Source organism: Polynucleobacter sp. UK-Gri1-W3, from assembly GCF_018881595.1.
Taxonomy (GTDB): Bacteria; Pseudomonadota; Gammaproteobacteria; order Burkholderiales; family Burkholderiaceae; genus Polynucleobacter.
In genome coordinates this window covers 1-57,671 of sequence record NZ_JACVQA010000001.1, presented here as the reverse complement: position 1 = coordinate 57,671, position 57,671 = coordinate 1, and the positions used below count along the sequence as shown (strand labels likewise).

The following is a 57,671-nucleotide window of genomic DNA, read 5'->3' as shown; positions in this document are numbered from 1 at the left end:
GGCATGATGTAATAGTCGTTAATTTCCTCAGCCATCAAGCTGTAGAAACAAGAGCGCCTGGTTCAAAAGACCGGGCGCTTTTTATTTATAGGAGTAAGCTGTACCCAACTTTAACTTTGGAGTGGTTGTTAATATGGCTAGTCGCAATCGAACAACCTCCCTCATTTCAATCTTCTTGCTCTTGATGGGCTTTTTATTTACCACCAAGTCTGTGGTTGCACAATCGGTTGATACTCAGCCGGTATTTCAAAAAAGTGTCTCGAATCTACGTAACCAGCGTTATTGCGAAGTTCTGCTGGGTAAGCGTACGTGGCTAAAGCTAGAGGTTAAGGTATTTAATACTCAAGGGCTCAATCACTGCCCTGAAGCGCAGTGGAATACTTTAACGAAAGAGTCCATTGAAAAGACTTTCGATGTCTCTTTTGTTGTACTCAATGGACCGCGCTATTGGACCATGGATGAAATTCAGGCGGCAGGCAGTACTGTTAGTGATGTAAAAGAATCCTTTGGCGGAATTGAAATGAATTTACGGGCAACAATCCAGTTGAGTTTGCTCAAGCAATTGATGGGCAGTAAACAATACACCCCAAATGAAATTGTCCGCACCACCAATTTTATTTATAGGGCTGGCAGTGCTATTTATGAGTTAACCTCTCCTGGAGGCGACGTTTATGTGATGCAGTCTTATTCGCAAATAGTCAATCCTGCGCTCAGCATGAAAGATCTCCCAGTATTGGGTGAGCAACTGAAATTACCTGCAGGCTGGACTTATCGAAGCCGTGTACTTGATCAAGACCTTTCTTTGGTAGCTAATGGTATTGCCTATGTACTGCAGGACAATTTATCCAATAGCTACCAGAGAAGATAGATAAGCTCTACGGCTTATTGCATTAAAGTTTGAGCTCTCAATAGATCTGCATTAAAAGTCTCGTATGGAAATAATTCATTAGGGAACTCTAGTGCGAAGATGACATAGAGAGCGAAGCCCATTAGCCCAAGGGAGATAAAAGTTAAAAACCAATCTTCTTCATTCTTGACTGCCATGGCGTAACCGCTTAAAAGCGCGCCAATCGATAAGAGGGCAAATAAGAAGCGCTCAAGTATTACAGGGGGATGGTGCCTAGCATTTAACATCCCATCCCTTAAGACTTCCATGAGGTTATCCGCTTGGGGCCGCAAGATCTTGTCTGCTAATTCCCTGTTGCCAATGGGTGCGCGAGGAATGCTCAACATCATTAATTCATTAAACTCGTTTAACTTATCGCCAAGGCGAGTGATATTTGCATTCAGAGCGTCGAATGTATTGACCTCTTGAAACATCGCAAGACGATCTGCAAGAATTTCTTTGAGAGACTTGTGTACTTCATTCTGATCTCTTGGATTAAGGTACTTGCTCGATTGATAGACTTGGGTAATGGCATCCGCTTGTGCGCGAATAAGGCTAATGCGCTTATCGAAATGCTCATTTGCGCCTGAGAATGTAAAACCGAGAACCAGCGCCGATAATCCAAAGATAGCAGATGCAAAAAATATTAGGGGTGCATACTTAACAATGTTGAGGTGATTCCCAGTGAAATTTGGCATAGCAAGCTCTTATAAGGTGATGAGGCTTTATTGAGGATTTTGTTTAGTGTAATAAAAAACCGCCCGAAGGCGGTCATTTATTCAAAAGCCTTGAGAACCGGTTTATTCAACCGCCTTAACCATCTCTTCAACCACCTTCTTCGCATCACCGAAGACCATCATGGTTTTATCCATGTAGAAGAGTTCGTTATCTAGGCCTGCATAACCAGCTGCCATCGAACGCTTGTTCACAATAATAGTCTTAGCTTTAAAAGCTTCCAAGATCGGCATACCAAAAATTGGGCTACCAGGCGTACGTGCAGCAGGGTTCACCACGTCATTCGCACCAAGGACTAACACTACGTCAGCCTGACCAAAGTCGCTATTGATATCTTCCATCTCAAATACTTGATCGTATGGAACTTCAGCTTCAGCCAAGAGTACGTTCATATGACCAGGCATACGGCCCGCCACTGGGTGAATCGCGTATTTCACAGTCACGCCATGATGTGTCAGCTTTTCAGTTAATTCTTTCAATGCGTGTTGAGCACGAGCCACTGCCAAGCCATAACCTGGAACGATGATTACAGTGTCAGCATTTTCCATCAGGAAAGCAGCATCTTCAGGTGAGCCTGTTTTGTAGTTCTTAGGGCTACCATCATCAGCACCGCCAGCTGCCGCTTCAGCACCAAAGCCGCCGAGCAATACAGCCAGAATGGATCGGTTCATCGCCTTACACATGATGTAAGACAGAATGGCGCCAGATGAACCAACGCAAGCACCCGCAATAATCAATACTGGGTTGTTCAATGTGAAACCAATACCAGCTGCAGCCCAACCAGAGTAACTATTAAGCATGGATACAACCACCGGCATATCAGCACCGCCGATAGGGATGATCAATGTCACGCCCAATACCAAAGCAATGGCACACATCGCCAAGAAAGCTGCGTGGCTATCACCCATGTAATATGCAATACCAGCGCCCACCATTGATACAGCCAAGATTAGGTTTAATAAGTGCTGACCAGCAAAGCTCACAGGCTTGCCGCTAACCTTGCCAGATAGTTTACCGAATGCAATTACAGACGCAGTAAAGGTAATAGCGCCAATAAACGCCCCAATGAAGAGTTCTATCTTCTGTGCGCCAGTATGATCATGCGCTGGATTAAATACAGCAGCAATTGCAATTAATACAGCTGACAAGCCTACGAAGGAGTGCATTAAAGCAACTAGCTCGGGCATCTTGGTCATTTGCACGCGCTTAGCAGCGATGGTTCCAATAATGGCGCCACCCACAATTGCAACACCAATTAAAGAGAGAACTGGTTTGAAATCAGGGATGAAGAAAGTGGTGATGACTGCTAACAACATACCAATCATGCCGAAAGTATTGCCTTGGCGTGAAGTGGTTGGTGAGGATAGGCCACGCAAAGCGAGGATGAACAACACCGATGAAATGAGATAAGAAATAGCGGTTATGTTTGACATAGTTTTGGTCTCTATATTGGTCTTGTTCTAGGTTTATTTGGATCCAGCCGCATCAGCTTTAGGAGCTTTTTTCTTGAACATTTCAAGCATGCGACGGGTGACCATAAAGCCACCAAAAATATTGATCGATGCGAGGAATACCGCTACTGCACCAATGATGCTGGTGAGAGTGATTTCATCGCCACCGATGACTTCAGTTTGCAACAATGCGCCAACAATGATGATGCCGGAGATGGCATTGGTCACCGCCATTAAAGGCGTATGCAATGCCGGGGTAACGTTCCAAACTACGTGATAGCCAACAAAAATGGCCAACACAAACACGGTAATGTTTTGAACGGTGAGGATACTTTGAAAGGCAGCGAGATCCATAGTGTTTCCTTAGTATTTGTACTATTAGTTTTTGCGGATGGCTTGACCATCACGACACATTAAGCAAGCAGTAACGATGTCATCATCACTTGGGATAACTAACTTTGCTTCTTTATCCACAATAAGTTTCATGAAATCGAGCAAGTTGCGTGAGTAAAGTGCAGAAGCGTCTGCTGCAACCATGCTGGCTAAATTGGTGTAGCCAACAATCTTCACGCCATTCACATCAATTACTTTATCTGCTTGCGTTAACGGGCAGTTGCCTGAACCGTTATCACCCTTACCTGCAGCCAAGTCGATCACGATTGAGCCAGGCTTCATATTGGCAACAGTGTCGCTATGTAAAAGTACGGGCGGTTTACGTCCCGGAATCAATGCGGTAGTAATGACGATATCGGCTTGTTGGGCGCGCTCTGCAACCAAGGCGGCTTGGCGCTTCATCCATGCTTCAGGCATTGGACGGGCATAACCACCAACACCTTTTGCGATCTCACGCTCTTCATCAGTTTCGTAGGGAACATCAACAAACTTGGCGCCCAATGATTCGATTTGTTCCTTAGCTGCTGGACGTACATCAGATGCTTCAATCACTGCACCAAGACGTTTTGCAGTAGCAATTGCTTGCAAGCCAGCAACACCAGCGCCTAAAATAAGAATGCGAGCTGCTTTAACAGTTCCTGCAGCAGTCATCAGCATTGGCATAAAGCGTTGATATTCATTTGCTGCAACCAATACCGCTTTGTAACCAGCAATGTTTGCTTGAGAAGACAAAACGTCCATGCTTTGTGCGCGTGTTGTGCGTGGCGCAGCCTCTAAAGAGAATGCAGTAACACCTTGCGCAGCCATGGCTGAAATCATGTCGTTATCAAATGGATCGAGCATACCAAGCAGCACGGCGCCAGATTTAATCTGTTTTAGTTCAGGAGCCTCCGGTGCGCGTACTTTGAGAACAATCTCAGCACCAAATGCATCTGCGGCGCTACCAATAGTTGCGCCTACAGCTTCGTACATAGAGTCAGGTTGACTGGCTTTTACCCCGGCATCTTTTTGAATAACGACGGTATGACCTTGACCAATTAATTTTTTAACGGTTTCTGGTGTGGCGGCTACTCGAGTTTCCCCGGGCCTTGTTTCCAGTGGCACTCCTATGCGCATGGCATGTCTCCAAAAGCAAAATTTATAAAAAATCTATTTTAGTTAAATAGGGCAAATCGCACCTATTTACTCACCCCTAAGTCCTCATGCTCGGTTTTTGCCCAAAATTCTGTGAAATTAGGCTAAGACTTTTACAATATGGTTTGTCAGCTTATATTGAATTTTCGCATTTTTTGATGATCCCGCTCAATTCTTCCGCAATCCCGCCCTCCCAGCCCAAGAAAGTCGTTATTGGCATGTCTGGAGGGGTAGATTCGTCTGTTGCTGCCTGGATGCTCAAGGAGCAGGGCTTTGAAGTTATTGGCCTTTTTATGAAAAATTGGGAGGATGACGATAACGACGAGTACTGTTCGGCTCGTCAAGACTGGTTAGATGTGGTTTCAGTCGCCGATATGATCGGAATAGACGTTGAGGCGGTCAATTTTGCTGCCGAATATCGTGAGCGCGTATTCGCTGATTTCTTGCGCGAGTACGCTGCAGGGCGAACGCCCAATCCTGATGTTCTATGCAATGCTGAAATTAAGTTCAAGGCTTTCTTAGATCACGCTATGAATTTGGGCGCAGATGCTATTGCAACGGGGCACTATGCACGCGTTCGCCATGAGGCTGGCAAAGTAGAACTATTAAAAGCGGTTGATGCGAGTAAAGATCAAAGTTACTTCTTGCATCGCCTAACGCAGCAACAATTGGCAAATGTGATGTTCCCACTTGGAGAAATTCCAAAGACAGAGGTTAGGAAAATTGCAGAGCAGATTGGATTGCACAATGCTAAAAAGAAAGATTCCACTGGAATTTGTTTTATTGGTGAACGACCTTTTAGAGAGTTCTTAAATCGCTATTTGCCTCGTTTACCTGGTCCTATCAAAACGCCAGAAGGGAAGACAGTTGGTGAGCATATGGGCTTAGCCTTCTTCACCTTAGGTCAGCGCAAGGGCATTGGTTTGGGTGGCAGTCAAGACGGCAATGGTGACGCTTGGTACGTGGCGCGCAAGGATGTTCCTAATAACACCTTGTATGTAGCGCAAGGCCACGAACACCCATGGCTATTGGCTAACAAGTTATCTGCGATGGATGCCAGTTGGGTTTCTGGCGCGGCGCCAACACCTGGAAACTATTCAGCTAAGACGCGCTATCGCCAGGTAGACTCTGCTTGCGTATTGAGTGCTAGTGAAGAAGTGCTTAGTTTTGAATTGAGTTTTCCAGATGCGCAGTGGGCTGTTACTCCTGGACAATCTGCTGTTCTCTATGACGGGGATATTTGTTTGGGTGGCGGAATTATTTCCGCATAATTTTTAACAGCCAATAGCAGATACAAAAAAGCCAATCAGAGTTGATTGGCTTTTTGTTAAGCAGTAATTTGATTAAGCAGCAGGTGGTTCAGTTTCAATAAAAGAAGGCCGCTGCAATAATTTTTTATACAGACGATCTAAGTTTGGATACTGAGTTTGCCATTTGACTTCTGGGAATCGAAATAATAAATATCCGATGGCGCAACCCACAGCGATATCCGCCAATGTGATTTGATTGCCATGACACCAGGCATTCTCACCCAGTACTTCAGACATCTGACGAAGAGCAGCATCAATCTTGCCCATTTGGCGGTCATACCAAGTTTGGCTTTGTTGCTCGGCTGGGCGCAAGGTCCGTTCTAAACGAGCCAAAATGCCAGCATCCATAATGCCGTCTGCCAGCGCTTCCCAGGTTTTTACGGCAGCGCGTTCGCGGTTATCGGCCGGAATGAGCTTGCTTACAGGGCTTAGGCCATCGGCATATTCGGCGATGATGCGGGAGTCATAAATGGCCTCTCCATCGTCTGCAATGAGGCAAGGAACCTTCCCTAGGGGGTTGGTAAGGGCTATTTTGGTGTCTGCAGCCCAGACATTCTCTAATTCGAGGTCAACATCGACCTTTTTCTCATTAAAAACAATGCGTACTTTACGTACATAGGGGCTGGTAAGGGATCCGATTAGTTTCATGGCCTCAAGTATAGCCATCCTATTAGGGCTTTGCTGTACGCCGGAACGCATTAAAATCATCTTTTATTGACATATTCAATGTAAAGGCAATATTCGTGAGTCAGCCGCTTTCAACCCTTAATGCCCTTTCCCCCCTAGATGGCCGTTATGCCGGAAAACTGGATTCCTTGCGTCCATGGCTTTCCGAAGCCGCTTTTATGCGTCAGCGTGTTTTTGTGGAAATTCATTGGCTTTTGGCTTTAGCTGCTGCCGGCCTTCCTGACGTGCCAAAAATAAATGCCGCTGACGAAGCTTTTCTACTATCGCTGCCAGAAAATTTTTCTGATGCGGATGCTCAGCGCATTAAAGATATTGAAGCGGTAACAAATCATGACGTAAAAGCAGTTGAGTACTTCTTAAAAGAAAAAGTAGCAGGTCGACCTGATTTATTAAAAGCAAGTGAGTTCATTCACTTTGCCTGTACATCAGAAGACATCAATAACACCTCACATGGTTTGATGTTGCGTGGCGCCCGCGATGAAGTGCTCTTGCCTCAACTTCGTAAAGTGCTCTCTGTTTTGACTGACCTGGCACTCGAGCACGCTAAGGTACCTTTACTTTCTCGTACGCATGGACAGCCAGCCTCACCAAGTACCTTAGGTAAAGAGATTGCCAATATTGCCAAGCGTTTAGAACGTGCCATCGACTCTATTGCTGCAGCTCCCTTGCTCGGTAAGATGAATGGCGCAGTAGGTAACTACAACGCTCACATGTCGGCCTATCCTGATTTTGATTGGGAAAATTTTTCTAAGAACGTAGTTGAGAAGCGACTGGGTCTCACCTTCAATCCTTACACCATTCAAATTGAGCCGCACGATGGTATGGCTCAACTCTTTGATGCAATTGCACGTGCCAATACGATTCTCTTGGATATGGATCGTGACTTCTGGGCTTACATCTCTATTGGATACTTTAAGCAGCGCACGAAAGCAGGTGAGATTGGTTCATCCACGATGCCGCATAAAGTCAACCCGATTGATTTTGAAAACTCCGAAGGTAACTTGGGCGTGGCCAATGCGTTGCTGCGTCACCTTGCTGAAAAATTACCAATCTCTCGTTGGCAGCGTGATCTCACCGATTCCACCGTACTGCGCAATCTTGGACCCGCATTTGGGCATAGCGTATTGGCTTATGACAGTGCTTTGCGTGGCCTTGGGAAATTAGAGGTTAATCTTGCTGCGATCGCTGCTGATTTAGATGCATGTTGGGAAGTATTGGCTGAGCCTGTACAAACTGTGATGCGTCGCTACGGCATCGAGAATCCCTACGAGCAGTTAAAAGAATTGACCCGTGGCAAAGGTATTAATCAGGCAGATCTTCAAGCCTTTATTCGTGGTTTGAAGATTCCTGAGGATGCTAAGGCGCGCTTGCTGGAGATGACCCCATCTTCATACCTTGGTAAGGCGGTCGAATTGACCGAACGTCTCAAAAAGTGAGTTTGACTACCAATTCAGAATACGGGGCACGTCCCCGGATCTGGTTTGCTGCTTATCAATTGCTATGGCATCTCTTATTGCCTTTAGCGTTCATTCGTCTAGCTTGGCGTGCACGTCACGCCTTCCCCTACCTTCATCACATTCCTGAGCGATTGGGCTTTGGCTACAGCAAGCCTATTTCTCAAGGCTCTATTTGGATTCATGCCGTTTCAGTGGGTGAAACTCGCGCAGCTCAACCTTTGATTGATGCTTATTTAGCTAGAGGTGAATCCATTCTTCTCACGCATATGACTTTGAATGGGCGCCGCACTGGGAGGCAGTTATTTGCAAAAGAGATTGCTTCTGGACAAATTCGACAAGTCTATTTGCCTTATGACATTTGCTGGGCTGTTGAGCATTTCTTGAAGACCTTTAAACCAAAACTGGGCCTCTTCATGGAAACCGAGGCTTGGCCAACAGTAGTCTTTCGCTGCAAAGAGATTGGTTTGCCATTGTTCTTGGTTAATGCGCGTTTATCTGAGCGAAGTGCTCGTCGCGTCAATCGATTTGGTGAAGCAGGACGCGCTTTGTTTCAGGCTTTTGCGGGCATCTTGGCCCAAACCGAATTTGATGCGCAGCGTTACCGCAGCTTAGGTGTTGAAAATATTGTCATTACGGGCAATCTGAAGTTTGACGTTCCACTAGATCCTCAATTGCTGGCTAAGGGTAAAGAATGGCAGAAAGAGATGCATGCTGGAAATCGCATGATGGTGTGTGCTGCCAGTACGCGTGACGGGGAAGAGGCGATCATTCTGAGGGCCTGGAAGGATCTGCTTCTAAGTAATGCATTTACGATCCCTCCTTTAATTTGTTTAGTGCCACGTCATCCAGAGCGATTCACAGAGGTGGCAGATCAGATCAATGATGCAAGATTAAGATTTCGCCGTCGTAGTGAATGGTCTGATACTCCAAGTGAGTGTGCTGGTTTAGATGTTGTGCTTGGCGACTCTATGGGTGAGATGCCGCTGTATTACAGTGCTTCAGACTTGGTGCTCATGGGCGGTAGCCTATTACCATTTGGAGGTCAAAACCTGATTGAGGCATGCGCAGCTGGCTGCCCTGTTTTATTGGGCGAGCATACCTATAACTTTCAGCAGGCAGCTTTAGATGCGCTAGATAGCGGCGCAGCAAAACGTATCAAGGGCGAACTGCTCTTAACTGAACCAATTGCTTTGACAAAAGCTTTGAGGGAATTGCTGTTAAATGCTGCCGAGCTGGCAAAGATGAGTCTGGCTGCGAAGTCTTATTCAGCAGAACATCAAGGTGCAACTAAGAGAATCTTAGCTGCCCTTGATCGTCAAAACTTTTCTCTAAACTAAAAATTACTTAGTTAAACCCGTGCCCCAAAATTAGGGTCATCGTTACGGGCATTGTCATCAGGCTTTTTATCACCCTTGACCAAGTCTTCGCGTGTAACACCAAGCCACATGGCCAGGGCTGCTGCAACGAACACTGAAGAGTAAATACCAAACAAAATACCAATGGTCAGCGCTAAAGCGAAATAGAAGAGCGTTGGGCCGCCGAAGACCAGCATTGCCAAAACCATCATCTCGGTACTACCGTGCGTGATTACAGTGCGGCTGATAGTGCTGGTGATTGCGTTATCAATGATTTCACGGGTATTCATCTTGCGGTATTTGCGGAAGTTTTCGCGAATACGGTCAAAGATCACCACAGATTCGTTCACTGAGTAGCCTAGGACTGCCAGAACAGCTGCCAATACAGAGAGTGAGAACTCCCATTGGAAGAATGCGAAGAAACCCAGGATGATCACGATGTCATGCAAGTTCGCGATGATGCCCGCAACTGCAAACTTCCACTCAAAGCGGAATGAGAGGTAAACCACAATGCCGATGATGACAAACAGCAAAGCCATTAATCCATCGATTGCTAGCTCACGTCCAACCTGTGGGCCAACAAATTCTACGCGTTGAAGCTTTACACCTGTCGCTGCTGGGTCGAGAGCCTGCATCACTGCAGTACTTTGATCTGCCGAGGAAATGAGCTTGCCTTCAGCATCCCTTTGCAAAGGCAAACGAATCATCACATCACGTGAGCTACCAAAGTTCTGAATCTGAGTATCAGCATAGCCAAGATTTTCAACTTTTGATCGAATAGAGTCCAATGGTGCTGTCTGAGGATAGCTTACCTCCATGACCGTACCACCAGTAAATTCGATGGAGAGGTGCAGGCCGTTATGCCAAAGGAAAAAGACTGCTGCTAAAAAAGTAATTAAAGAAATCCCATTGAGCACCAATGCATGGCGCATGAAGGGAATATCTTTTTTAATCCGGAAAAATTCCATGGCTTATTTCTCCTGTGGGCGCCAAACTTGGCCAATAGCGAGTTTTTGAATCTTCTTATGTCTGCCGTACCAGAGGTTAACAAGGCCACGTGAGAAGAAAACAGCCGAGAACATTGAAGTCAGAATACCTAAGCAGTGAACTACTGCGAAACCTTTGATCGGACCTGAACCAAATGCTAGTAATGCTAGGCCAGCAATCAAAGTTGTTACGTTAGAGTCCAAAATGGTTGCCCAGGCTTTATCGAAGCCAACAGCAATTGCCGTTTGTGGTGCCGCACCATTGCGCAACTCTTCACGAATGCGTTCGTTAATCAACACGTTGGAGTCAATCGCCATACCCAGAGCTAGGGCCATCGCCGCAATACCAGGCAGGGTGAGCGTTGCTTGCAACATCGATAGTACTGAGATGAGTAATAGCAAGTTCACTGCCAAAGCAACAACTGAGAAGGTGCCAAACAGCAAGTAGTAGACCATCATGAAAATCGCGATTGCAGTAAAGCCAATCAAGAGTGACTTGAAACCTTTTTCAATATTTTCTGCACCCAGACTAGGTCCGATAGTGCGTTCTTCAATGATTTCCATTGGCGCCGCTAATGAGCCTGCACGCAATAAAAGTGCTAAGTCATTAGCGCTCTCGGTAGTCGGCTGACCGGTGATCTGGAACTTAGAGCCAAATTCGCTTTGAATAGTGGCAATGGTGAGAACTTCACCTTTGCCTTTTTCAAACAAGATCATACCCATTGGCTTGCCGATATTTTCACGGGTCACCTCTTGCATGACTCGACCACCAGCAGCATCTAAGGAGATGTTGACGGCAGGGCGTTGGTTTTGATCAAAGCCGGCACTTGCGTCAGTGATGCGATCACCACTGAAGATCACAGACTTTTTAAACACACCTAAACGATTTTCCCCAAAGCGGAATGTATCCATGCCTGGAGGAGGAGTTTCGCCTAAACCGATGGTCGATACCAAGGGGTCGGCTAAACGAGATTCGAGTGTTGCTGTGCGACCAATAATATCTTTGGCACGAGCTGTATCTTGAACGCCAGGTAATTGCACAACAATGCGCTCAGCACCTTGTTGTTGAATCACTGGCTCTTTGACTGCTAATTCATTTACACGCTTATTTAGCGTAATGATGTTTTGCTTAACGGCGTTATCTTGAATGGCTTTTAAGGCTGATGGCTTAAATTCACCTATCAATTTAGGCAGGGAGCCGTTTGATTTTATGAGCCAAATTAGTTCAGGTTGAGCTGTTGTTAGCAATGAGCGTGCTTGTTCAGCATCATCTGCATTGGCAAAGTTAATAGAAATAAAGTCAGCGCCACGCTCAATACCTTGGTGACGAATGCTCTTATCACGTAATTGACTGCGAATATCCGTTGCTAAGGAAGTGACTTTCTTTTGAACCGCACCCTTCATATCGACTTGCAAGAGGAAGTAGACACCTCCACGCAAGTCAAGACCCAAGGGCATTGGCAATGCGTTAATTGCACTTAGCCAGCTCGGCGTATTGGACAGTAGATTTAAGGCAACTGTGTAATTAGGATCGTTTTGATCAATATTTAACTTTTGCTGCAATAGATCGCGTGCGCGCAGTTGAATATCTGTGTTGTTAAAACGAACTTTGATGGAGCCTACCTTACCAGCGTTCTCAAAGAATATGCCAGTGTTATTGATACTTGCTTCTGTCAAAATCTTTTCTACACGAGCCTGTGTTGCCAAATCAACCTTGATGGTTGGTTTGGCAGACGAGACTTGAACCGCTGGAGCCTCACCATAGAAATTGGGTAATGAATATAGTCCGCCGATCAGCAATGCAACAGCGATGACTAGATATTTCCAGAGAGGGTAGCGATTCATATAGAGAGACTTTTAAACAAACTAATTAAGCAGACTTCAGTGTGCCTTTTGGCAATACTGTAGTGATGGCACCTTTTTGCATCTGCACTTCAGTGCCAGAAGAAATTTCAACGGTAACCACTTGATCTTTTAATGCTGTTACTTTGCCCATGATGCCGCCAACTGTAACCACTTCATCGCCAACGCTTAATGATGCAAGCATGGCTTTGGTTTCTTTTTGACGCTTCATCTGTGGGCGAATCATGATGAAATACAACACTGCAAACATCAAGACCAAAGGAAGGAAGCTCATCAGGCCACCAGAATCTGCGCCCGCTGCAGGAGCTTGGGCAAATACATTACTAATCCACATACAAAACCTCCATTAATTACCAATTAAAAACTGCTGAATTTTTCGACCCGCAAACCTTAGGTCGTAACCCGCAATTCTAAACTGTGTGGGGCTTTGGGGGTGATTTGCAGGGGGTTTTGCCCCCCGTGGGGCTATTAGTCTTGTCCGGGCTCAACGCCACGTTGGCGATTACTATGAAATTCCTCGCGATAAGCGCTAAATCGGTCCTTGCCAAGGGCTTCCCGCACCTCCGTCATGAGTTGGAGATAGTAGGATAGGTTGTGGATGGTATTGAGTTGCGAACCCAGGATCTCATTGGCCTTTTGGAGGTGATTTAGATAGGATCTGGTGAAGTTTTGGCAGGTATAGCAGGCGCAGGTAGGGTCTACAGGGCGATCATCGTCCTTGTACCCCGAGTTACGCAGCTTCAGGTCGCCAAACCGTGTAAAGAGCCAGCCATTACGGGCATTGCGAGTAGGCATAACGCAGTCAAACATATCAATACCAAGACTAACGCCCAAAATCAGGTCTTCTGGTGTGCCAACGCCCATTAAATAATGAGGCATATGTTCTGGCAACTTTGGAGCGGTGAAGTTCAGAATGCGCTCAAACTCTGGTTTTGGTTCGCCAACTGAGAGTCCCCCAATGGCAATCCCATCAAAACCTTGCTGACTAACAGCATCCAAAGAAAATTCACGGAGACTCTCAAACATGCCACCTTGAACGATGCCAAAGAGTCTGTTGCCAGTATTCAATTCACGAAAACGTTTGAGGGAGCGATCACCCCACCGCAAGGACATCTCTAATGAGGCGCGAGCTGTTTTTTCAGAAGTGGGCTGACCTTTGATTTCGTATGGAGTGCATTCATCAAATTGCATCGCAATATCACTATTGAGTACCGCCTGAATTTCCATCGAAACTTCTGGCGACATAAATAATTTATCGCCATTAATCGGTGAAGCAAAAGTCACGCCCTCTTCGGAGATCTTACGTAATGCCCCTAAGCTAAATACCTGAAAGCCACCTGAGTCAGTAAGAATGGGTTTGTCCCAACCCATGAACCGATGGAGGCCGCCATGTTTTTTGATGACGTCCAATCCTGGTCGTAACCAGAGATGAAATGTGTTGCCTAAAATAATTTGCGCCTTCGCCTCATTCAAATCACGAGGCGTCATGGCTTTCACGGTGCCATAGGTTCCCACTGGCATAAAAATAGGCGTTTGCACACTTCCGTGTGGAAGATCAAGCTGACCAAGACGGGCGGGGCTTTGCGAGTCGCGTGCCAGGATATTGAAGTGAACAGGTTTGGTCATGGCTTTGTATTCTCGAGTCGACAAAGAAACATCGCATCTCCATAGCTGAAGAAACGATACTTCTGATGAATGGCATGTTGATAAGCGGCGCGAATATTATTCATTCCTGCAAAAGCGCTCACCAACATTAATAAAGTAGATTTTGGCAGATGAAAGTTTGTTAACAAGCAATCAACGGTTTTAAATTGATATCCTGGGGTAATAAAGAGATTGGTCTCGCCGCTGCTTTGCCCGCTGGCTGCCTGGCTCTCTAGGGCGCGCAGACTTGTAGTGCCTACCGCAATGACTCTCCCCCCATTTTTCTTGGTAGCCGCTATTGCTTCTAAGGTTTCATTGGGAATGGAGTACCACTCGTAGTGCATCTTATGTTTTGAGAGATCTTCTTCACGTACCGGCGTAAATGTTCCTGCACCGACATGCAGGGTGACCGTTGCTTGACTGACGCCTAACTCTTTTAGCCTTTGCAAAATGGGTTCATCAAAATGCAAGCCCGCTGTGGGGGCAGCTACCGCACCCGGATTTTTGGCGACTACTGTTTGATATCGCTGGGCATCTTCACCATCGGGTTGATGCTCGATATAGGGAGGAAGAGGTAGCTCACCAAAGCGCTCAAGCAATGAAAAGACATTGTCAGGGAAACGAACCTCGTAAAAACGTCCGTCATATCCAATCATCTCGACAGGGAAGGTTTCGCCAGCCTGATTGTGGATATGAACAAGGGTTCCAGTTTTAGGTACCTTAGAGGCTCTAATTTGTACCCAAGCCTGTTTTTCTCCGCTAATGCGTTCAATGAGTAATTCAACATTCCCGCCAGTCTCTTTTTTGCCGTGTAGTCTCGCAGGAATAACCTTAGTATCGTTAAAGACAAATAAGTCCCCAGCCTGAACAATGCTCAGAATGTCCTTAAACTGTCGATCTACTAATTGGACGTGATTTGGCCCATCAGCCTTGACCTCTAAGAGGCGGCTATCGGTTCTATTCGCCAAGGGATGCTGGGCGATTAGTTCGGCAGGAAGTTCGTAATTGAAGTCAGCAAGTTGCATAGCATTACCATCAGGTATTAGATTTTAACGATGACTACTAAACAAGCGCCAAGCACACTCCAAAAGATGGGTTTAGACAGCCCTATGGCCCTTGCTTTGCACTTGCCATCCCGTTATGAGGATGAGACTGAGCTACTTACCATCGAGGAAGCGATTGCCCAGGGTAGATTTAACTCAGCCCAGACCCAGGGGGTAGTCATCCGCAATCAGGTCTTGTTCCGGCCGAGAAGACAGATGATCGTCACTATTGAGGATGAGACTGAAACCTTAAATCTACGTTTTCTCAATTTCTATCCAAGTCAGCAAAAGCAGATGGCGGTAGGGACCCATGTTCGAGTGCGAGGTGAGGTACGAGAGGGTTTCCAAGGATCAGAAATGGTGCATCCTACTGTGCGAGCTGTAGCTCCAGAAGCTCCTTTACCGGCTAGCTTGACTCCTGTGTACCCGGCAAGCGTTGGTGTATCACAAACCATTATTCGTAAAGCGGTGACAAAAGCTTTGCACGACCCAAGTCTGCAAGATAGCTTGGCGGAGTTCTTGCCTAAAAAATTGATGGGGGAGTTATTGCCAAGCAATGACTGGCCAAATTTACAAGCAGCGATTACCTACTTACATCAACCGCCTGCAGATGCTAATACTGAGTCGTTACTAGAGCGAACTCACCCTGCGTGGCGTCGGGTTCAATTTGAAGAGCTCCTTGCGCAGCAAATCTCTTTAAAGAGAGCGCATGCGATTCGTCGAGAGCGGCATGCGCCAAGCTTTGAAAAAATACAGGACGAGAATAAAGAGAAAAATAAAAAGCAAAGTGTTGAAGAGGGTTTGTTGAAGGTTTTGCCCTTTAAATTAACCAGCGCACAAGAACGTGTTTGGTCAGAAATTAGTCATGACCTCTCGAAATCTTTTCCAATGAACCGCCTTTTGCAGGGGGACGTGGGTAGTGGTAAGACTGTAGTAGCGGCCTTAGCTGCGGCGCGGGTAATGGATCATGGTTATCAAGCCGCCATAATGGCCCCTACTGAGATATTGGCTGAGCAGCATTATCTCAAAATGAAAGAATGGTTTGAGCCGCTAGGCGTCGAGATCGCCTGGCTATCTGGCAGCCTGAAAGCGAAAGAAAAAAGACTGGCGCAAGAGGCAATCGAAAATGGCAAAGCCCAACTGATCATTGGTACGCATGCCCTCATTCAAGAGAAGGTGAGTTTTGCTAAATTGGGCTTAGCGGTAATTGATGAGCAACATCGCTTTGGTGTGAGACAGCGTTTAGAAATTCAGCAGCGTGTTGGCTCAGAATTGTTTTACTGTCATCAGTTGATGATGTCCGCTACTCCTATTCCTCGTACGCTAGCGATGACCTATTACGCTGACTTAGATGTTTCTGTGATTGATGAATTACCTCCCGGAAGAAAGCCCATTGCCACTAAAGTTGTTAAAGCCAGTCGCCGTGATGAAGTTATTGGCGGTTTACAAAGTTGGCTATCAAAAGGGCTGCAAGCATATTGGGTATGTCCTCTCATTGAAGAGTCGGAGGTACTGCAATTGCAAACCGCAGTTGAGAGTTTTGAGCAGCTCACGCAGGCTCTACCTGGCTTTAAGGTTGGCTTAGTGCATGGCAGACTAAAGGCGGAGGAAAAAGCGGCTGTTATGGCTGCCTTTAAAGCAAATGAAATTCAGCTTTTGGTAGCAACTACGGTAATAGAGGTTGGAGTTGATGTCCCCAATGCAGCACTGATGGTGATTGAGCACGCCGAGCGTTTTGGCTATGCTCAGATTCATCAGCTGCGTGGGCGTGTGGGTAGGGGTTCTGCGGATTCAGTTTGTATTCTGATGTATGCCGAGCCGCTTTCAATGGCTGCTAAAGAGCGTTTACAAACCTTGCGTGAAACATCGGATGGATTTGTAATAGCTGAAAGAGACTTGTCACTACGTGGTCCTGGTGAATTACTTGGTGCCAAACAATCTGGTGATGCCATGCTGCGTTTTGTAGATTTACAACGCGACGCTTGGTTGATCGAGTTAGCCCAGCAGGCAGCAGAGCGCTTACTTGTTGAGCATGCGGATTTGGTGGAGCGACATTTAGAGCGTTGGCTCGGATCTCGTGCGGAATTTTTAAAGGCTTGATAATTACCTCATGAATTTAAGAGAGCGGTTCATTTCTTATGCCTACCTTATTAGGTTGGATAAGCCTATCGGCACTCTATTACTGCTGTGGCCTACTCTTTGGGCTCTCTGGCTGGCAAGCAGTGGAGTGCCTGATGTATCTATTTTGCTGATCTTTACTGTCGGTACTTTTTTGATGCGTAGTGCAGGTTGTGCAATCAATGACTATGCCGATCGCGACTTTGATCGTCATGTCAAAAGAACACAAAGTCGTCCAGTGACTAGCGGCAAAATTTCGGGTAAAGAGGCGGTAGCTGTTGCTGGCGTATTGGCCTTTCTTGCCTTCTTGCTTATTCAACCCTTGAATGTATTTACAAAGCAATTATCAGTATTGGCTTTGCTAGTTGCCTTCATCTATCCCTTTACTAAACGCTTCTTTGCTATGCCACAAGCCATCCTGGGGATTGCCTTTGGCTTTGGTATCCCGATGGCATATGCAGCTATTTTGGATTTCATTCCCCTAGAGGCTTGGATCCTATTTATTGGAAATATCTTTTGGGCGATTGCCTATGACACTGCTTATGCCATGGTCGATCGCGATGATGACTTGCGCTTAGGGTTGAGAACATCTGCCATTACGTTTGGTCGGTATGATGTCATCGCCATTGCAATGAGCTATGGAGCGCTATTTATTAGTCAATTGTGGGTGGCGCAATTGGCCAGCTTAAGCAATTATTTTTTGTTGGGCTGGTTTGCAGCATTAGCTTGTGCCCTCTATCACCTAAAGTTGGTGTCTACTCGCAATAGAGAGAGTTGCTTTAAGGCATTTCGCCATAACAACTGGCTAGGCGGATTTTTATTTCTTGGGATTATGTTGGGATTAAGTCTTAATTAGCTCTGACCTAACTCATCACCCATGGCTTTGCCGCGTTGACTTGCTGCATCAATCGCTTTTTCTAATATCTCGTGCCAGCCCTGCTGCTTCATTACCTCCAAAGCTGCTGCAGTAGTGCCACCCTTGGAGGTAACTCTCTCACGCAATACGCCCGCATGTTCATCGGAGTTATGGGCTAGCTGTGTAGCACCCTCGAGAGTTGCGTAAGCTAGCTTTCGCGCCGTCTCAGTATCAAGACCTAGTTTTTCACCCGCAGATTGCATTGCTTCAAGAAATGCAAAGACGTAGGCAGGGCCACTGCCAGAAACAGCGGTCACTGCATCCATCAGCTTTTCTTCTTTTACCCAAACAGCTTGTCCAACGGCATTGCAAATGGTTTCAGCTAGGGAGCGGTCAGATTGATCCACAGCAGCATCTGCAAACAAACCGGTGATGCCTTTGCCAATTAAAGCAGGAGTATTTGGCATAGCGCGTACGCAACGCGTGTGATCGAGCCAGCGGCTCATATCTTTTAAGCGAATGCCTGCTGCAATGCTAAGAATCAGTGGGCCGGGCGCGCTAGCATGCTTTAGTTTTGTTGCCAACCCTTTGGCAACTACATTGAAATCTTGAGGCTTGATTGCCATAACAAGCACATTATTTTTAGAGAAATCAAAGGCGATTTGTTCTAATGCGCCAATTCCTTGAACACCGAAATCTTCATGTAACTTGAGAGCAGTTGCGGCATTCGCCTCTACAACAGAGATTTGATTCGATTCAAATCCGCTTGCAAGGAGGCCGCTAATGAGCGCGCGCCCCATATTTCCACCACCAATAAATGTAATGTGGGCGTTGCTATTATCTTGTGAGGTTTTGTTTGTGCTCATTTGCTAATCTTATCGCGCTTCCCAAAAATGGCTGAACCTATGCGAACTATCGAGCTACCTTCAGCTATGGCAGCCTCTAAATCATCTGACATGCCCATCGATAGGGTGTCAAAGTATTGGTAACCCAGTTCGACGGAATGGGTTGCTTGGATCTTCTGAAAACACTCTCTTACGGCCGCAAAAGCCTGACGCTGTGAAATTGGATCAGGACTCGGTTCTGGAATAGCCATAAGACCCCTGAGAACCAAGTTGGGTAAAGCGGTAATGGCGTTGCAAAGGGCTTCAACTTCCGCCAGTGAAACACCACTTTTACTGTCTTCCCCGCTTACATTGACTTGTACACAAACCATCAGTGGTGGTAGCTCTGGAAATTCACCTCTTTGAGAAGATAGACGTTCTGCAATTTTGAGGCGATCCACGCTATGGACCCAATCAAAGTGCTGCGCCACTTCCCTGGTTTTATTGCTCTGCAAAGGACCAATAAAATGCCAAGTTAACCAAGGGCGTAATTTGGCAAGCTTCTCAATTTTTTCAACAGCCTCTTGCACATAGTTCTCACCAAAGGCGGATTGACCAGCATGCATCGCTTCCTCAACCGCTGAAGCCGGAAACGTTTTACTAACCGCCAGGAGTTCAATTTCTTCAGGCTCTCGCTTTGCTGCTAAAGCAGCAAGTTCAATTCTTGCCCTGACATGCGTCAGATTTACAACAATGGAATTCATAAGGCCTTAGAAGATTTGCTAAGTAGCTGATCTACGATTTCGATCCAATGGACTACTGGTGTGTCATCTTGTTGCAGATGGGTAATGCAGCCAATATTTCCAGAGACAATCACTTCTGCCCCAGATTCTTCGCATGCAGCATTGAGGTGGGTTAACTTATTTTTTCGGAGTTGCTCAGATAGTTCTGGCTGAGTCACTGAATAAGTGCCAGCAGAGCCACAGCAAAGATGGCTATCTGCGCATAAACGCACACTAATCCCAAGACTAGAAAGCAACCCCTCAACCTTGCCGCGAATTTGCTGACCATGTTGTAGTGTGCACGGCGGGTGATACACCACACCAGGCTTTGTATCCGTGCCTATGAGTTGTACTAGCTCATTTTGTAGGGAAGGCAGTATTTCAGAAATATCTTTTGTGAGTTCAGAAATCTTCTTCGCTTTAGCTGAGTAGACTGGATCATTTGCAAAGAGGTGACCATAGTCTTTGACCATTACGCCACAGCCAGATGCTGTCATTACAATAGCTTCTACGCCACTTTCCACTAATGGCCACCACGCATCGATATTTTGCTTAGCGTTGTCCAAGCCACCAGGTTGATCATTAAGGTGATAGCGGAGTGCTCCACAGCAAGTAGCATTGGGCGCACTAATCATTTGAATCTTTAAGGCATTGAGCACACGCGCTGTAGCTGAATTGATATTTGGGAGCATGCCGGGTTGAACGCAACCTTCAAGCAAGACCATTTTGCGCTGATGTGCTGTAGACGGCCTTGCATAGGCATCAGTAGAATTGGCTAAGGCTTTATTAACAGTCAGTGGAATCTTGCGTTGAATACCACTAGGCATTAATGGACGTACTAGACGACCCAAAGCCATCGCTGAATTAAATAAAGCGGGTTTAGTCAAACCTTCTTTTAGGGCCCAGCGCGTTAGGCGCTGACCGATTGGACGCTCAGGCGTATTTTCTTCTGCCCACTTGCGACCAATATCAACTAAGTTTCCGTATTGCACGCCACTCGGGCAGGTGCTTTCGCAATTACGACAGGTTAGGCAGCGGTCTAAATGTAATCGAGTTTTTTCAGTAGGCGCTTGACCCTCGGCCATTTGTTTAATGAGATAGATTCGTCCTCTAGGACCATCTAGTTCATCGCCGAGAAGTTGATAGGTGGGGCATGTAGCAGTACAAAAGCCGCAGTGAACACATTTGCCCAAAATATGAGCAGCCTCGATACCTTCTGGCGTATTGGCAAATTGGGGGGCGAGTTGAGTTTGCATATTAAGACTTATGGAAGACGTTTAGTGGCGAATACACCTGCGGGATCAAAGGCGGATCTGAGGCGCTCCTGCACTGCCTCAAGGGCTTTGGAATGGGCTTGCTCTGATAACAAAGTAAAGCGCTGATAGCCAGGGTCTATATTTGCACCCTGTTTGAAGCGAGTTGCATGCCCTCCATGAGCGCTAGCTAATTCCTTAATCGCCTTGAAGGTAGCTTCATCGCCAGATGCTTTAACCCAGCGTTGTTGGCCATGCCACTCCAAAATAATTTCTTTGGCAGCGCCTTCAATGCTAATAGGCCCACATGCTGCTGGCAGCGCTAAGCGATAAAGTGTTTGATCTGCACCAAGATTGGCAAACATAGAATGTTTTTGCTCACGCAGATCACTCCAGAAATTTTCTGCATCTTCACTATTAATTTCTGTGGCATTTACCAAAGAGCTCATCAGCGGAACAGCAGCTTTCACAGCTGCTGCGGCAGCTGCGAGGCGGAAAGTCAATTCTCCAACACCACCTTTGGCCGAACCAATCCAGCAGCTTGCTGACAATGGGAGTGGCTGACCAGCCCATTCGTTTAATACTTTAAGGGCATTCTCTTGGGAGATCTGACAACGTAAGGTTGTGGTCGCAGCAGGCTTAGGCAGTACCTTGACCGAGGCTTCCAGTAAAAGTGCAAGTGTTCCTAAAGAACCGGGTAATAAACGAGAGACATCATATCCAGCCACGTTCTTCATCACCTTACCGCCAAAGGAAAGATCCTGACCTTTGCCATCGAGGATGCGAGCGCCTAGAACAAAGTCGCGGAAATTGCCTACTGTGATGCGTCCTGGACCAGCGAGTCCTGCGGCAATGGCGCCACCAAAGGTTGCATTCTCACCAAAGTGGGGTGGCTCAAAAGCGAGAACCTGATTCTTTTCTTTAAGGGCAGCTTCAATTTCCTTTAGTGGAGTACCAGCGCAAGCAGTAATGACTAGCTCTTCTGGTTGGTATTCCAATATGCCCGAGTATGAGCGTGTGTCTAGCTTGGTATAGCCATTTGGATTTCCATACCAGGACTTGGTACCGCCACCTTCAATCGAAAGCGCTGTTTTATTCTTCGCTGCATTGAGAATTTGCTCACGAAATGCATCGATTTGCGGATGAGGCTTACTCATTAAAAGCGCTCCAATTCTGGGTGAGGCAATTGGCCGCCACTAATGCGCATACGACCATATTCTGCGCAGCGACTCAAGGTTGGGATGGCTTTATCTGGATTGAGTAACTTTTCTGGATCAAAGGCGCTCTTCACACCCCAGAAAGATTCGCGCTCACCTTCGCCAAACTGCACACACATCGAATTAATTTTTTCAATACCAACACCGTGCTCACCAGTGATCGTGCCACCAAGCTCTACACACGCTTCTAAAATTTCAGTGCCGAATTCTTCCGCGCGGTGCCATTCATCTTGATCAGCACCATTGAATAAAATTAATGGATGCATATTGCCATCGCCTGCATGAAAGACGTTTAAGCAACCAAGGCCATACTTTTCTTCCATTCCCTGAATACGCTTCAGTAGTGTGGCAATGTGGCGGCGGGGTATGGTTCCATCCATGCAGTAGTAATCAGCAGCTAAACGTCCTGCTGCCGGGAAAGCATTTTTACGTCCGCTCCAAAACTTTAAGCGTTCGCTTTCATCTTTTGAAATCTGAATACCGCTTGCACCAGAATCTTGAAGCACCTTAGTCATGCGCTCAATTTCTTCTGCGACTTCTTCCGGCGTGCCGTCAGATTCACAAAGCAAAATGGCTGCCGCCTCTAAGTCGTAGCCAGCATGCACAAATTCTTCTACAGCACGCGTGGTAGCTTTATCCATCATCTCTAAACCAGCAGGAATAATACCGGCAGCAATAATGGCAGCAACTGCGTTACCACCTTTTTCAATATCATCAAAACTAGCCATGATCACACGAGCCAATTTTGGCTTAGCCACTAATTTGACAGTGACTTCAGTAACCACTGCGAGCATGCCTTCGCTACCCATCATGATTGCTAGTAAGTCGAGTCCAGGAGCATCTGGCGCTAAGCCGCCAAATTCAACAATCTCACCGTTCATCAGTATTCCACGTACACGCAGAACGTTGTGCAAAGTCAGGCCGTATTTTAAGCAGTGCACACCGCCAGAGTTTTCGTTGACGTTGCCGCCAATGGAGCAGGCAATCTGTGAGGAGGGATCGGGCGCGTAATACAAACCAAGATGCGCAACCGCTTCAGAGATCGCGAGATTGCGCACGCCAGGTTGAACTACTGCAGTGCGAGTAAATGGATCAATGCTGATAATTTTCTTGAGCTTAGCTAATGACAGAACTAGTCCCTGAGAGAGAGGCATTGCGCCACCAGAAAGACCTGTTCCTGACCCACGAGGCACCACAGGAATCTGCATGGCGTAGCAAATCCTCAAAATTTGAGCAACTTGCTCTTCTGTTTCGGGTAGAGCCACAGCCAAAGGCATCCGTCGATAGGCTGCCAGACCATCACATTCATAAGGAATGGTGTCTTCTGGCTCCCATAGAAGGGCGTGTTCCGGGACGATTGGGCGCAATGCTGCAACCAATTTGGATTGAAGGGCGCTAATAGCGGCTAATTCAGGGGGTGGGGTCACCATATTCATAGGACTCATTTTAGCCATTTACCTATAATTAGGTTTATGGGAAATCGACTATCAAAAATCGCCACTAGAACCGGTGATGCAGGGATGACGGGCTTAGGTGACGGGAGTCGCGTAGAGAAGGATCACCTGCGGATCTGCGCTATGGGTGATATTGATGAGCTGAACTCAGAAATCGGTGTTTTGATGACCGAAGACATCCCTGCCACCATTGCTGCCGAATTGCATGAGCTTTTTCTGCAGGTGCAGCATGATTTATTTGATTTGGGTGGCGAGCTTTGTATCCCCAATTACAAGCTACTGAATCCCGACCATGTAGCGCAATTGGACCTTTGGCTTGAAAAATACAATGCGCAACTACCCCCATTAACGGAATTTATCCTTCCTGGCGGAACTCGGGCTGCAGCACAGGCACACGTGTGTCGTACCGTTTGTCGTAGAGCAGAGCGTTCAATTGTGCGCTTAGGCTGGGAAGAGCCTTTGTATGACTCTCCTCGCCAATACGTTAATCGTTTGTCTGATTTACTTTTTGTGCTTTCGCGCATCCTGAATCGCGCTGCTGGTGGTTCTGATGTACTTTGGAAACACGAAAAAAAAGAGACTAAATAAATTAGTCTCTTTTAGCTGCAGTGTTTAATGCCTGCTACTTAGATTTTACTCCTGCATTACTTTTTCTGGGCTCTACGTTTCTTAACAGCATTAGCAAGACGCTCTAGAACCTTCACAGAATCATCCCAGTTAATACAGGCATCCGTAATACTCCTGCCGTATTCCAGTTTGCTTGGATCATCTTTTCCTGGGGTGAATTTCTGAGCACCATCATTCAAGTGACTTTCAATCATGACGCCAAAAATCTGATGAGATCCAGATTCCATTTGCTGCGCCACATCATCGGCAACGACAATCTGACGCTCATGTTTTTTGCTTGAATTAGCATGTGACAAGTCAACCATCAAACTGGCTGGAAGCTTGGCTGCTTCTAGCTCAGCGCATGCGGCCTGAACAAACTTTTCTTCGTAATTTGGCTCTTTGCCCCCACGCAAAATCACATGACAGTCTTTATTGCCTTTGGTTTCTACAACAGATACTTGACCATTCTTATGAACGGATAAGAAGTGATGTGGACGCCCCGCTGCTTGAATGGCGTCAGTTGCAATTTTGATATTGCCATCAGTACCATTTTTAAATCCGATAGGAGCAGAGAGACCGGACGCGAGTTCGCGATGAACTTGGCTCTCAGTAGTGCGAGCGCCAATAGCTCCCCAAGAAATTAGGTCAGCAATGTATTGCGGGGAAATAACATCCAAAAATTCACTACCGGCCGGCATACCGAGACGATTAATTTCCATTAACACTTGACGAGCAAGACGAAGACCTTCTTCGATACGATAACTTTCATCAAGGTAAGGGTCGTTGATCAACCCTTTCCAGCCAACGGTGGTGCGTGGTTTTTCAAAATACACACGCATCACAATTTCTAGTTCGCCAGAAAAACGTTCACGCTCTACTAAAAGTCGCTGGCAATATTCCAGTGCTGCCTTGGGATCATGAATGGAGCAGGGTCCAATGATGACGAGTAAGCGGTCATCTTTGCCATGAATAATGTCACGGATTTTATTGCGAGTTTTGCTGATCAATGCCTCGGTTGGTGTTCCAGAAATTGGAAAGAAACGAATTAAATGCTCTGGCGGAGGCAGAACAGAAATGTTGTCAATGCGTTGATCGTCGGTATCTGAAGTCTTATCGACGGCAGAGTACCAATTAGCGGGATTCGTATTTTGTTGGCTCATCTGGCTATTTTAAGCCGTAATTAGCCGATATCAGGCAGTCCCGCCAACAGTCAGGCTATCAATCCTGAGGGTAGGTTGACCTACCCCAACTGGAACACTTTGCCCTTCCTTGCCGCAAACCCCCACGCCACCGTCTAATTTGAGGTCATTTCCGATCATGGACACCTGTTTTAGGGACTCCGGACCGCTACCAATAATGGTGGCGCCTTTGACGGGATATTGGATTTTGCCGTTTTCAACCCAGTAGGCCTCTGAAGCGGAAAAAACGAATTTACCGCTTGTGATGTCCACTTGCCCGCCACCAAAATTGACTGCATATAAGCCGCGCTTAATGCTGGCAACAATTTCTTGAGGATCATCTTTGCCGGCTAGCATATAGGTATTGGTCATGCGTGGCATAGGTAAAGAGGCGAAACTTTCACGGCGGCCATTGCCAGTGAGAGGCATCTTCATCAAGCGTGCATTCAGGCTGTCTTGAATGTAACCTTTTAAGATACCGTCTTCAATTAAGGTGGTGCATTGCGTGGGCGTACCTTCATCATCAATATTTAACGAGCCTCTACGTCCAGCTAGTGTTCCGTCATCAACAACCGTGACACCCTTGGCTGCTACTCGTTCTCCAATGCGACCAGCAAAAGCAGAAGACCCTTTGCGATTAAAGTCACCCTCGAGACCATGACCTACTGCCTCGTGCAATAGAACGCCTGGCCAACCAGGTCCCATTACCACTGTCATTGGGCCAGCGGGTGCTGGGCGAGATTCTAGATTGACTAAAGCACCATCAACTGCCTCATCAACATAACGATTAATTAGATCGGTATTGAAGTAAAGGTAGTCATGACGTGCGCCGCCACCAGAAGAGCCTGACTCACGACGACCGTTCTGCTCTGCAATGACGTGCACTGAAACGCGTACTAGAGGGCGAACATCGGCCGCTAATAGGCCGTCTGCGCGAACCACCAAAACGACATCAAACTCGCCGGCCAAACTCGCCATAACTTGAATGATGCGTGGATCACGTGCTTTTGCGCGACGCTCAATACTTTCTAGCAGTGCAATTTTTTCTTTCGGCTGCAATGAGTCCAAGGGATTGAGGTCTGAGTAAAGCTTATTCGATACATTGTTAAATAGCTTGCTTGCAACGGCTTGCTTGCCCCCCTCAGGGCCAATAACCCGAGTGGCTTTCGCTGCTTTATCCAATGCTTCTAGATTAATTTCATCGGAGTAGGCAAAAGCAGTCTTATCGCCATAGATGGCGCGCACACCAACACCTTGGTCGATATTAAAACTGCCTGATTTCACAATACCCTCTTCTAGACTCCAGCTTTCACTACGAGTATGTTGGAAGTAAAGGTCTGCATCATCAAGACGATGGGTAAATAGATTACCAAAGGTGTGATGTAGGTCTTGCTCTGATAGCCCTGTTGGCTCAAGCAAAATAGATTTGGCTAATTTAATGAGGTCTGCTTGCTTTTTGGCTTTGGTCCAATTGGCAGGAAATAGTGCTTCTGGTGCATTCATGTGATTGGGCGAATCTTTCTTTAAAGCTTGCGATGCGCAAGTGCGGGTAACTTAGAGCGTACCTCGTTTAGTTTATCTTTGCACAAGACCCCGGAAATAAAGCCTTCCCCTTCGGGTAGATTGGTCAGGATATCGCCCCAGGGATCAATGAGCATAGTGTTGCCCCAAGTGCGACGCTGATTTTGATGTTTGCCACCTTGGGCTGATGCCAATACATAGCATTGGTTTTCAATGGCTCGCGCACGCAATAGGATTTCCCAGTGATCTTTACCGGTCGTATAGGTAAATGCAGCCGGGATGATATGGCAGTCTACTTGGCCAAGGGCGCGATAGAGTTCTGGAAAGCGTAAGTCGTAACAAATGCTTAATCCAAATGTCCAATCACTTCCGTCGACTGAAATCTTCAAAAGACCTGGTTCATTGCCGGCTTCAATAGTTTCCGATTCTTGATAACGCTCTGTTGCCGTTTGAAATCCAAATAAATGGATTTTGTCGTAACGTGTAATTTGAGTGCCTGAAGGATCAAATACAAGAGTTGTATTCAGTACCTTGTTAGGATCTTTCGCCTCCAATGGGATCGTGCCTGCCACCAAATAAAGATTGTTTTCTTTGGCAATCTGTGACAGATACTCTTGAATGGGGCCGCTGCCCATGCTCTCTCGAGCACGCACTTTATCTGTATCTTTGAGGCCCATTAAACAAAAATACTCCGGCAGAACAGCCAACTGCGCACCATCTGCAGCAGCAGCAGCTATGAGTCTGCCCGCAGTAGATAAGTTCTCCTGCAAATCAGGGGTAGAAATCATCTGAATGGAGGCAATCTTCATTTCTGCACCGCTTTCTGATGTGCTCATGCTGTATTCGTTAGAGTTCGTTAGGGGTTTTAATAGGGCTGCTTGAATTATTTGGATTATTTTGCGGGCTAGTGCTGTTGATGCTTGGCTTGGTTTGCTCTTTTAGCAAATCCTTGCTGCGAATCGTATCAAGTGTTTTGCTATCGATTGGCTGACCCTTTTGATCAAGGGGGATCACCTCTGGATTATCCCAAGATCCTTGAATCAAATAATCAGACTGAAAATTGCGATTAATTTGACTGGTAATTAAGTACTGCCCAACCAATGCACCAAGCCCCAGGATGGGGTTAATGGCAAATGCAGCTAAAGAGCCCGCTGTAGCATCAATCGTCGGGAAAATAGTGACCCGCAAATCTTGTGTCTGTTGAGGAATATTAATTTGGCCAGACATAGCAACCCTTGCTTGATCTAGGCCCATCGTGAATTGCTTAGCCTGAGCTACCCCGGCATTCATTTCAAAAGTGGCATCAATGGTATTAAACGGCGTACCTTTGGCAACAATATCCCCCAGACTTCCTTTTAGGTCAAACGTGGCGAATCTAAATAAACTTTGTAAGCTCAGAACATCGAGCAGTTTTGCGCCGCCTGTATTCACTTCTATGAGACGACCTTTTTCTAGATTGAGATTGGCCTTGCCTGCAAGGGTGTCATATTTAGGGCTAAACGGAGACCCATCCCACTCAGCATTGATAATTAATTTCCCTTGCCCACCTTCTACTGACTTCTGGTTAGTCCAATGCCCAATAATCTGACCAGCATCTTTAATATCCAAATCAACATTTAAATTTGTATGCGCTGAAGAATTGGATGTGCTGCCAGCCCATCGACCCGTGATGTTTGAGCTGCCTTGTGGGCTGCTAAATTGAATGGAATCGATATTGAGCGCATTGCCACTAGCGCTGGTTTTAATCTTTAGCTGTCCAAGCCGTGCTTTATTCCACTCAAAGTCATCAATGCTTAAATCAAGATTGGGTATAGAGTCAGGCCCAAGCGCATTTTTAATAGCAGGGGTTTTTTGTGTCTGCTTTGTCGGTAGGGGTGGCGGGGCAATGATCGCCTCAGGAACCTTGAGACGCATAAGTCGCCCACTGATCAGGTCTGACTGAGATTGATTGCCAGGTTGGTATTGGAGATTGCCAGCAATCTGGGGTGAGCCTCTCAAGCGCAGTTGCCAGGCTGAATTTTTATTGGTTGCTACCAGATTTAAGTCCTGCCAAATGCGATCAAACAAGGTTAATTGTTTGACCTGCGCTGAAACTTGAATGCTGTTGGTATTGTTTGAGGAAGGGCTATTTGTGGATTTGTTTTTGTTTGACTGACTCAAAAATTCTTGCCAGATATCTAAATTTAGTTCGTTGCTTACCAGATTCAGTTGAAAACCTTGTTGAGGAGGGATAGCGGGCGTTCCAATTCCAACTGCATGACGAAGAATTTCGTTACTTGCTGTTTCACCTTGAACAAAATAGCTATCACCAATCTTTCCATCCCAAGAGAGACGGCTTGAACTGGTTTTGGTTTTTGCAAAAGTTTTGATATTAAGCTGGCCTGACAATGCAGTACCAATCTGTTTTTTAACGGGTGCGGGGGCAGAGCTACCCCAGTCGCGCATATCAATCTTGAGACTGGTGTCGCTATTGCCTTTGTTAAAGCTAATGGTGCCGTCATATTTAGCGACACCGCTCATTGCCTGCATTATCGGAAATACTTGTTCATCGGTATCTTTTGCAAAGTAGTTCTTCACAAAACTGGCTGCAATATCCCCTGAGATACCGTAGCTCGGATTGCCTTGGTTGGATCCAACGCTTGAAATTTTGATAGCACCGCCAAGGAAATTAGCGGTAATGTTTTCAAATTCCGGATTGACTTCAGTAATTCGCATCTTTCCCTGGAGATTCTCAAAGGGAGGTAGGTCAGCCCATTGAATTCTATTGCCAGGAAAACTTAATTGAATGTCGGTGTTCGTATCTCCATTACCTGACAGCGGAATCTTCAAGTCCAAACTGAGGTTTATAGGTCCAGTTATCTTCAGGTTCTTCTCAAGATCAGCCTGTTTTTTGCCAACGGGAGATAAAAATAGATACTCCAATAGTTGTGGGGCATCTCCTTGTGCTTCTCCATTGACTGTTAGTAGTAACTGCTTTGCACTAACACTTGGAATTTCTGCATGGAATTTACTAAGGGCAACTTGCTTGTAGCTCGCCTGATTAATATCCGCTGTAAAGTTGGCATTCTGCATCTTCAGGACGCCATTGACCTTGCTTAGTGCGGACCAAACACCTTGCGCAGGCGACGAGGTAGGTACTGGACTAAAGGTAGCGTCTGTGATGGGTAGGTTGAGGGTGAACTCTGCTGCACTCGATTTAGGAAACGGTACCTCAGCAGGGTCACCCTTGATATGGAGACTTCCCTTTTGAACCACTCCTGCATCGAAGGCTTTACTTAAGTAGGATTTGACGTCGCTACTCATGCCAACTGGTAAATAACGGTAGGCTGTTTTGAGGTTGGCTTGTGCAAAGTCCATATCTAAAGTCATATAGTCTGGCTTTTTAGTCTCGCCAACGATGTAATTTAGATTAAGTGTTGTTGAAATTTCGGGATTACTAAGCGCCAACTGCTTTGCATTAATAACCCAATTCCCTTTTTGTTTTGACCAGGAGATTTGACCGCTGGCTTGATCTAAATTGATTTTGGGGTCAACCAATAAGTCATTTACTTCAAGCTCCAGATTGTTAGATTTGATCGAGAAGCTTCCCTTGTTCTGATCTGCAGTCAAAAAGCCTGAAAGTTTTGATACGGACGGCATCGATTTATTGATACCAACAAAGCTTAAGTCGATCAGTTTGCCGCTCACGGTAAAGTCTAATTTATTAGATTTAAACCAGCCACCAGGAATCTTAAGTGCCGACAACGGCGATTTACTTTCTGACCAATTAATATCTAGATCTTGTAACTCTCCATCTGCTTTCGAGGCCTTAATCCATTGATGAACTTTTTTGGACAATGGTAGGTTGAGAGCAAATAAAGCAATATCTTCAACCAATATCTTGGGCGATGAAAATCCAAACTCTTTAATTTCTCCGCCTCCAGCAGGAGGTCTCCAACGGAATGTCATTGGACTTAAATTCTCTAGTGGAGAGGATTTGGGACTATCGCTATCGCGCCAGGTAAAATTTTTCGTGGTGACGGCGATCATTCCGCCGTCTGTTTCTTGAACAAGGCTGGTTTCTAATCTTCCAAGCGCAATCGCATCCTCATCTTTAGATAGCTGAATAACTAGGTTATCAGCAGCTAAATAAATTTCTCCACCATCTGGCTTGCCGTTATCAATTTTTAGTTTTCCATTGGAATTGAGGACTCCCTCAAGTGCATTGAGCGGTAGAGAGAAGTCATTGGCTATTTGGCTAAGCTGTAGCTCATTTAAGTTCCAAGAAATATTTCCAATCCAGTCGCGCCAATTGCCAGCTTGGCCACCGATATGATGTACTAAATCAATGTTAATTGTCAGAGGGCCTTTGGTCCATGGTGTAGCGGCGCTCAGTGAGCCCTTGTGACTGCGAATGCCGTTACTCAGAGAAAGACTTTGAATATCTATTGTTGTGACAGCTTTCTTCTGGAGCTGATCATCCCAAAATAGCTTGACGTTGCTAATGCGAATTTCATTTTGAGCAAAGAGCCAATTCTCCGCAGAATAGTCATTGGAATTTCCATCTACTGAAATGCCGGCAACAGCAATGATGCCTTTCTTATTACGTTGCGCATGTATCTCGGCGTTTGTAATATTAATTTCATGAAAAAAAGGTGCGAGGTGATAAAAGGATGCCCAGCTGAGCTGCCCATCAATTTTTTGAACAAAGAGGAGTGGCTGTGATTTATCGGGGCCATTGAAACGCAAGCCCTCGATTTCAAAATTGGGTCTAATACCTGTCCATGAAACCTGAAGAGAGTCCATCGAAACTTCAGCACCAATACGAGCACTAATCAGTTTTTCAACTGATGCTTTGGATTTCTCAAGTTGCGGCCAAAGGATAAAGCGCACTCCTACATGCCCGACGACAAGAAGTGCTACTAAAAGGCCAGTCAAAATCAGAGCACGCTTACGCCAAGCCCCACTCGAACCTTGAGGACGTTTAGCGAGCACGCTCTTGAGGCGAGGCAGGATGAACTTTTGCAGCATGGCCTCTATTATCCTTCAGGCTTAGCTTGATCGCCAAGCTTCTGGCTTGGGTCTCGGGGTCGGATTAAGATGGGGGAATGGATGCTTTTTCCCAACAAATCGATTTTTTAAAGCAGCACTCGACTTATGCGCGACGCTGGTTAAGTGCTCACCCCGAATGGCTTGAATGGCTACGTATTCAAGGGCAGAAAACAGTCGATATTCAGGGCATTAAGGATTTGCTGCAAGACTGCTGCCCCGACACTCAGGCTGTTGAGCAGGATGAGGCGGTGTGGATGTCTAATTTACGCTTAGCTAGGCAGCGTTTAATGCTTTGGGTAGCGTTTCGCGATCTCAATGGATTTGCCGATTTGCAAGAGGTTACACATGCGCTAAGCCATTTTGCTCAATTAGCGGTTTCTGCTTCGATTGTTTTTATCCGTGAGGATCTCAAAAATCGCTTTGGCTTGCCCTGGAGCAGTTCAACACAATCCGAGATGCCCCTGATGGTTGTTGGAATGGGCAAATTGGGCGGTCTTGAGTTAAACCTCTCGTCAGATATTGATTTAATTTTTCTATATGAGCATGAGGGCGAGACTTCTGGCGGTCCTAAGAGTTTATCCAATCATGAGTGGTTTACTCGGATGGGCAAGCGTTTAATTAAGTTGCTTGCTGAACACGATGCCAATGGATTTGTGTTTAGGGTGGATATGCGTCTTCGCCCTAATGGCGATTCAGGGCCCTTGGTCTGTAGTCTAGGTATGTTGGAAGAATATCTATTGGTACAGGGTAGGGAGTGGGAGCGCTATGCCTGGATTAAAGGCAGGTTAATTGCTCCTCTTCCAGAATCTCCGGATTTCATGCGCTGTCAAAAAGAGCTTGATCAACTCATTCGTCCTTTTGTATTTCGCCGTCATTTGGACTATGGTGTGATTGCTTCTATCCGTGATTTACACGCTCAGATTCAGACGGAAGCAGACAAGCGATCCTCAGGCCATCAGGGGCGCTCAAGAGATATTAAGTTGGGGCGCGGTGGAATTCGCGAGATTGAGTTTCTGGCGCAAATGTTTCAATTGATGCGGGGTGGTACGGACCCCCGCTTTCGAGTGCGCCCAAGTTTAGAGGTCTTAGAGTTAATTAAGCAATGCGGTATCTTGCCCACTCACGAGGTGGAATCTCTGCAGGCAGCTTATGTGTACTTACGACGCTTAGAGCACCGTATTCAGATATGGGATGACCAGCAAACACACTACTTACCAGAAGATGAAGAGGCGCGCTCACGTCTAGCGATTTCAATGCAGGATCAAAACGCCCAAACGGTTACTTTTATGGCTGAATTAGAGCGCCATCAAAATAATGTTGCTCAGCTATTTGAAAAAGCTTTTTTGCTCGACGATAGTACGCGTCTTGAGATTGTACCCTTAGCTCAGGACTGGGCGCCAGACCAAACTCTATTTCCTGATTCATGTATTCGCTGGCAGGCATGGAGTAATGGCCCCAAACAAAAACTATTGCCGCAAAAAAGCCGATTAATTTTTGGTAATTTAATGCGTAAAGCAGCGCAGAGTTTGCAGGGTGACAGCTCTTCTCCAGTATATGCCGATAAAACACTGTTACGTTTTTTTGATCTGCTAGAAGCAATTGCTAGACGCAGCGCTTATCTTTCTATTTTGGCTGAGTATCCCAAAGCCCTATCTAATATTTTGGAATTGCTGAAAGCCTCTCAGTGGGGCGCTCAATATCTAACCCGTCACCCCCACTTATTGGATCACTTATTAAACGCTCAATTGGAAAGAGCATTAATCGAAGATCCAGAAAAATATTGGACAGAGGTGCGGCTTAATCTCAATATGCGGCTTGATGACGTAATGGCCGAGGGGGATGGTTCGGAGCAGGCCATGGATATTTTGCGAGTCACTCATCACAATGAAACTTTTATTACGCTATTGACTGATCTGGGTATTGGCGTGCAGCAAGCATTACCCGTAGAGCGTGTAAGCGATCATTTATCTACCTTGGCAGATTTAATTTTACAGATTACCTTTGAGCGCGTATGGCCGAGCGTGGCCAAAAAGTTTGACTTATCTCTTGACGCTAGCCCACCATTTGCAGTCATCTCTTATGGCAAGTTAGGAGGCAAGGAATTGGGATATGCCTCTGACTTAGATATTGTATTTTTATATCAGGCAGACGAGTCGGATTATGCGGCGCAAGAAATTTATGCGCTTCTAGCAAAACGGATGATTAATTGGCTCACAGCATTTACCTCCACAGGGAGCTTGTTCGAAATTGATACTCGTCTTCGTCCAAATGGCTCTGCTGGATTCTTGGTAACTAATGTCGAGGCTTTTAAAAAATATCAACTGCGTGAAGGCGATAACGCTGCTTGGGTTTGGGAGCACCAAGCTCTGACTCGCGCACGCTTTTCTGCTGGTAGCCCTAGCGTGGGGATGTTTTTCGATTCCGTTCGCTCTGGGGTATTAAGCCAGCAGAGAGATATTGATCAGTTGCGGCTTGAGATTCTAGAAATGCGTCGTAAGGTGCATGCGGGCCACCCCAATGCTAATGTCGGGTTTGACTTAAAGCACGACGATGGTGGCATGGTCGATATTGAATTTATTGTGCAGTTTTTAGTGTTGGGATTTGCTCATCAGCATTCGCAGCTCATCGGTAATCTGGGCAATATTGCCTTGTTGCGTATTGCTGGTGATGTTGGCTTAATTACTCATGAGGCTGCGCAATCCGTAGGAGATGCTTACCGCTTCTTAAGGGCCCGTCAACATCGTTTGCGTTTGGATGGCGCTGAAAAGACCCGTATAAATTTAGAAGATGAGGTCGAGCTCATTTCAGCAAGAGACGCAGTGCAAGCGCTTTGGCTAGAGATATTTAAGGCACCTTCTAATATTAGTTAGAAGGAGATGAGCACTAGTTTTGCTCTAACAGCTCACGGGCATGACGGCGTGTGGTGTCAGTAATGGTAGCGCCACCAAGCATGCGTGCCACCTCTTCAACGCGTTCAGCCCTGCCTAAGATCTGGACCTGGGATACTGTTTTCTCTTCAGTCTGTGACTTGCTCACCTTAAGGTGGTGATTGCCTTGGGCAGCAACCTGCGGTAAATGAGTCACGCACAGGATTTGATGAGATTGACCTAATTGATGTAAAAGTTTACCTACTGTTTCAGCCACTGCACCACCAATACCTGCATCAACTTCATCAAATATCAGGGTCGGCGTAAATGAGGCTTTGCTAGTAATCACGCTGATTGCTAAGCTAATGCGTGCTAATTCACCACCAGAAGCTACCTTTGCAAGTGAGCGTGGGGTGCTACCAGCGTGACCTGCAACAAGGAATTCAATTTGCTCAAGACCATGCGATCCACCATCATTAAGGGGGGTTAGAGCAATCTCTAGGCGACCGCCAGCCATGGATAAATCCTGCATGGCATCGCTTACTAATTTACCGAGATCAGTTGCTGCTTTTTGACGTTTTTGTGAAAGTTGTTTTGCAAGCTTTAAATAGATTGCCTCTTCCTGCGTTACTTGCACTCGTAATGCTTCAATATTTTGCGATGCCGTTAAAGCTTCTAGTCGTTCGGTAGTAGTTTGCAGTAATGCAGGTAATTCATCCACTTCAGAACGGTATTTTCTGGCCGTACTGTGCAATGCTTGCATACGCTCTTCAATTTGGGCTAGGCGAGCAGGATCCAAATCAATTTTTTGTAAATAACGATTAAGCCCATGAATAGCTTCATCAAGCTGAATATTGGCTGATTCCAAGGCTTGATTAATGTCCACTAGAGCTGGATCATGCTCAGCTAACGCAGCTACGTTAGTGCATACCTTCGCTAGCGAAGATTCAAGCGAGTTATCGGCATCACTTAATACTTCAATCGCTTCTTGGCAACCACCAATCAGCTTTGCACCATTTGCTAGGCGGGCGTGCTCACTTTGTATGCTGGCCCATTCACCTTCTTGTGGAGAAAGCTCAGTAAGCTCTTCTAGTTGCCATTCAAGACGCTCTCGCTCACGTTCAATATCTTGACCAGCATTTTCTGCCTGCTCTAAGCGACGACGGGAATCGGCAAGAGTCTTGAATGCCTGCGCTACATCACTCGCGAGTGGCAGTAATCCAGCATGACGATCTAAAAGTTCACGTTGAGCGCCACCTTTTAATAAAAGTTGGTGCGCGTGCTGCCCATGAATATCTACCAGTTGATCACCCGCTTCACGCAATTGCGCTAGGGTTGCAACACTGCCATTAATAAAGGCGCGACTTCGTCCGCTGCTTTCTACAGTTCTTTTGAGTAATAGGCTTTGGCCATCATCCTCTAATGGGAACCCTTGGGTATCAAGCCACTGACCAAAGGATGGCACTAACTCAGGCTCAATACGAAAGAGCGCAGAAATTTCTGCACGGTTACTGCCTTCACGTATCTGGCTGCTATCAGCACGCTCACCTAATACTAGGCCAAGAGCATCAAGCAGTATGGATTTGCCTGCACCGGTTTCACCAGTAAGCACAGTAAAGCCGCTAGAGAAATCTAGTTCTAGCTGGTCAACAATGACAAAGTCACGAAGTGAGATAGTTTGAAGCATGTATTAGCGTAGCAAAAAACTCGACATCAGAATGTCGATGGGTACTCATTCCAATGCAGCTTCTCGCGCAAGGTTTTGTAGTCACTGTGATTGCTCGGATGAAGCAGATCAATTGTTTTATTAGATTGGCGTACTTCAACCTTATCGCCGCTTTGTAAATTCGTTTGAGACTGCATATCAAAATTGACGATCACTTCGCGACCATCTACTACTTCAATAATGGTGACGCTATCTTGTGGCAAAACAATTGGTCGGTTAGAGAGTGAGTGCGGCGCAATTGGCGCCAATAAAATACCTGCCACATGCGGATGCAAAATTGGGCCACCAGCAGAGAGTGCGTAAGCAGTCGAGCCAGTAGGGGTAGACACGATTAAGCCATCAGAGCGTTGGTTGTACATAAACGAACCATTAACGTGCACCGCCAATTCAACCATGCCTGAGATGCCAGAACGATTTACAACTACATCGTTAAGGGCGAGTGCGCGATTAATTTCTTTGCCATTACGAAGAACAACGGCATCTAACAAGGTGCGTGTATCCGCTTCGTAATCACCAGCAATCATTTTTGGCAAGGTAGTGTGAACGGATTGAATCGGAATATCCGTCATATAGCCCAGTCGGCCCATATTGATCCCCACGAGCGGAACATTACTACCCGCTAACTGCCGGGCGATACCGAGCATCGTGCCGTCACCCCCGAGAACAACCACAAGATCAATTTCCCCGGCAAAGTCGCGCGCCGTTTTGGTTGGGTAGCCAGAAAGAGCTAGATGGGTGGCTGTATCAAACTCAATAAAGGCCTCACAACCCAGATCTGCAAGTAATTTAGCCAGGTCCTTCAGGTGCTCTTCAATGCCGTCAGCCTGATATTTGCCGACAAGTGCAACTCGGCTAAATGCCTTCTTGGTGGAATTTGGGGATGGGCTTAACATATAACGATTAAACCATAGGCATAAAATCCCTTCCAACATGGATGAACGTTCCCGCGCCCTACTAAAAACCCTCATCGAGCGCTATATCGAGGAGGGTCAGCCTATTGGCTCACGCACACTGTCTAGATTCTCGGGTTTAGACCTTTCTGCAGCCACGATCCGCAATGTCATGGCTGATTTGGAGGATATGGGCTTAGTTACCAGTCCTCATACCTCTGCTGGCCGTATACCGACCCCACGGGGTTATCGCCTATTTGTGGACACCATGGTGACCGTGCGCCCTCTCGAGGCGATGGCTGCTAGAGAGGTTGAAAAAGGGCTTTTGCCTGACTCCCCGCAAAGGGTGCTCAACTCTGCTGCGCAGATTTTGTCCAACCTAACCCATTTTGCTGGTGTTGTCATGACGCCTAAACGGGCCCAGGTTTTTAAACATATTGAGTTTTTACGTTTGGGTGAGGGCAAGATTTTGCTCATCATGGTTACCCCAGAGGGCGATGTACAAAATCGCATATTGCCTACAACTCAGGATTACACGCCAAGCCAACTGATTGAAGCAGGTAATTTTATTAATGCTCAGTTTGCTGGAAAAAGTTTTGATCAAGTGCGCATGCACTTGAAATCCGATTTAGATAATTTGCGTGCAGATATTTCTGGGTTGATGGCTTTGGCTCTGCAAACCGGTGTGGCTGACTACGATATGGGTCGTGGCGATATGGTGCTCTCTGGCGAACGTCGTTTGCTCAATGTTGGGGATTTAAGTTCTAACTTGGATAAGTTGCGCAAGATGTTCGATATGTTGGAACAGAAATCCGTACTCATGCAATTACTGGATGTATCGAGTCATGCGGATGGTATACAAATCTTTATTGGCGGTGAGAGTGACTTGTTGCCTTATGAAGATCTCGCTGTCATCAGCGCCCCGTATAGCGTAGATGGTCAGATAGTAGGTACTCTTGGGGTCATTGGACCAACGCGCATGGCTTACGATAGAGTCATTCCTATTGTGGATATCACCTCAAAATTACTATCGGGCGCATTAAGTTCCTAAGCAAATCTTTTTATATTCATAACTTATTACTAGAGACAAAACATCTTGAATCAGAACCCGCATTTACGCGCTTCCAAAACGGCAGTTTTACTTTTGAACTTGGGAACACCATCTGCCCCGACAACCAAAGCAGTACGTGCCTATTTAAAAGAATTTCTTTCCGATCCACGTGTAGTAGAAATTCCGCGCATTATTTGGTGGTGTATTTTGAACGGCATTATTTTGCCTATTCGTAGTAGTGCTTCTGCAAAAAAATATGCTTCTATTTGGTTACCAAAATTAGGTTCCCCATTAATGCACTACTCACGCCTGCAAGCGAAAGAGTTGGGTGAGATATTTGCGAATGAAGGCCATACTGTTTTAGTAGATTTGGCAATGCGTTATGGTGAACCGTCAACCCAGTCAGCCCTTGAGAACCTTAAGGCGCAGGGTATGGAGCGCCTATTACTATTACCTTTGTATCCCCAGTACTCCGCGACAACAACGGCGTCTAGCTTTGATGAAGTCTTTCGTGTTTTAGGAACCTGGCGTGACCAGCCTGAGTTGCGTTTAGTGAAGCACTATCACGACAGTCCTGCCTACATTAATGCATTACGTGATCAGGTGTTATCTAGCTGGGACAAAGATGGACGCCCTGATTTTGCTAAAGGCGATCGCTTTGTAATGTCTTTTCATGGCTTACCAAAACGCAATTTAATGAAGGGTGATCCCTATCATTGTGAGTGCTTGAAATCTGGTCGTTTGCTTGGTGAATCCTTGGGCTTAGAGCCTGGTCAATACATTGTTACTTTCCAATCTCGCTTTGGTAAGGCTGAGTGGTTAAAGCCTTACACCGCACCAACGATTGAAAAATTAGCTAAAGAAGGTTGCCAGCGCATTGATATTTTTTGTCCAGGATTTCCAGCGGATTGTCTGGAAACGCTTGAGGAGATTGCGATGGAAGCCCGCGAAATTTTCTTGGAACATGGTGGCATAGACTATCGTTATATTCCGTGCTTAAACAGCAACCCCAAGTGGATAGAGGCCCTGAGCCAAATTGCGCATCATCATCTACAAGGCTGGTCTTTAGGGGTGGAGTCTGAGGCAGAATTAGCCAAGCGCAATGAAAGGGCTGAGTTAGCTGAAAGAATAAAGTCTTGAAATTGAAATGATTGACCCCATATCGCACAGTAATAGTGATCTTTATAGAAAAGTAAAATAGCCCTCATGACACAAGAAAACCAAAATTCATCTCCAGAGCAAGAAAATCCTGCGGTAAATCCAGTTGCAGAAGCTGCGGCAGAAACGCCTCCTGTAAAAACGCCTGAGCAAGAGGTTGCCGAACTCAATCAAAAGGTTGGCGAGTTACAAGACAATTTCTTGCGTGCGAAAGCGGAGGGTGAAAACATTCGTCGTCGTGCCGTGGAAGATATTGCTAAAGCACATAAGTTCGCGATTGAAAGCTTTGCTGAGCATTTGGTGCCCGTTACAGACAGTCTGTATGCGGCGTTGAGTACAGATGCTGGTGATGCCAAAGCTTTCAAGGAAGGTCTGGAGATCACCCTTAAGCAGTTGCTATCCGCCTTTGAAAAAGGCCGTATGACAGAAATCAACCCAGCGGTTGGTGATAAGTTTGACCCCCATCACCATCAGGCTATTGCTTCAGTGCCTTCCGACCAGGAGCCAAATACCGTGGTTTCTGTATTGCAGCGAGGCTACACCGTAGCCGATCGGGTTCTGAGACCTGCTTTAGTGACGGTAAGCGCCCCGAAATAAGCGCTAAAACCGCAACAAAAGCATAAAAAAGGCAGATTTCTGCCTTTTTTGCTCTTTATCCCCTTGAAATCCTCTTTTTAGACCCCATTTATTGGGTATCGAAATATTTATCAGTACAACAAAACAACTTAATTTTTTGGAGCAATTATGGGAAAGATTATCGGAATCGACTTAGGAACCACGAATTCATGCGTTTCAGTCGTTGAAAACAATGCACCTAAAGTTGTCGAAAACGCCGAAGGCGGTCGCACAACTCCATCCATCATCGCTTACGTTGAGGATGGCGAAGTATTGGTTGGTGCGCCTGCAAAGCGTCAGTCAGTCACTAATCCTAAAAACACCATCTACGCAGTAAAGCGTTTGATGGGTCGTAAATTTACAGATCCTGAAGTGCAAAAAGATATTAGCTTGATGCCTTATTCAATTATTGCCGCTGATAACGGTGATGCTTGGGTTCAAGCGCGCGATAAGAAGATGGCGCCACAACAAGTGTCCGCTGAAATCTTGCGCAAGATGAAAAAAACTGCCGAAGACTATCTCGGTGAAGAAGTGACAGAGGCAGTGATTACCGTTCCTGCTTACTTCAATGACAGCCAGCGTCAAGCTACCAAAGATGCAGGTCGTATTGCTGGATTGGATGTGAAGCGCATCATTAACGAGCCAACTGCTGCTGCATTGGCATTCGGCTTGGACAAGCAAGACAAAGTAGATCGCAAGATTGCTGTGTATGACTTGGGCGGCGGTACATTTGACGTATCCATTATTGAGATTGCTAACGTTGACGGTGAGAAGCAGTTTGAAGTGCTCTCCACTAACGGCGACACATTCTTGGGCGGTGAAGATTTTGACCAACGCATCATTGATTGGATCATCGCTGAGTTCAAGAAAGAGCAAGGCGTTGACTTGAGCAAAGACGTTTTGGCATTGCAGCGTTTGAAAGATGCCGCAGAAAAAGCCAAGATCGAATTGTCATCTGCTCAACAAACAGAAATCAACTTGCCATATGTGACGGCTGACGCTAGCGGTCCTAAGCATTTGAACTTGAAGTTAACCCGTGCCAAATTAGAGTCTTTGGTAGAAGAGTTGATCAAGCGTACAGCTGGTCCTTGCTTAACTGCTATTAAAGACGCTGGCGTGAATGTAGCTGACATCGATGACGTGATTTTGGTCGGTGGTCAAACTCGTATGCCTGCGGTTCAAGACAAAGTAAAAGAAATCTTTGGTAAAGAGCCACGTAAAGACGTAAACCCAGATGAAGCAGTTGCCGTTGGCGCCGCAATTCAGGGTTCTGTATTGTCTGGCGATCGTAAAGATGTATTGCTCTTGGACGTTACCCCATTGTCATTGGGTATTGAGACTCTTGGTGGCGTAATGACCAAGATGATCCCTAAGAACACCACGATTCCTACTAAGCATTCACAGGTTTACTCTACTGCGGAAGATAACCAGCCTGCTGTAACCATTAAGTGCTTCCAAGGTGAGCGTGAGATGGCTGCTGCAAACAAGTTGCTAGGCGAATTTAACCTCGAAGGTATTGCTCCAGCACAACGCGGTATGCCACAAATTGAAGTGACTTTTGACATCGATGCCAACGGTATTTTGCATGTAACAGCAAAAGACAAAACCACTGGTAAAGAGAACAAAATCACCATCAAGGCAAATTCCGGCCTAACCGAAGAAGAAATCCAACGTATGGTTAAGGATGCTGAAGCCAATGCTGCTGAAGACAAGAAAGCGCTTGAGTTGGTAACGGCACGTAATACTGCTGATGCCTTAGCTCACTCAACTAAGAAAGCCTTAGAAGAGCATGGCGCTAGCTTAGAGGCTTCCGAAAAAGAAGCAATTGAAGCGGCCTTAAAGGACCTGGATGAGGCTATCAAAGGTAGCGACAAAGAGGCGATTGAAGCAAAAACTGAAGCTTTGGGTAAAGCAAGTCAGAAGCTGGGCGAAAAAGCCATGGCTGCTGAACAAGCTAAAGCTGGTGGCGCTGCTGCTGGTGCGGCTCCTGGTGGCGCAGCCCCTGGTGCTGCTCCTGATGCGGATGTAGTTGATGCTGACTTTAAAGAGGTTGATGACAAGAAGTAATTCTGTAATCAGATATTCATTAACGTAGTTTTGATGCACTTAAATAACAAGTCGGCCTCGTGCCGACTTGTGTCATTCAGGTTGTTGAGAGGAATAGGCCGTGCCTAAAAGTAAACGCGATTTTTATGAAGTGCTTGGTGTGGCAAAGAGTGCCAGTGATGATGAGTTAAAAAAAGCTTATCGCAAGATGGCGATGAAACATCACCCAGATCGCAATCCTGATAGCAAAACAGCTGAAGCTCAATTTAAAGAGGTTAAAGAAGCTTATGAAACCTTAACAGACCCCAATAAACGTGCTGCTTATGACCAATATGGTCACGCTGGCGTTGACCCGTCGATGGGTGGCGGCTTTGGTGGCGGTGGTTTCGGTGGTGGCGGATTTTCTGATGCGTTTGGGGATATCTTCGGCGATATTTTTGGTCAAGGCGGCGGTCGCCAGTCTGGTCCTCAGGTTTATAAAGGCGCTGACCTGCGCTACAACATGGACATTACGCTTGAGCAAGCTGCGGAAGGGTATACAACTCAAATTCGTGTGCCAAGCTGGAGTAATTGCAAGCCTTGTCATGGCACTGGCGCAGAACCAGGGTCAAAGGCTGAAACATGTACCACTTGTAATGGTCATGGCCAAGTGCGTGTGCAGCAAGGCTTCTTCTCAATGCAACAAACTTGCCCCAAGTGTCGCGGTACTGGCGAGTACATTCCTAAACCTTGCAAAACTTGTCATGGCAGCGGAAAACACAAAGAACAAAAAACGCTTGAGATCAAAATACCAGCAGGTATTGATGATGGTATGCGTGTTCGCTCAGTGGGTAACGGCGAACCAGGTGTTAACGGCGGACCATCTGGCGATCTCTATGTAGAGGTGCGCGTAAAACCCCATAAAGTATTTGAGCGCGATGGCAGTGATTTGCATGTACAAATGCCAATCTCCTTTGCGACCGCAACCATCGGCGGTGAAATTGAAGTGCCAACCCTTTCAGGACGCGTTGAGTTTCCAATTCCAGAAGGTACGCAGACCGGTAAGACATTCCGCTTGCGGAATAAAGGTATCAAAGGCTTGCGATCCACCTTGGTGGGTGATCTCTTTGTCCATGTTCTGGTGGAAACGCCAATTAAGCTCACTGATGAGCAAAAGAAATTACTTCAAAAGTTTGATGACAGTCTAAAGTCGGGCGGCGATAAGCACAGTCCCCAACAAAAGGGTTGGTTTGACGGCGTGAAGAGCTTCTTTAGCTAGGGGTTGCTTGACAGGCTAGCCGGCAAAGCCGTGCTCAGGTCCGGGAAATTTCCCGGACTTCACTTCGCGAACATAAGCCTTAATCGCTGCTTCGACGGAGTGATTACCATCCATAAAGTTTTTGACAAACTTTGGCGGCTTGCCTGGGCTAATGCCGAACATATCTTGTAGAACTAAAACTTGCCCGGAACAATCTGGCCCGGCACCAATGCCAATGGTTGGAATATGAAGTTCAGCAGTAATTTTTTCGCCCAGTGAAGATGGGATTGCTTCTAGTACGACCATTTGGGCGCCAGCTGCTTGGCAAGCAAGTGCTTGTTCAAGCATGACGCTAGCTGCATCTTTAGATTTACCTTGGACTTTGTAGCCACCCAAGATATGAACCGATTGCGGTAGTAGGCCCAAATGTGCGCAGACAGGAACGCTGCGTTCTACTAAATGACTAATGATGTCCACTTGCCAGTCACCACCACCTTCAAGCTTCACCATATCTGCGCCAGCACGCATCAATTGGGCGGCTGATTCTAAGGCTTGCACAGGATCTCCGTAGCTTGCGAATGGCAGGTCAGCAATAAGAAATGCCTGGGTATTAGCGCGCGCTACACATTCTGTGTGATACGCCATTTGTTCAATCGTCACTGGCGTAGTGCTGGAGTGCCCTTGAATAACATTGCCGAGGGAGTCACCAACCAAAATGGTCTCAACTCCGCAGCGATTCAGAAGCGCGGACATGGTTGAGTCGTATGCCGTGAGCATGGCAATTTTTTCACCCTCAGCATGCATCGCGAGGAGCTTAGTAATTGTGATTGGCTTGTCGCCTTGTAAGTAACCCATGGCGAGAGTTTAATGAATTAATGCGCCGTTTGGCTATAAACGTCTTTTTCCCCGCAATTGCAGTTCCTGCAGGCGAGTTTTTCAATTCTTTGGTTGGCCACATTGGGTAAGTAGGCTTTGAGTTCGCCCCAATTGGGCAAAAACATATCTGGGGCTATTTCCAAGAGCGGTAAAAGCACAAAGGACCGCTCGATGATTTTTGGGTGAGGCAGCATCAACTCAGTTTCGTTTTGAGTGACCCCTTCAAAAGAAAGGATATCGAGATCGAGAGTGCGAGGAGCGTTTGCATAAGGCCGTTCACGACCAAATTCTTGTTCTATGGCCTGACATACGTGCAAAAGGTTATATGGGCTTAATTCAGTCTCTACTTCAATGACAGCATTAATGTAATCACCGCCTGTGGCTTCAACAGGGGCGCTTTGATAAAAGCAGCTTTTTGCTAGGATTTGCAGTTCAGAGCGCAATGCCAGACAGACAATGGCATCAGTAATAAGCTGACGCGTGTCGCCAATGTTGCCACCAAATCCGATATATGCCCGTGCCATAAATTTCCAAACTAAAGATGAAACTACTTTACAGAAATTTCTCTAAGTTTGCTTAGCTCGCTGCACTTTCTGGGGGCACTGCTGATTTTGGCTTTCGACGGCGCCGTCTTTTGGCGGGACTTGGACTATTGCCGGATTCATTTTTGACGCTAGCCATGAGCTCGTCTTGGCCTGTGGGGTCGGCTGCAATGAAGTCTGTCCACCATTGGCCAATCGCAGCATTCAGTTCGCCGGTAGCACAGCGAAGGAGCATAAAGTCATAACCCGCTCTAAAGCGAGGGGATTCGATCAGACGATAGGGATAGCGACCTACGCGTCTCTCAAAGCGGGGCTGCATAGACCAAATTTCGCGCATATCACTTTCAAAGCGACGCTGAATGGTCATGCCACTACTTTGGGTAGCGATCGTGTCATCCATCGCATCGTGCAGGGCGGGAATATTAGCCATTCCTTTGGCGGAATTGGCTTTCCAATTCTTCAGTAAATCTGGCCAAAGCAGGGTAGCAAATAAGAATCCTGCAGAAACACTTTTACCAGATTGGATGCGATCATCAGTATTGGCTAGTGCCAGTTTTACAAAATCATTTGCCCCTTTAGAATCTTCGCCTTTATCAAGGATGTGATCTAGCAGTGGCAGTAGGCCATGGTGCAGCCCGGCATCCTTGAGTCCCTGGATGGCGGCCCAAGAATAGCCTGACATCAAGAGTTTTAGAATTTCATCAAATAGTCTAGCTGAGGGAACATCATTTAACAGTTTGCCTAACTTAGCAATCGGTGTGCGCGTAGCGCTATCTAATTCAAACCCAGTCTTAGCTGCAAACCGCACTGCCCTGAGCATACGAACAGGATCTTCACGATAGCGCTTTGCTGGATCGCCAATCATGCGCAAAGTTTTCTTTTGCATATCTGCCATTCCGCCGTGATAGTCGAGAACGGTTTCGGAAGACGGGTCGTAGTACATCGCATTGATTGTGAAATCACGCCTTGCCGCATCTTCTCCTTGTGAACCCCAGACGTTATCTCGCAGGATCCGACCACTCTCTGCCACGTGGTCTCCAGCGTTATCTAATAGGGCCCTGAAGGTTGATACCTCAATGATTTCTGGGTGCCCTTTGCCAAAGAAGGTCACATGCACAATCTGAAAGCGGCGACCAATCAAGCGCGCCTTACGAAAGAGTCTTTGCACCTGGTCAGGCGTTGCGTTGGTTGCAACGTCAAAATCTTTTGGGCTAATTCCGAGTGCAAGATCCCTGACGGCGCCACCAACAATAAATGCCTCATAGCCTGCTTGTTGCAGTGTATGCGTTACCTTCACTGCATTTTTAGATAGCAAGTGCGGGTCAATACGATGCGCTTTTTTAGGAATACGTTTTGGGGCGCCAGTATTGTTCGCCTGTGTGTGCTTGACCATTGGGTCACGGCGCAAAATACGTTTAATAAATTTAGTGATCATGCAAACAGTTCAAGAATGGGCCAGTTACGTTGCTTAGCTTCATTGCGAAGACGATCATCTGGATTAGTAGCAACAGGATGACTTACCTTTTCAAGCAAGGGAAGGTCATTCATCGAGTCAGAATAAAAATAGCTGTAAGGCAAAGTATCTAAAGACAGTTTTTGAGATGCCAACCAGTCATGTAGATTTTGAATTTTGCCTTCACGAAAATTAGGCACGCCTTTAACTTCGCCGGTGTAGTTGGCTAAGGGGTGATTGTCTGCTGTAGCAGGTTCTGTAGCAATCAGATGTTCAATCCCAAAACTTTCAACAATCGGGCGCGTGACAAAGCTGTTGGTAGCAGTAATTACACAGCATAGATCTCCAGCATCTTGGTGACGCTTCACAAGATCGATTGCCTGCTGTCGGAGTTGGCCGTTAATGACTTCCTTCATAAACGCGTCATGCCATTCTTTGAGTTGCGCGCGAGAGTGCTCTGACAGAGGCTTTAAAGCAAATCGCAGAAACTCATGAATATCCAGTTTGCCATCTTTGTAGTCTTGATAAAAGCGTTCATTTTGTCGTGCGTAATACTCGCTGTCTACAACACCAATGCGAGCCAAAAATTGGCCCCATTCGTAATCGCTATCGCAGGGCAAAAGAGTGTGGTCTAAATCGAAAAGGGCTAACTGGGTCACAAATGAGGTATTGGATAAATTATTTGGGCTGCAAAAGCTCGCGTACAAGAGGTAAGGTTACAGCACGTTTTGTTTCTAGTGAGTAAGCGTCTAATGCATCAATTAAAGCCATTAAGCTGGGCATATCCCGGTAAAAACGACTTAATAGCCAAGGCAACACATCAGGGGATAAAACGAGTCCCCGTGCTTTGGCTGCTTCCTCTATTGCCTGTATTTTCTCATCATCGTCCAAAAGCTGCGTCTGAAAGATCAAACCCCAGCCCAAACGGGTTCTCAGGTCCTCTCGTAGCTTTAAATTGGCTGGTGCAGCGTCACCGGCCATAAAAATATATACCGCTTTACTTGCCTGCACTCCATTAAGGATGCGAAAAAGTGAGCCAACGAGGCGATCATCTAGACGATCAACATCATCTACAGTGATTACTGAAGGAGTAGCACTTTCAGAGATTGCCCTCATCTTTTCTTCGAGTCGAACCCAAGATGCAGGCTCAAATGGGGTGAGGGCAATGCATTCCAAGCCAGTATGTTCGGCCGCATTCCCAATAGCATCAAGTAAATGTGTTCTGCCAGAACCTTCAGGTCCCCACCAGTAAATCCAGCGTTGATTCAGCGGATTCTCAGAACTTTGAGAATTCCCCTTGCGCCAAGATTTCTCAATATCTTGTAAAGCCGAAAGTAATGCAAGATCTTTTCCGGGAAGAAAGTTTTCTAAACTAGCTTTAGGTGAATGACTAATATCAAGCGCAAATTGTTTTGGAAGCGGAGATGTATTCATTACTGCAAATTTATTTTTGATACCAAGCGCTTTGCGTATAGAGAGACCATAGGTACTTAACGAGGACCATGCTGACGGCACTAATTGGTAGAGCAAGCAATACTCCAAAGAAGCCAAATAGCTTGCCGAAGAAAAGCAATGCAAACAAGACTGCTACTGGGTGGAGGCCAATGCGCTCTCCCACCAAACGGGGTGTTAAGAAGAAGCCTTCTAAAAACTGCCCAATGCCAAACAGGATCAGTACCCCAATAATCTCTGTACCTGGGCCAAATTGGAGTAGGGCCGATAAGGTTGCCAGTGTCAGACCTAGGGTGATGCCTATGTATGGAATCACAATCATGAGTGCGGTAAAGATGCCAAGAGCAGCGGCACCTTTGACGCCAATCAAGCTTAAGCCAGCGCTGTAATAAATCGCCATGATGGAAATGACAATTAACATACCGCGCAAATATTGAGAGAGCAATCCATCTGTGTTCATTGCTAGGTGATGGACAGTTTCTTGTGCACGTAATGGCACCATATTTTTGACTAGACCAAAAAAATGCTTCCAGTCCATCAACAAATAAAACATAACGAAAATAATCAGTACTGCATTTACAAATCCGGCAATCACTGAGCTGCCTGACATGAGAACGGTATCGATGGTTGTGGACATTAAGCTATCTGCATTGTCATTAATGTGCTCAGTAATTTTTTGGGTGGCGGTAGCTTTTAGGGTGCCCCAATCAAAACTAATGTGAAGTTCGCTGAGTTTTGGGCCAAGCCAAGCCTGGGTGTTGGCAATCCAGTCGGGTAGCTGAGTCTTGATGAGGGGTATTTCATACTTTAGGAGGCTTATGAGGAGGCTGAGAATCAAGAAAACAAGAGTTAGACCTACCAACATGGCCAACGCAGCGGCGAGCGCACGAGGCACTCGGTGCTCCTCGAGCCACAGGCAAAAAGGGCGTAGGGCATACGCCAGAATGAATGCGGTAAGAAAAGGGGTAAAAATTTCGGCCATCTTGCTTCAATCCTCTAGAATTCAATGATTCTACTGACGAAGTACCATTTTTTACTAATATTCTGGCTCTGACATGACTTCACCTAATAATTCCTCCTCAAAAGGCCTTTCCTACCGTGACGCTGGCGTCGATATTGATGCTGGGGATGCTTTAGTTGACCGTATTAAGCCGCTTGCTAAAAAGACCATGCGCGAGGGTGTTCTAGCCGGGATTGGTGGCTTTGGAGCCCTTTTTGAGGTGCCTAAGCGCTATAAAGAGCCAGTTTTAGTTTCTGGAACAGATGGTGTTGGTACCAAACTCAGGTTGGCATTCGAGTGGAATCGTCATGAAACCATCGGTCAAGACCTGGTGGCTATGAGTGTGAACGACATTTTGGTTCAGGGTGCCGAGCCCCTTTTCTTTTTGGATTACTTTGCTTGTGGTAAGTTGACTGTGGACACTGCCGCAACTGTTGTTGGCGGTATTGCCAAGGGCTGTGAATTATCTGGCTGCGCATTGATTGGTGGCGAGACAGCTGAAATGCCTGGTATGTACCCACCAGGTGAATATGATTTGGCTGGTTTTGCAGTGGGCGCCGTTGAAAAATCCAAAATCATTACTGGTGCAACGATTGTTCCTGGCGATGCAGTATTGGCCATTGGTTCCAGTGGCGCGCATTCGAATGGTTACTCATTGGTGCGCAAGATTATTGAACGTGCCGGCGCAAAGCCTAGCGATGATTTAGGTGGTCGCTCATTGGGTGATGTGGTGATGGCACCAACAGAAATTTATGTAAAGCCGCTTCTAAAATTGATTTCTGAAATCAATGTAAAAGGAATGGCGCATATTACAGGCGGTGGTTTGGTAGACAACGTCCCTCGCGTGCTCCCAGAAAATACTCAGGCAGTACTACATCGCGACAGTTGGCAAATGCCGGAACTATTCCGTTGGTTGCAAATGAAGGGCGGCGTTGCTGATGCAGAAATGGTACGCGTATTTAACTGCGGCATCGGAATGGTTGTGATCGTATCTCCTGACCAAGTAGATACTGCAATCAAGTCATTAACTGCTCAGGGCCTCAAAGCTTGGACAGTTGGCGAAGTAGTTGAGCGTCCGAAAGATGCACCACAAACAATCGTTATTTAAGTTAATAAACTAGTAACTTAAATTCTTCTTGCAGTAATCTAAAGCTGCCTTCAGCTCTTCGGGGTTGAAGGGGTCAAACGTTTTTCTTCCCTCAATTGCTCGCAGCCATGTGAGTTGTCGCTTACCAAGCTGTCGAGTTGCTGCTAATGCTTTGTAGCGCATTTCTTCAGCATCAATTTCTCCATTAAAAAATTCCCAGGCTTGGCGATAGCCTACCGAGCGAATAGCCGGAAGATCTGGATGTAATTCAGTATTGGCACGCAGTGCTTTGACCTCATTCATAAATCCTGCCGCAAGCATTTCATCAAAGCGTTTCTCTAAATTCTGATGCAATCGCTTGCGATCACTTGGCTCTAGTGAAACCAAATTAATCCATGGTGGAATAGCAGAACCTTCCCTACCATCTTCACTGGGTGAGTCAGCAAGTAATACAGACATGGGTTTACCAGTGATTTCAAAAACCTCTAAAGCACGTTGCACTCGTTGAGAATCATTCGGCTTTAAACGCGCTGCAGCTTCGGGATCCACTTTGGCAAGCTGATCGTGCATTGCTGGCCAACCGATAGTCTTACCTTCTTCGTCCAAGCGAGCTCGAATTTCTGGATTTGCTGGAGGTAGTGAGGAGAGTCCATGCGCCCATGCACGCCAATACAACATGGTTCCACCTACAACAACGGGAATATTTCCCCGCGCACGAATTTCTGCGCATAGATCTTTGGCATCCTTTGCAAAACGCGCCGCTGAATACACTTCAGTGGGGTCGATGATGTCAATAAGATGATGAATGACTGCAGCCTGCTCAGCTTTGGTGGGTTTAGCGCTGCCTATATCTAAACCGCGGTATACGAGGGCAGAATCCATGCTGATAAGCTCAATTGTTTGACCAATCGATTTTGCATACTCCGCCAAAGACATGGCGAGATGGGTTTTGCCTGCGCCAGTGGGCCCAACAATACAAAGAATGGGGGCTTCATTAAGAGCATGCATATTCTGAATGTGGGGTTCAGTTGACATACCCAATTATAAGAGCCTGTTAATATCCGCAACAACCCATAAGTTAGAGAGCGAGTTGATGGATACCCTTTTGCAAATCAGTGATTTATTGTTGCATATTGATAAACATCTAGATGTCGTGATTCAGCAATACGGCCCCTGGGCTTATGGCCTGTTATTTGCTATCGTTTTTGCTGAGACAGGTTTAGTAGTAGCCCCATTCTTGCCTGGTGACTCCCTTTTGTTTATCGCTGGTGCTTATTGTGCTACTGAGCATTTCAATATCTGGACTTTATGCATTGGTTTGTTAGTTGCTGCAGTCGCTGGTAATACCGTGAATTATTTCATTGGTCGCTGGATTGGCAAACGAGTATTTAGTAGTAAATCGCGCTGGATTGATCAAGGCGCTCTATTGAAGACACATACCTTTTATGAAAAGCATGGCGGTAAGACCATCATTCTTGCGCGCTTCCTACCAATCATTCGGACCTTCGCACCTTTTATCGCAGGTGTATCTGAGATGACCTTCTCGCGTTTTCAGTTTTTTAATATCACGGGCGCTGCGCTGTGGGTATTTGGGCTGGTGATTGCTGGATATTTTTTTGGCAATATCCCCATCATTCGCCAAAACCTCAATGTGATTGTGCTAGTGGGGGTTGGTGCAGCTGCTATTCCGGTTGTATTGGCAGCCCTTTATAAAATTTTTCAGCGCAAGCAAGACTAAAACAAGCAAAACAACTAAAGCCAAAATTTCTTGGCTTTAGTGCAGCTTTGTTTGGCTTTCAAGTGTGGCGATGTGCTCACGAATATCACTGGCATCTTCAGCTTCCGGCATTTCACTGAGGTAGCGGTGCATATCAGCTATGGCGGGACGTAAATATTCTAGTTGCGCAAAGATGAGCCCTCTATCTCGAACTTCTTCAACAGAGTCTGGCAGTAGGATTACTAAACGCTCTTGAATACCCAACAGGCGCTCCCAGCGCTCATGTTCTGAGTAAATCATTTTTAGGTTCCTCAAGAAGCGCGACAGAATTTCTCTAGAGCTAGATGCACGTAGGAAGATATTTAGTGGCAGGCTGAGATCGCCTCGATACCCTTTGGCATCCAAGTAGGGATCAAGCATCTCTTGTAATTGATTCTTAGAGAGTGATTCTCCGGTGAGAGGATCCATGATCACTTCACCTTGTTGTAGAGAGATGCGCATCATGAAGTGATTGGGAAATGAAACCCCCCGAATTTTCAAACCAATTTGATTTCCTAATTCCATCATCAGAATCGCTAATGAAATTGGAATGCCTCTGCGATTTTCGAGTACGTAATGTAAGTACGAATTCTCAGGCGCATAAAAGTCATTTGGGTTTGGACCAAAGCCCAGTTCGTTATAAAAGAAATGCTTGAGAATTTGTAAGCGCTGAACTGGCGAGGTATCTGGAGTCACGCGCGACTTTAATTTATTACCCAGCTGATCAAGATGATCTAACGTGTGTTGAACATCTAGATCGGGATAAGCATGGTGTGCGACGGCGATTGCAGCCTCCGTTAGGGGGAGGTGTTCGTCTTCAGCAACTAGGGAGGTGAAATAGTCGAGTTGTTGTGTTGGCATAAGGTCTATTTTGCATGACGCAAGAATTTTTGCCAGCGAATTCCAACTAAAGCGAGGGATGCAAAGTAAACGATGGCTGCAACAGCTAGCCATGCAGCAACTAAGCCAATGCGAAGCCACGGTTCGGCTTGAAGGTCAATCCAATGATGTGCGCCAGCGGCATAAAAAAGCACTGCCGCAAAGGGAATGAGCGCCAGAAATAATTGGCCTAGGTACTTGGCCCAGGCAGAGCTGGGTAGGGCGCCGCGTTTATGTAGACCAACCCATAAGAGGGCTGCATTCAGACAGGCGCCCGTGCCAACCGATAGAGCAAGACCAGCATGCCCAAGCCAGGGCACGAAGACGAGGTTGGCTAATTGGGTAGCTACTAAAACAAGCAATCCAATTTTGACTGGGGTACGAATATCTTGGCGAGAATAAAAGCCAGGGGCCAAAATTTTTACCAGAATCAAGCCAATCAGCCCAACTCCATATGCGGCTAAAGCTCGTTGTGTCATTACGACGTCAAGTGCATTGAATTTACCGTAGTGGTACAGGACGGCAGCTAGTGGCTCCCCAAAGATAAAGAGCGCAAGCGCACACGGCGCTGCCAGTAAAAATGTCAGCTGCAGCCCCCAGAGGAGTAATTCTCCAGCATGCACTAAATCATTCTTGGCATTGGCTTTGCTTAAGCTTGGTAGAAGCACGGTGCCTAGTGCCACTCCCAGCAGTGCAGTTGGAAACTCCATCAAACGATCTGCATAAGATAGCCAGGAAACGCTTCCTGCTTGAAGGCGTGAGGCAATATTGGTATTGATAATGAGAGAAATTTGCGCGACTGACACCGCAAATACTGCTGGCCCCATCAGGCGCAATACCCGTCTTGCATCTGGATTAGTAATAGCCGTCTTAATAGCTCCCGGCAACAAACCAATTCGCGGTAATAGTCCGATGCGAGATAAGGCTGGAACTTGAATGGCTAGTTGCAAAACGCCACCAATCAGAACGCCAATGCTCAGGGCATAAATAGGTTGCTCAAGATGGGGTGCTAAAAATATTGCGCTCCCGATCAAAGCTAAATTGAGTAAAACTGGGGTAAAGGCGGGAATGGCAAAGCGCTGGAATGTGTTCAGAATGCCAGCTGACAGCGAAACCAGGGAAATCAGGCCGATATACGGGAACATGATGCGGGTCATCACTACGCTGGCCTCATAGGCGGGGCCACCCTTAAAGCCCGTAGCAATGATCAAAATGAGGGCTGGAGCGCCAATCACGCCGACCAATACTGTGAGCAGCAAAGCCCAAAATAAGAGGGTAGAGACCGCATTAACGAGGATTTGGGCCTGTTTTTGATCCCCTTTGCTGGAGATTTCACCCAAAATGGGTACAAAAGCCTGAGAAAAAGCTCCTTCGGCAAACAGCCGCCGCAGCAAATTGGGTAGTCTAAAAGCCACGTTAAAGGCATCCGTCCACTCTGAGGCCCCGAAACTGCGGGCAATGAGGGTCTCCCGGAGCAGGCCCGTAATACGAGACAGCATGGTCAGGGTGCTGACCTTGGCGGCGGCAGAAAGCAGATTCATGAGCCGATTTTCACCTATTTATCAGTCGGCTGGGCTTTTTTGCCCCTTTAATGTAAAATCTTAGGTTTTGGCGAGCTTGCTTCTGAATCTAGCAAGTCCGCAAGATTTTTAACTAATCGCATTTTGCATTTTATAGAGGCAAGGTTTAAAGATGGCCAATACAGCACAAGCGCGCAAGCGTGCACGCCAAGCAGTAAAACAAAACGAACACAATTCCAGTTTGCGTTCAAAGCTCCGCACTTCCATTAAGGCAGTTCGTAAAGCTATTGAAACTGGTGACAAAGCTGCTGCAGCGAAAGTTTTCTCAGCAACTCAAGCAACAATCGATAAGATTGCTGACAAGAAGATTGCTCACAAAAATACTGCAGCTCGTCAGAAGTCACGTTTGTCTGCAGCTATCAAGGCGATGGCAGCGTAATACAGTTTTAGTTTTAGGCTGGTCGAGGTAGTTTCGACCTAGGCCCGCTCCTCAACAGAGCGGGTTTTTGTTTTTAAGGCTGGGCTGAGGCTGTTGGGTTGAACTCACATGCCTCTTCGATCGGTAGGTCATTGTCTTTGGCAAAGTTCATGACAAAGTCTAACGCTCGAGGATCTAGGTCTCTCAGTCGAGTATCGATAACAACGCATTTCACTTTTGCAATAAGCACTGGTCTGACATAGGGCGAATAAGTGAAGCGAGGGTCCCCGGAATCGCCGGGAGGGCGAAAAGTAGCCATCACCCCGCACAGACGCTCTGCCCAATCGCTGGGCCGAAATGGTTTGCCAGAAGTGGTAATGCCTTGAATGAAAAGCTTTTTGTGGTTCAAGTTCGCGTAATGATGGTTGTGAGAAATAGCGTTGCTAAGTCCTCTAGCTTAACAGCCTGAGTTGGCCGTAAGATGACTTTAGGATCTATTTTCGTGCAGCCGAATGTTTGAAGAAAAAAATGCAAGCCAAAACTTTAGTAGAAAGCTCAACTATGACATCGCTGGCAAAGCCTCAGGCGCCCGGTAAGGTAAAGCACTACCTGCAGTTTTCCGACCTGACTCGTGAAGAGTACGACTATTTACTGAAGCGATCAGCCTGGCTCAAGGCTAAGTTCAAGAGTTACGAAACCTGGCATCCACTGCATGACCGCACCTTGGCGATGATTTTTGAGAAGCATTCCACCCGTACCCGCCTGTCCTTCGAGGCGGGCATCCATCAGCTTGGTGGTCATGCGGTATACCTAAACACTAGAGATACTCAGTTGGGCCGTGGCGAGCCTGTAGAGGACGCTGCTCAGGTGATTTCAAGAATGACTGACATCATCATGATTCGTACCTTTGGCCAAGAGATTATTGAGAGATTTGCCTCTAACTCGCGCGTGCCAGTAATTAATGGCCTGACAAATGAATTTCACCCTTGCCAAGTGTTGGCCGACATCTTCACGTTTGTTGAAGCCCGTGGCCCTATTCAGGGAAAGATGGTAGCTTGGGTAGGCGATGCTAACAACATGGCTTACACATGGTTGCAGGCAGCTGAATGTCTAGACTTCCAGTTGCGCTTCTCTGCACCTGAGGGGTATCAGCTAGATCCAGCACGTTTAACCCCAAAGGCAGCCAAACACTTGACGATCTGTGCCGATCCTATGGATGCATGCAAAGGTGCTGACTTGGTTACTACTGATGTTTGGACCAGCATGGGTTATGAAGCGGAAAATACATCGCGCATGAATGCTTTTCAGGACTGGATGGTTGATGAAGAGTTGATGTCTCTAGCTAAGCCGGATGCCTTATTTATGCACTGCTTACCAGCACATCGTGGTGAAGAGGTTTCAGCTGGTGTAATTGATGGTCCACAAAGTATTGTTTGGGAAGAGGCAGAAAATCGCTTGCATGTGCAAAAAGCTTTGATGGAGTATTTGCTCTGCGGCCGTTTGGATTAAGAAGTTTGTCTAGGTTAGTTGTTGAATAATTTTTTGATTGAATAAGAAAACATGTCTGATATTAAAAAAGCAGTCTTAGCGTATTCCGGTGGTTTAGATACAAGCGTGATCTTGAAGTGGCTTCAAGACACCTATGGCTGTGAGATCGTGACCTTTACGGCAGACTTAGGTCAGGGTGAAGAGCTTGAGCCGGCACGTGCAAAAGCATTGCAATTTGGCATCAAGCCAGAGAATATTTTTATCGATGACTTGCGTGAAGAATTTGTGCGTGACTTTGTATTTCCAATGTTCCGCGCTAACACGATTTACGAAGGTGAGTATTTATTGGGGACCTCTATTGCTCGCCCATTAATTGCGAAGCGTCAAATTGAAATCGCTCGCTTAACTGGTGCAGACGCTGTGTCGCACGGCGCTACTGGTAAAGGTAATGACCAGGTTCGCTTTGAGTTAGGTTACTACGCATTAGAGCCAGGAATCAAAGTAATCGCTCCTTGGCGTGAATGGGACCTCCTCTCGCGTGAGAAGTTGATGGCTTACGCAGAAAAGCATGGCATTCCAGTTGAAATGAAGCATAAGCAAGGTGGTTCACCTTACTCTATGGACGCCAACCTTTTGCATATCAGCTATGAAGGCCGTCATTTAGAAAATCCAAATGCTGAAGCAGAAGAGTCAATGTGGCGTTGGACAGTGTCACCAGAAAAGGCGCCAGATGCCCCAGAGATTGTTGAAATTGAATTTAAGGCTGGTGACCCAGTAGCTATTGATGGCAAAGCTTATAAGCCGCATGAGTTATTGGCCGAGTTAAATCGCATTGGCGGTAAGCATGGTATTGGCCGTCTCGATTTGGTAGAAAACCGCTTTGTTGGCATGAAGAGTCGTGGTTGCTATGAAACTCCTGGCGGCACAATTCTCCTGAAGGCGCACCGCGGTATCGAGAGCATTACGTTAGATCGTGAAGTAGCTCACCTGAAGGATGATTTGATGCCTCGCTATGCAAGCTTGATTTACAACGGCTTGTGGTGGGCTCCAGAGCGTCTTGCTTTGCAAACCCTGATTGATCATACGCAACTGGGTGTAAACGGTGTTGTTCGTCTTAAGCTCTATAAGGGTTCTGTATCGATAATTTCACGTGATTCAGCAAATACCTTGTTTGACCAAAACATTGCAACCTTTGATGATGACGGTGGCGCATATAACCAAGCAGATGCCGGTGGCTTTATTAAGCTTAATGCTTTGCGTATGCGTATTGCTGAAATCGCTAAGCGTAAGCGCGCAAAGAAATAACTAAAAGTCACAATGAGTAAAAGTAAGTAAACGATTAGAACTCAACAGAATAGAAAGAATTAGCATGCAATTTGATCAAGTTTCCGTAGGCAAAAAAGCCAATGTATTTTTTGATGGCAAGTGCGTTTCACACACTGTGACTTTGCCTAATGGTATCCGTAAGTCAGTTGGTGTTGTATTGCCAAGCACCCTACGTTTTGATTTGAGCACCAAAGAGATTATGGAAGTGGTTGATGGCAACGCTTTCGTCAGCATCAATGGTGCCCCTGAGCAAGAGTTCAAGGCTGGTCAAAGCTGGGAAGTGGAGAAGGGTGGTTACTTCGTTATTCGTGCGGAGCAACCTGTGCACTACGTTTGCCATTTTGAGTGACAAGCAGCCCTATCAAATAAAACCACCTGCGTGAACTGACCCCCAAAAGTTGGACAGTTTAGTCAGGTTACCAGAAGGGATTGAGTTCGGTATTGCACCGGACTTAATCCCTTTAGTTTTTGTTTGATTCGATCATGGTTGTAGTAGT

52 protein-coding genes (1 of these 52 running past the window's edge) are annotated in these 57,671 nt (G+C 46.4%); 20 read left to right on the top strand and 32 right to left on the bottom strand.

Annotation, left to right across the window (positions count from 1 at the left end; translation table 11 throughout):
* Nucleotides 1-12, top strand: partial view of a chaperonin GroEL gene (gene groL / locus ICN36_RS00260; protein WP_072582791.1) — the 3' end only. Its footprint begins 1,638 nt before the window's first position; 12 of the gene's 1,650 nt are visible here — the last part of the coding sequence; its start codon lies off the left edge, out of view; its stop codon occupies nt 10-12.
* 121 nt (nt 13-133) lie between these two features.
* Nucleotides 134-868, top strand: a complete 735-nt coding sequence (locus tag ICN36_RS00255) for a hypothetical protein (RefSeq protein ID WP_216226448.1) — start codon at nt 134-136, stop codon at nt 866-868.
* 14 nt (nt 869-882) lie between these two features.
* Here ICN36_RS00255 and ICN36_RS00250 read toward each other — a convergent pair whose 3' ends face one another.
* From ICN36_RS00250 to ICN36_RS00235, 4 genes are all read right to left on the bottom strand, one after another.
* Nucleotides 883-1,584 carry a hypothetical protein gene (locus ICN36_RS00250; RefSeq protein WP_216226447.1) on the bottom strand — a complete coding sequence of 234 codons (702 nt, stop codon included), beginning with the start codon at nt 1,582-1,584 and terminating at the stop codon, nt 883-885.
* Between the two features lie 102 nt (nt 1,585-1,686).
* Nucleotides 1,687-3,054: an NAD(P)(+) transhydrogenase (Re/Si-specific) subunit beta gene (locus tag ICN36_RS00245; protein ID WP_216226446.1), complete on the bottom strand. Its 1,368-nt coding sequence runs from the start codon at nt 3,052-3,054 to the stop codon at nt 1,687-1,689.
* A 33-nt stretch (nt 3,055-3,087) separates the two neighbouring features.
* Nucleotides 3,088-3,426, bottom strand: coding sequence for a proton-translocating transhydrogenase family protein (locus ICN36_RS00240; RefSeq protein ID WP_216153301.1), 339 nt, complete (start codon nt 3,424-3,426; stop codon nt 3,088-3,090).
* A 24-nt stretch (nt 3,427-3,450) separates the two neighbouring features.
* Entirely contained in the window at nt 3,451-4,581 is a 1,131-nt protein-coding gene (locus tag ICN36_RS00235; protein ID WP_216226445.1) for a Re/Si-specific NAD(P)(+) transhydrogenase subunit alpha, read from the bottom strand.
* A gap of 176 nt (nt 4,582-4,757) precedes the next feature.
* Between ICN36_RS00235 and mnmA the strand changes: the two genes are divergently transcribed.
* On the top strand, nt 4,758-5,870 hold the full coding sequence (gene mnmA, locus ICN36_RS00230; RefSeq protein ID WP_216226444.1) for a tRNA 2-thiouridine(34) synthase MnmA: 1,113 nt from the start codon (nt 4,758-4,760) through the stop codon (nt 5,868-5,870).
* A gap of 72 nt (nt 5,871-5,942) precedes the next feature.
* Here mnmA and ICN36_RS00225 read toward each other — a convergent pair whose 3' ends face one another.
* Entirely contained in the window at nt 5,943-6,557 is a 615-nt protein-coding gene (locus ICN36_RS00225; RefSeq protein WP_216226443.1) for a glutathione S-transferase, read from the bottom strand.
* 95 nt (nt 6,558-6,652) lie between these two features.
* On the opposite strand from ICN36_RS00225, the gene purB reads away from it, so the two are divergent.
* Both purB and ICN36_RS00215 read left to right on the top strand, forming a co-directional pair.
* Nucleotides 6,653-8,032, top strand: a complete 1,380-nt coding sequence (gene purB, locus ICN36_RS00220) for an adenylosuccinate lyase (RefSeq protein ID WP_216226442.1) — start codon at nt 6,653-6,655, stop codon at nt 8,030-8,032.
* Nucleotides 8,029-9,390 carry a 3-deoxy-D-manno-octulosonic acid transferase gene (locus ICN36_RS00215; protein ID WP_216226441.1) on the top strand — a complete coding sequence of 454 codons (1,362 nt, stop codon included), beginning with the start codon at nt 8,029-8,031 and terminating at the stop codon, nt 9,388-9,390. Before purB ends, ICN36_RS00215 begins: the two co-directional genes overlap by 4 nt.
* A gap of 11 nt (nt 9,391-9,401) precedes the next feature.
* Here the strand turns inward: ICN36_RS00215 and secF are convergent, their stop codons facing one another.
* The 5 genes from secF to queA form a co-directional block, all read right to left on the bottom strand.
* The gene (secF, locus tag ICN36_RS00210) at nt 9,402-10,376 is read right to left on the bottom strand and encodes a protein translocase subunit SecF (protein WP_216226440.1); all 975 of its coding nucleotides are present in this window, start codon (nt 10,374-10,376) and stop codon (nt 9,402-9,404) included.
* A gap of 3 nt (nt 10,377-10,379) precedes the next feature.
* On the bottom strand, nt 10,380-12,239 hold the full coding sequence (gene secD, locus ICN36_RS00205; RefSeq protein ID WP_216226439.1) for a protein translocase subunit SecD: 1,860 nt from the start codon (nt 12,237-12,239) through the stop codon (nt 10,380-10,382).
* Nucleotides 12,240-12,264: 25 nt separating this feature from the next.
* Complete coding sequence (gene yajC, locus ICN36_RS00200; RefSeq protein ID WP_216226438.1) at nt 12,265-12,591, bottom strand: preprotein translocase subunit YajC; 327 nt, start codon at nt 12,589-12,591, stop codon at nt 12,265-12,267.
* Nucleotides 12,592-12,725: 134 nt separating this feature from the next.
* A complete protein-coding gene (gene tgt, locus ICN36_RS00195) occupies nt 12,726-13,883 on the bottom strand; it encodes a tRNA guanosine(34) transglycosylase Tgt (RefSeq protein WP_216226437.1) in 1,158 nt (385 codons plus the stop codon).
* Nucleotides 13,880-14,926: a tRNA preQ1(34) S-adenosylmethionine ribosyltransferase-isomerase QueA gene (gene queA, locus ICN36_RS00190; protein WP_216226436.1), complete on the bottom strand. Its 1,047-nt coding sequence runs from the start codon at nt 14,924-14,926 to the stop codon at nt 13,880-13,882. Before queA ends, tgt begins: the two co-directional genes overlap by 4 nt.
* Nucleotides 14,927-14,956: 30 nt before the next feature.
* Between queA and recG the strand changes: the two genes are divergently transcribed.
* Together recG and ubiA are read left to right on the top strand one after the other, a co-directional pair.
* Nucleotides 14,957-17,044, top strand: a complete 2,088-nt coding sequence (gene recG / locus ICN36_RS00185) for an ATP-dependent DNA helicase RecG (RefSeq protein WP_216226435.1) — start codon at nt 14,957-14,959, stop codon at nt 17,042-17,044.
* 10 nt (nt 17,045-17,054) lie between these two features.
* Nucleotides 17,055-17,918: a 4-hydroxybenzoate octaprenyltransferase gene (gene ubiA / locus ICN36_RS00180; protein ID WP_216226434.1), complete on the top strand. Its 864-nt coding sequence runs from the start codon at nt 17,055-17,057 to the stop codon at nt 17,916-17,918.
* Here the strand turns inward: ubiA and proC are convergent.
* From proC to ICN36_RS00155, 5 genes are read right to left on the bottom strand one after another with little or no spacing between them, the layout of a single operon-like run.
* Entirely contained in the window at nt 17,915-18,784 is an 870-nt protein-coding gene (proC, locus tag ICN36_RS00175; protein WP_216226433.1) for a pyrroline-5-carboxylate reductase, read from the bottom strand. The genes ubiA and proC overlap by 4 nt on opposite strands.
* Nucleotides 18,781-19,506, bottom strand: coding sequence for a YggS family pyridoxal phosphate-dependent enzyme (locus ICN36_RS00170; RefSeq protein ID WP_216226432.1), 726 nt, complete (start codon nt 19,504-19,506; stop codon nt 18,781-18,783). The genes proC and ICN36_RS00170 overlap by 4 nt, the downstream gene beginning before the upstream one ends.
* On the bottom strand, nt 19,503-20,780 hold the full coding sequence (gene glcF / locus ICN36_RS00165) for a glycolate oxidase subunit GlcF (RefSeq protein ID WP_216226431.1): 1,278 nt from the start codon (nt 20,778-20,780) through the stop codon (nt 19,503-19,505). The genes ICN36_RS00170 and glcF overlap by 4 nt, the downstream gene beginning before the upstream one ends.
* Before the next feature lie 8 nt (nt 20,781-20,788).
* Nucleotides 20,789-21,934, bottom strand: coding sequence for a glycolate oxidase subunit GlcE (gene glcE / locus ICN36_RS00160; protein WP_216226430.1), 1,146 nt, complete (start codon nt 21,932-21,934; stop codon nt 20,789-20,791).
* Complete coding sequence (locus ICN36_RS00155; RefSeq protein ID WP_370623361.1) at nt 21,934-23,439, bottom strand: FAD-linked oxidase C-terminal domain-containing protein; 1,506 nt, start codon at nt 23,437-23,439, stop codon at nt 21,934-21,936. Before ICN36_RS00155 ends, glcE begins: the two co-directional genes overlap by 1 nt.
* Before the next feature lie 27 nt (nt 23,440-23,466).
* Between ICN36_RS00155 and ICN36_RS00150 the strand changes: the two genes are divergently transcribed.
* Nucleotides 23,467-24,036, top strand: a complete 570-nt coding sequence (locus ICN36_RS00150; protein WP_216226429.1) for a cob(I)yrinic acid a,c-diamide adenosyltransferase — start codon at nt 23,467-23,469, stop codon at nt 24,034-24,036.
* 56 nt (nt 24,037-24,092) lie between these two features.
* Here ICN36_RS00150 and ICN36_RS00145 read toward each other — a convergent pair whose 3' ends face one another.
* From ICN36_RS00145 to ICN36_RS00130, 4 genes are read right to left on the bottom strand one after another with little or no spacing between them, the layout of a single operon-like run.
* Complete coding sequence (locus tag ICN36_RS00145; protein WP_216226428.1) at nt 24,093-25,217, bottom strand: 3-deoxy-7-phosphoheptulonate synthase; 1,125 nt, start codon at nt 25,215-25,217, stop codon at nt 24,093-24,095.
* A gap of 30 nt (nt 25,218-25,247) precedes the next feature.
* Nucleotides 25,248-26,738, bottom strand: a complete 1,491-nt coding sequence (tldD, locus tag ICN36_RS00140; RefSeq protein WP_255531178.1) for a metalloprotease TldD — start codon at nt 26,736-26,738, stop codon at nt 25,248-25,250.
* Between the two features lie 20 nt (nt 26,739-26,758).
* A complete protein-coding gene (locus tag ICN36_RS00135; protein ID WP_216226427.1) occupies nt 26,759-27,592 on the bottom strand; it encodes a carbon-nitrogen hydrolase family protein in 834 nt (277 codons plus the stop codon).
* A 10-nt stretch (nt 27,593-27,602) separates the two neighbouring features.
* Nucleotides 27,603-31,766 (bottom strand): YhdP family protein, encoded by a 4,164-nt coding sequence (locus ICN36_RS00130; RefSeq protein WP_216226426.1) that lies wholly within the window; start codon nt 31,764-31,766, stop codon nt 27,603-27,605.
* A 77-nt stretch (nt 31,767-31,843) separates the two neighbouring features.
* Between ICN36_RS00130 and glnE the strand changes: the two genes are divergently transcribed.
* Nucleotides 31,844-34,657: a bifunctional [glutamate--ammonia ligase]-adenylyl-L-tyrosine phosphorylase/[glutamate--ammonia-ligase] adenylyltransferase gene (glnE, locus tag ICN36_RS00125; RefSeq protein WP_216226425.1), complete on the top strand. Its 2,814-nt coding sequence runs from the start codon at nt 31,844-31,846 to the stop codon at nt 34,655-34,657.
* A gap of 13 nt (nt 34,658-34,670) precedes the next feature.
* Here the strand turns inward: glnE and recN are convergent, their stop codons facing one another.
* Both recN and ICN36_RS00115 read right to left on the bottom strand, forming a co-directional pair.
* On the bottom strand, nt 34,671-36,341 hold the full coding sequence (recN, locus tag ICN36_RS00120; protein ID WP_216226424.1) for a DNA repair protein RecN: 1,671 nt from the start codon (nt 36,339-36,341) through the stop codon (nt 34,671-34,673).
* Nucleotides 36,342-36,367: 26 nt separating this feature from the next.
* Nucleotides 36,368-37,273 carry an NAD kinase gene (locus ICN36_RS00115; protein WP_216226423.1) on the bottom strand — a complete coding sequence of 302 codons (906 nt, stop codon included), beginning with the start codon at nt 37,271-37,273 and terminating at the stop codon, nt 36,368-36,370.
* A gap of 37 nt (nt 37,274-37,310) precedes the next feature.
* Here ICN36_RS00115 and hrcA point away from each other — a divergent pair, with 37 nt between their 5' ends.
* The 5 genes from hrcA (at nt 37,311) to dnaJ (ending at nt 43,398) form a co-directional block, all read left to right on the top strand.
* Nucleotides 37,311-38,321 (top strand): heat-inducible transcriptional repressor HrcA, encoded by a 1,011-nt coding sequence (gene hrcA, locus ICN36_RS00110; protein WP_216226422.1) that lies wholly within the window; start codon nt 37,311-37,313, stop codon nt 38,319-38,321.
* A gap of 45 nt (nt 38,322-38,366) precedes the next feature.
* Nucleotides 38,367-39,461, top strand: coding sequence for a ferrochelatase (gene hemH / locus ICN36_RS00105; RefSeq protein WP_216226421.1), 1,095 nt, complete (start codon nt 38,367-38,369; stop codon nt 39,459-39,461).
* A 66-nt stretch (nt 39,462-39,527) separates the two neighbouring features.
* A complete protein-coding gene (gene grpE, locus ICN36_RS00100; RefSeq protein WP_216226420.1) occupies nt 39,528-40,076 on the top strand; it encodes a nucleotide exchange factor GrpE in 549 nt (182 codons plus the stop codon).
* Between the two features lie 147 nt (nt 40,077-40,223).
* On the top strand, nt 40,224-42,161 hold the full coding sequence (gene dnaK, locus ICN36_RS00095) for a molecular chaperone DnaK (protein ID WP_216226419.1): 1,938 nt from the start codon (nt 40,224-40,226) through the stop codon (nt 42,159-42,161).
* A 100-nt stretch (nt 42,162-42,261) separates the two neighbouring features.
* Nucleotides 42,262-43,398 carry a molecular chaperone DnaJ gene (dnaJ, locus tag ICN36_RS00090; protein WP_216226418.1) on the top strand — a complete coding sequence of 379 codons (1,137 nt, stop codon included), beginning with the start codon at nt 42,262-42,264 and terminating at the stop codon, nt 43,396-43,398.
* Between the two features lie 15 nt (nt 43,399-43,413).
* Here dnaJ and panB read toward each other — a convergent pair whose 3' ends face one another.
* Genes panB through ICN36_RS00060 form a run of 6 tightly spaced genes read right to left on the bottom strand, consistent with a single transcriptional unit; the run spans nt 43,414 to nt 48,682 of the window.
* Nucleotides 43,414-44,232 (bottom strand): 3-methyl-2-oxobutanoate hydroxymethyltransferase, encoded by an 819-nt coding sequence (gene panB, locus ICN36_RS00085; protein WP_216226417.1) that lies wholly within the window; start codon nt 44,230-44,232, stop codon nt 43,414-43,416.
* A 17-nt stretch (nt 44,233-44,249) separates the two neighbouring features.
* Nucleotides 44,250-44,777: a 2-amino-4-hydroxy-6-hydroxymethyldihydropteridine diphosphokinase gene (folK, locus tag ICN36_RS00080; RefSeq protein WP_216226416.1), complete on the bottom strand. Its 528-nt coding sequence runs from the start codon at nt 44,775-44,777 to the stop codon at nt 44,250-44,252.
* A gap of 52 nt (nt 44,778-44,829) precedes the next feature.
* Nucleotides 44,830-46,230: a polynucleotide adenylyltransferase PcnB gene (gene pcnB, locus ICN36_RS00075; protein ID WP_216226415.1), complete on the bottom strand. Its 1,401-nt coding sequence runs from the start codon at nt 46,228-46,230 to the stop codon at nt 44,830-44,832.
* Nucleotides 46,227-46,907 carry an HAD-IB family hydrolase gene (locus ICN36_RS00070; RefSeq protein WP_216226414.1) on the bottom strand — a complete coding sequence of 227 codons (681 nt, stop codon included), beginning with the start codon at nt 46,905-46,907 and terminating at the stop codon, nt 46,227-46,229. Before ICN36_RS00070 ends, pcnB begins: the two co-directional genes overlap by 4 nt.
* 19 nt (nt 46,908-46,926) lie before the next feature.
* Nucleotides 46,927-47,682, bottom strand: a complete 756-nt coding sequence (hda, locus tag ICN36_RS00065) for a DnaA regulatory inactivator Hda (RefSeq protein WP_216226413.1) — start codon at nt 47,680-47,682, stop codon at nt 46,927-46,929.
* A 10-nt stretch (nt 47,683-47,692) separates the two neighbouring features.
* The gene (locus tag ICN36_RS00060) at nt 47,693-48,682 is read right to left on the bottom strand and encodes an AI-2E family transporter (RefSeq protein ID WP_216226412.1); all 990 of its coding nucleotides are present in this window, start codon (nt 48,680-48,682) and stop codon (nt 47,693-47,695) included.
* Nucleotides 48,683-48,755: 73 nt separating this feature from the next.
* On the opposite strand from ICN36_RS00060, the gene purM reads away from it, so the two are divergent.
* Nucleotides 48,756-49,808 carry a phosphoribosylformylglycinamidine cyclo-ligase gene (gene purM / locus ICN36_RS00055; protein WP_216226411.1) on the top strand — a complete coding sequence of 351 codons (1,053 nt, stop codon included), beginning with the start codon at nt 48,756-48,758 and terminating at the stop codon, nt 49,806-49,808.
* A 9-nt stretch (nt 49,809-49,817) separates the two neighbouring features.
* Here purM and miaA read toward each other — a convergent pair whose 3' ends face one another.
* Nucleotides 49,818-50,822, bottom strand: coding sequence for a tRNA (adenosine(37)-N6)-dimethylallyltransferase MiaA (gene miaA, locus ICN36_RS00050; protein ID WP_216226410.1), 1,005 nt, complete (start codon nt 50,820-50,822; stop codon nt 49,818-49,820).
* A 58-nt stretch (nt 50,823-50,880) separates the two neighbouring features.
* Between miaA and ICN36_RS00045 the strand changes: the two genes are divergently transcribed.
* Nucleotides 50,881-51,525, top strand: coding sequence for a VTT domain-containing protein (locus ICN36_RS00045; protein ID WP_216226409.1), 645 nt, complete (start codon nt 50,881-50,883; stop codon nt 51,523-51,525).
* 36 nt (nt 51,526-51,561) lie between these two features.
* On the opposite strand, the gene ICN36_RS00040 is transcribed toward ICN36_RS00045, so the two are convergent.
* Nucleotides 51,562-52,404, bottom strand: a complete 843-nt coding sequence (locus tag ICN36_RS00040; RefSeq protein WP_216226408.1) for a SirB1 family protein — start codon at nt 52,402-52,404, stop codon at nt 51,562-51,564.
* A gap of 5 nt (nt 52,405-52,409) precedes the next feature.
* Nucleotides 52,410-53,963 (bottom strand): murein biosynthesis integral membrane protein MurJ, encoded by a 1,554-nt coding sequence (murJ, locus tag ICN36_RS00035; RefSeq protein ID WP_216226407.1) that lies wholly within the window; start codon nt 53,961-53,963, stop codon nt 52,410-52,412.
* Nucleotides 53,964-54,114: 151 nt separating this feature from the next.
* On the opposite strand from murJ, the gene rpsT reads away from it, so the two are divergent.
* A complete protein-coding gene (rpsT, locus tag ICN36_RS00030) occupies nt 54,115-54,381 on the top strand; it encodes a 30S ribosomal protein S20 (RefSeq protein WP_215391548.1) in 267 nt (88 codons plus the stop codon).
* 73 nt (nt 54,382-54,454) lie between these two features.
* Here rpsT and ICN36_RS00025 read toward each other — a convergent pair whose 3' ends face one another.
* Complete coding sequence (locus tag ICN36_RS00025) at nt 54,455-54,769, bottom strand: DUF3579 domain-containing protein (protein ID WP_216153261.1); 315 nt, start codon at nt 54,767-54,769, stop codon at nt 54,455-54,457.
* Between the two features lie 152 nt (nt 54,770-54,921).
* Here ICN36_RS00025 and argF point away from each other — a divergent pair, with 152 nt between their 5' ends.
* The 3 genes from argF to ICN36_RS00010 all read left to right on the top strand — a co-directional run bounded on the left by argF (nt 54,922) and on the right by ICN36_RS00010 (nt 57,523).
* Nucleotides 54,922-55,869 carry an ornithine carbamoyltransferase gene (gene argF / locus ICN36_RS00020; protein WP_216226406.1) on the top strand — a complete coding sequence of 316 codons (948 nt, stop codon included), beginning with the start codon at nt 54,922-54,924 and terminating at the stop codon, nt 55,867-55,869.
* Between the two features lie 51 nt (nt 55,870-55,920).
* Nucleotides 55,921-57,153 (top strand): argininosuccinate synthase, encoded by a 1,233-nt coding sequence (locus ICN36_RS00015; protein ID WP_216226405.1) that lies wholly within the window; start codon nt 55,921-55,923, stop codon nt 57,151-57,153.
* 64 nt (nt 57,154-57,217) lie between these two features.
* Nucleotides 57,218-57,523, top strand: a complete 306-nt coding sequence (locus ICN36_RS00010; protein WP_216226404.1) for a pyrimidine/purine nucleoside phosphorylase — start codon at nt 57,218-57,220, stop codon at nt 57,521-57,523.
* A 62-nt stretch (nt 57,524-57,585) separates the two neighbouring features.
* On the opposite strand, the gene ICN36_RS00005 is transcribed toward ICN36_RS00010, so the two are convergent.
* A partial coding sequence (locus ICN36_RS00005) for an IS3 family transposase (protein WP_216226838.1) occupies nt 57,586-57,671 on the bottom strand: 86 nt, incomplete at its 5' end.

Bases quoted from the DNA above. Each gene is read 5' to 3' on its own strand.
- ICN36_RS00255 (WP_216226448.1), top strand. From the start codon at position 134: ATGGCTAGTCGCAATCGAACAACCTCCCTCATTTCAATCTTCTTGCTC.
- ICN36_RS00250 (WP_216226447.1), bottom strand. From the start codon at position 1,584: ATGCCAAATTTCACTGGGAATCACCTCAACATTGTTAAGTATGCACCC.
- ICN36_RS00245 (WP_216226446.1), bottom strand. From the start codon at position 3,054: ATGTCAAACATAACCGCTATTTCTTATCTCATTTCATCGGTGTTGTTC.
- ICN36_RS00240 (WP_216153301.1), bottom strand. From the start codon at position 3,426: ATGGATCTCGCTGCCTTTCAAAGTATCCTCACCGTTCAAAACATTACC.
- ICN36_RS00235 (WP_216226445.1), bottom strand. From the start codon at position 4,581: ATGCGCATAGGAGTGCCACTGGAAACAAGGCCCGGGGAAACTCGAGTA.
- mnmA (WP_216226444.1), top strand. From the start codon at position 4,758: ATGATCCCGCTCAATTCTTCCGCAATCCCGCCCTCCCAGCCCAAGAAA.
- ICN36_RS00225 (WP_216226443.1), bottom strand. From the start codon at position 6,557: ATGAAACTAATCGGATCCCTTACCAGCCCCTATGTACGTAAAGTACGC.
- secF (WP_216226440.1), bottom strand. From the start codon at position 10,376: ATGGAATTTTTCCGGATTAAAAAAGATATTCCCTTCATGCGCCATGCA.
- secD (WP_216226439.1), bottom strand. From the start codon at position 12,239: ATGAATCGCTACCCTCTCTGGAAATATCTAGTCATCGCTGTTGCATTG.
- yajC (WP_216226438.1), bottom strand. From the start codon at position 12,591: ATGTGGATTAGTAATGTATTTGCCCAAGCTCCTGCAGCGGGCGCAGAT.
- tgt (WP_216226437.1), bottom strand. From the start codon at position 13,883: ATGACCAAACCTGTTCACTTCAATATCCTGGCACGCGACTCGCAAAGC.
- queA (WP_216226436.1), bottom strand. From the start codon at position 14,926: ATGCAACTTGCTGACTTCAATTACGAACTTCCTGCCGAACTAATCGCC.
- recG (WP_216226435.1), top strand. From the start codon at position 14,957: ATGACTACTAAACAAGCGCCAAGCACACTCCAAAAGATGGGTTTAGAC.
- ubiA (WP_216226434.1), top strand. From the start codon at position 17,055: ATGAATTTAAGAGAGCGGTTCATTTCTTATGCCTACCTTATTAGGTTG.
- proC (WP_216226433.1), bottom strand. From the start codon at position 18,784: ATGAGCACAAACAAAACCTCACAAGATAATAGCAACGCCCACATTACA.
- ICN36_RS00170 (WP_216226432.1), bottom strand. From the start codon at position 19,506: ATGAATTCCATTGTTGTAAATCTGACGCATGTCAGGGCAAGAATTGAA.
- glcF (WP_216226431.1), bottom strand. From the start codon at position 20,780: ATGCAAACTCAACTCGCCCCCCAATTTGCCAATACGCCAGAAGGTATC.
- glcE (WP_216226430.1), bottom strand. From the start codon at position 21,934: ATGAGTAAGCCTCATCCGCAAATCGATGCATTTCGTGAGCAAATTCTC.
- ICN36_RS00155 (WP_370623361.1), bottom strand. From the start codon at position 23,439: ATGAGTCCTATGAATATGGTGACCCCACCCCCTGAATTAGCCGCTATT.
- ICN36_RS00150 (WP_216226429.1), top strand. From the start codon at position 23,467: ATGGGAAATCGACTATCAAAAATCGCCACTAGAACCGGTGATGCAGGG.
- ICN36_RS00145 (WP_216226428.1), bottom strand. From the start codon at position 25,217: ATGAGCCAACAAAATACGAATCCCGCTAATTGGTACTCTGCCGTCGAT.
- tldD (WP_255531178.1), bottom strand. From the start codon at position 26,738: ATGAATGCACCAGAAGCACTATTTCCTGCCAATTGGACCAAAGCCAAA.
- ICN36_RS00135 (WP_216226427.1), bottom strand. From the start codon at position 27,592: ATGAGCACATCAGAAAGCGGTGCAGAAATGAAGATTGCCTCCATTCAG.
- ICN36_RS00130 (WP_216226426.1), bottom strand. From the start codon at position 31,766: ATGCTGCAAAAGTTCATCCTGCCTCGCCTCAAGAGCGTGCTCGCTAAA.
- glnE (WP_216226425.1), top strand. From the start codon at position 31,844: ATGGATGCTTTTTCCCAACAAATCGATTTTTTAAAGCAGCACTCGACT.
- recN (WP_216226424.1), bottom strand. From the start codon at position 36,341: ATGCTTCAAACTATCTCACTTCGTGACTTTGTCATTGTTGACCAGCTA.
- ICN36_RS00115 (WP_216226423.1), bottom strand. From the start codon at position 37,273: ATGTTAAGCCCATCCCCAAATTCCACCAAGAAGGCATTTAGCCGAGTT.
- hrcA (WP_216226422.1), top strand. From the start codon at position 37,311: ATGGATGAACGTTCCCGCGCCCTACTAAAAACCCTCATCGAGCGCTAT.
- grpE (WP_216226420.1), top strand. From the start codon at position 39,528: ATGACACAAGAAAACCAAAATTCATCTCCAGAGCAAGAAAATCCTGCG.
- dnaK (WP_216226419.1), top strand. From the start codon at position 40,224: ATGGGAAAGATTATCGGAATCGACTTAGGAACCACGAATTCATGCGTT.
- panB (WP_216226417.1), bottom strand. From the start codon at position 44,232: ATGGGTTACTTACAAGGCGACAAGCCAATCACAATTACTAAGCTCCTC.
- folK (WP_216226416.1), bottom strand. From the start codon at position 44,777: ATGGCACGGGCATATATCGGATTTGGTGGCAACATTGGCGACACGCGT.
- pcnB (WP_216226415.1), bottom strand. From the start codon at position 46,230: ATGATCACTAAATTTATTAAACGTATTTTGCGCCGTGACCCAATGGTC.
- hda (WP_216226413.1), bottom strand. From the start codon at position 47,682: ATGAATACATCTCCGCTTCCAAAACAATTTGCGCTTGATATTAGTCAT.
- ICN36_RS00060 (WP_216226412.1), bottom strand. From the start codon at position 48,682: ATGGCCGAAATTTTTACCCCTTTTCTTACCGCATTCATTCTGGCGTAT.
- purM (WP_216226411.1), top strand. From the start codon at position 48,756: ATGACTTCACCTAATAATTCCTCCTCAAAAGGCCTTTCCTACCGTGAC.
- miaA (WP_216226410.1), bottom strand. From the start codon at position 50,822: ATGTCAACTGAACCCCACATTCAGAATATGCATGCTCTTAATGAAGCC.
- ICN36_RS00045 (WP_216226409.1), top strand. From the start codon at position 50,881: ATGGATACCCTTTTGCAAATCAGTGATTTATTGTTGCATATTGATAAA.
- ICN36_RS00040 (WP_216226408.1), bottom strand. From the start codon at position 52,404: ATGCCAACACAACAACTCGACTATTTCACCTCCCTAGTTGCTGAAGAC.
- murJ (WP_216226407.1), bottom strand. From the start codon at position 53,963: ATGAATCTGCTTTCTGCCGCCGCCAAGGTCAGCACCCTGACCATGCTG.
- rpsT (WP_215391548.1), top strand. From the start codon at position 54,115: ATGGCCAATACAGCACAAGCGCGCAAGCGTGCACGCCAAGCAGTAAAA.
- argF (WP_216226406.1), top strand. From the start codon at position 54,922: ATGACATCGCTGGCAAAGCCTCAGGCGCCCGGTAAGGTAAAGCACTAC.
- ICN36_RS00015 (WP_216226405.1), top strand. From the start codon at position 55,921: ATGTCTGATATTAAAAAAGCAGTCTTAGCGTATTCCGGTGGTTTAGAT.
- ICN36_RS00010 (WP_216226404.1), top strand. From the start codon at position 57,218: ATGCAATTTGATCAAGTTTCCGTAGGCAAAAAAGCCAATGTATTTTTT.